The sequence below is a fragment of the Perlabentimonas gracilis genome (genome assembly GCF_011174675.1).
In the GTDB taxonomy this organism is placed as follows: Bacteria; Bacteroidota; Bacteroidia; order Bacteroidales; family Tenuifilaceae; genus Perlabentimonas; species Perlabentimonas gracilis.
Genome location: NZ_JAANIG010000036.1, coordinates 1 through 41,300 on the forward strand (window position 1 = coordinate 1; position 41,300 = coordinate 41,300).

A 41,300-nucleotide genomic window follows, 5' to 3' on the forward strand; every position below is an offset into this window, starting at 1 on the left:
GAACCTTCGGTATAACAGTCACCATCGGTCGTTTGTCCGTTGGTAAAAATAAATAATAAAATTGTAAAAAAAATGCTTGGTTATTTAGGGTTAAAACATATACTATTGATTTGCTGCTCGAAGGTCGTCCTCCAAGAGACCTTTACGACAAGGAAAATTTTGATAAAAGTAGTGAGCATGTTACAGCCATTAAACTTTTCAAGGGTAAGAAGAACCCTCGCATCTATTGCCAGCAATACACCGATGGCTGCACTAAAGTATTTGTAGTCATTGCAGCTGAACTTCTTGAAAAAAAGAAGTCGGAAGGCCTTACAAATAAAGAGAAAGCAATTATTAATAGGGTAGCATCATACCAATATACATTAGTCGATGAAACCAAATGAAATTAAAACCAAGTTCGACGAACTCTTCAATTCAATAACCCCCGAGGAGCAGATTGAACACGAAGCCCAGCTACTTGCATTTAGATTTCTCAGCATTATCGATGCTGAAATGGAAGCACAAAATATTAGCAAAAAGGCTTTAGCTGAAAGAGTTGGCACTTCACAGTCATTTATTACTCAACTTTTCCGAGGCGACAGGAAACCCAACTGGACAATCCTCGCAAAAATGCAAAAGGCGTTAGGTCTGCAATTTACGGTCTCAACACATGATGAAATGGAGCGATGGGTTATAGAAGCAATTTCTCAGGCTCATAAAGTTTGGATTAAGGAGGGCTGCTATAGTATAAATGAAAGTAGGAAACTAATAGGCAACTTTGAAGTTACCTCAAATCCTAATGATTATCCGTTAGCATCATGAGAGCAAAACAATCGCCCCTTAAGCTGGCTGTTTTTCACCTAGTGAAAAACACCTTTGAGTTTATTGTTCCCAAGGAAGACGAAGTAGTGCCACAGGTTCTATTCGAATCTTACCCTATTGACATCGACTTTGTTCATCAATCACTCTCCAATTCCACAACCCAATTACAGGTATTTGTCGAAATAAAAATAAATAGCTCCAAAAAGAAATCGGGGTACTGCCTTACAGCCGAAGGTATGGGTGTTTTCCAGCTGGACGATAAGAATATCGAAAAGGAAGTTGCCTACAATCTCCGAATATTCTCGTCGCTTAACATGATGATCAATAACCTACGAAACATCATTGCCCAGCAAACTGCCTATGCCCCTATGGGCGTATATTTAATGCCACCAATAGATATAAAGGATTTATTGGAAAAGAAGTGGAAGAAAGCCAGTAAGTAAAAGATTTAACTTGCCTTTGTCAGGAAAGGTTCTACTTATGGTGTACACAGCCATACAAAAAAAGAAACCGGGCCTCCTCAGACCCGGTTTCACACCCTAAAAAATTAACCTAAAAGCAACTAACCTGAAACCAACTATAAACCCTAAAAATCAGGTTGTGTTACACTATGAAAAACGAAAAAAACTGCTTTTTGTTTCGAGAGACTTGGTAAAACTCCGATGATTTGCATCACCATCCTTCCCTTCATCCTCTCTTCGTTTTATCGTCACTGCAAAGATAAGACGGATTTACCTATTTACATATTTTGCTAACGTAAAAAAACGGTGATTTAGAACACCTTTGGTTAATGGTGGGAGGTTCAGCAGGGTTTGGCGAATTGTATTAACCTCTTCAATACAGGATTGTTCACAAACAATTCCATTCTGCATAAGGTATGCTATTAGCGTTTTAAGGGTTGTTGCCCTTACTCTTAGGCAGCTAGGCGAGTATCTTGCTGGATGAATATGTATGTACCTTTCCTTAAATCGTCCTAAACGCAATACCCATACCGATGAATCGGAAAGAGTCAACATTCTGTATCCCTGGGCAGACCCCAAAACCCAATCATTGTATAGACCTTTTGTGCTAACACCTAGCCTAAGAACCTCATCAACAATTTGGGTTGCAATGCAAATGGGGGTAAGCTTGCCATAGTACAAATCAATTACTGATCCTCCTATTTCTTGGCATTGCCTAGCTAAACTACCGGGAGGACATTCTCCGGCAAGGGAACGGCAAGCATAAGAAATGAACCCAAGGTGATGTTTCCACCCCGAAAAAGCAATGGGTTTGGGTAGTTGCGGATCAAATGAACTATACATCAAAATCTGCATAAAGCAAAACATGCATGATGGGGGTTTCGAGAACAAATATAAAAAAAGGGTCGATCCTTTTTCAAGAATCGACCCCTATGCTGATGCGTTGTTATTTACACAACGTCTATTGGGAACTAAGGAACACGTTCAATTACTAACGTTTTTAAAATCTACTCGTAGATCTTATTAGACACAAAAAACCGGGAACAAAAACAATACTAGTACTCAGACCTACGGTCGTTGCTTCTTCCGCCACCGCGGTTAAAGCCACCCTTGTTGTAGCCACCGCCACCTCTTTGGTTTCCACCTCTGAAGCCGCCGCCGTTGCCACCCCTGGACTCTGTCCTTTCCTGAGCTTGGTTTACTACGATAGTACGACCATCAACCTCGGCACCATCAAGTTCTTCGATAGCTTTTTTGGCTTGCTCATCATCGGGCATTTCTACAAACCCAAAACCTTTACTTCTTCCGGAGAATTTGTCGGTAATAATTCTGGCTGCCGAAACCTCGCCGTACTCTTCAAAAAATTCCTTTAGCTCTGACTCTTGTAGTCTGAAAGGAAGACTTCCACAAAAAATGTTCATCTGGTAACAATTAAAATTAAGTAGTTAAAAATACGCTGGCAAAAGTACGCTTTATTTTAATAGCAAATGATATTTAAAAATTTATTTTGATAAACATCGTCATTTTTTACATATGGCTATATCACAAAAAAAGCCCTGGCCAAAAACATAGCCAGAGCCTTTCCAAACACGAAAGCAAAAAAAGTTATTTTAAAATCCGAAGTGAATTCCTTGAGCCAGAGGTAGGTTGTTGCTGTAGTTGATGGTATTGGTTTGCCTACGCATGTACTGCTTCCAGGCATCGGAACCCGATTCGCGGCCACCACCAGTATCCTTTTCACCACCAAAAGCACCACCAATCTCAGCCCCCGATGTACCAATGTTTACATTGGCTATGCCACAATCGGAACCTCCCTCGGAAAGGAATAGCTCCGATTCCCTTAGGTTCTGTGTAAATAATGATGATGACAAGCCTTGGGGAACGCCATTATTCATGGCAATGGCCTCCTCAATGGTTTTATACTTCATTATGTATAGAATTGGGGCAAAGGTCTCCTCCTGAACAATATGGTAGTGGTTTTGAGCCTCAACCAAAGCAGGAACAACATAGTTGCCTGAGGCATACTTCTCGCCCGATAGCACCTCACCTCCAAAAAGGATTTTCCCTCCCTCCTTTTGTACTGCCCCAATGGCGTATGAGTAGAGCTTAACCGATGCCGAATCGATTAGCGGTCCGACCAGCGTACCCTTTTCGAGCGGATTGCCAATATGCTCACTTACGCTTCTATATGCTGTTTTTAGCTTATCTACAACCGCATCGTATATGCTCTCATGTACAATCAACCTTCGGGTTGAAGTGCAACGCTGGCCAGCAGTGCCAACCGCCCCAAACACAACCGATTTGATGGCCATCTCAAGGTTAGCACTTTCGGCAATTATCACTGCGTTGTTACCACCCAACTCAAGAATAGATCGGCCTAACCGTTCTCCAATAATCGCACCTAACCTCTTGCCAACAGCTGTTGATCCCGTAATTGAGAATAATGGGATTCTCCTATCGGCAACAAAGTTATCGCCCAGCACCGACGATTTTGCAATAACCAGGTTGAACACCCCCTCGGGCACATTACACTCCTTGAGCACATCGTGAATTATCTTTTGGGTGGCAATGGCTGTAAGCGGAGTTTTTGAACTAGGCTTCCAAACCACCACATCGCCAGCTATGGCTGCAATCATACTATTCCAAGCCCATACCGCCACAGGAAAGTTAAACGAAGTGATTAGCCCAACAATACCTAGTGGTTGATACTGATCGTACATCCTATGTTCACTCCTTTCGGAGTGCATGGTAAACCCATTGAGCAAGCGCGACTGGCCCACGGCAAAATCGCATATATCTATCATCTCCTGTACTTCGCCTAAACCTTCCTCATAAATTTTGCCCATTTCGAGGGTAACCAAATAAGCAAGATCCTCCTTGTTCCTACGTAAGGCATCGCCTATTAGTCTAACAACCTCACCCCGTTTGGGTGCGGGCACTTTACGCCATACCTTAAAAGCCTCCTGGGCCTTTGCCATCACCGCTTCGTAATCGTCGATGCTAGCATTCTGCACCTTTGCAATGGGCTTATTATCTATTGGGGAGTACGATGTTGACTCATCGCCATTGGGTACTTGCCAAATGGTACCAGTTGAAACACCACTGTTTACACTCTCAATTCCCAATCTGTTTAATGCTTCATTCATAGTTGGTCAATTACTATTAATTTATGTTGATTTTTATTCCGATTTACTACTCCATCATGTAAGGATACCTGTAATCGGTGGGGCTTACAAAGGTTTCCTTAATAGTTCGGGGGCTTACCCATCGAACCAGATTAAATTCACCACCTGCCTTATCGTTGGTACCCGATGCACGCGAACCGCCAAATGGCTGAAGTCCAACAATTGCTCCCGTTGGCTTATCGTTAAAGTAGAAGTTCCCTGCAGCGTAGCGGAACTTGTCGCAAAGCGATGCAAGGGCCACCCTATCCTTTCCGAAAATTGCACCCGTAAGGCCGTAAGGCGAAGTTGTATCGCACAACTCAATCGCCCTATCTAAATCCTTATCTTCATATACAAAAACGGTTAGCACAGGCCCAAAAATCTCCTCCTCCATCGACTTAAACCTTGGGTTAGTGGTCTCAATAATAGTTGGACGAATAAAATATCCAACGCTATCGTCGTAGGTTCCACCAGCTATAATATTGGCTTCAGATGATGATTTTGCATAATCGATATAACTAACAATATTCGTGTACGATTTGTTGTCGATTACCGCGTTCATGAAGTTTTTATGATCCATCACATCACCCATCTTAATGTCCTCGGCCATTTCAACCAGCAACTTCTTAATGCTAGGCCAAAGCGACTTGGGTACATACATACGCGACGATGCGGAGCACTTCTGACCTTGATACTCGAACGAGCCCCTAACGGCATTTACAGCCACCTCATAGGCATCGGCCGATGGATGTACGAAGATAAAATCCTTGCCTCCGGTCTCACCCACTAGTCTTGGGTACGACTTGTAGTTGGGTAGATTCTGCGAAACTGTACCCCAAAGGTGATTGAATGTACCGTTTGATCCAGTAAAGTGTATGCCTGCCAGATCTTTCGATTGCAACACCTCATTCCCAATTACAGGACCACTCCCTGGTACAAAATTGATTACCCCAGCGGGTAAGCCAGCCTCCATAAAAATCTTCATCAGGTAGTAGTTCGATAGGATTGCTGTGGTTGCGGGTTTCCAAACAGTTGTATTCCCCATCATAACAGGAGCCATATTCAAGTTCGAGGCTATGGATGTAAAGTTGAATGGGCTAACTGCAAAAACAAACCCTTCGAGTGCCCTAAATTCCATCCTATTGAGCTGGCTAAAAGCCGATTTTGGCTGTATTTGGTAGATGCGGCTAGCAAACGATGCGTTGTATTTCAAAAAATCGATGGTTTCGCAAACAGCATCAATCTCCGATTGAAAGATATTCTTGCTCTGTCCAAGCATAGTTGATGCACTTAGCAGCGCACGATATTTTGTAGCCATTAGCTCTGCTGCTTTTAGCAGTATGGATGCCCTAACGGTCCACGCCAAGTTCGACCACACTTTATGTGCATTCATTGCACTGTCAATAGCCAACTTCACCTCTTTCTCAGTGGCCATATGGTATTTTGCTAGAACTACCGAGTGGTTATGCGGCATCACAACGTTCTGTGTAACTCCAGTATAAATCTCTTTCCCATTAATAATCAGGGGTATCTCAACCTCCTCTGTGGCTTGCCTTTTTAACTCATTATCGAGGGCAACACGCTCGGCACTACCTTTCAAGTAATCGTATATTCTCTCGTTTTCTGGTAGTTGAAAATTGTACACTGCATTATTCATGGCTCATTTTATTTTTCGTTATGTTTTTTTATGCATATCGACTGCAAACTAATATATTTGTACTTAATAAAAAAATGAGTTTTAGCATACTTTTTTACAGCTAGGCTACACTCCCCTATATTCTAGGCTTTTCGTATAATACGTTTATTTATTTTTTGTATAAATAAGAAGTTGTATGACACAAATCATATTATTTATTGTGCTCCATAGCATATTATTGACATGATAAAAACAGAAGGGGCATAAAGCAATTTACACATAACACACAGTTGAAAAACACATTAGAAACTAATTGTCATATATCTCTTCAAAACGATATTTTAAAGTTTAGAATCAATAAAAATTTGTATCGCTATAAAATAATCTATCATTAACAAAAAACCCTAATCGCTATGGATGTAATTAAAGAAAAGGTTAAAGCGCTAGTTCAAAAGCATGGGAAGGCAAGGGAAAACCTGCTGCCTGTATTGCAAGGTGTTGCGGAAAGCGAGCACTACGTAAGCGAACACGCAATGAAGCTTATTGCCGAAGAGATGGAGCTTTCGTCGGCCGACGTGTACGGAACCGCCACGTTTTACAGCTTCATGGACACCACCCCCAAAGGTAAGTATGTGATTAGAGTATGCCGAACAATTTCGTGCTATATGAAGGGTAAAAACCAAATACTGCTTGCTTTGGAGGAGGCTCTGAAGATAAAGATGGGCGAAACCACCCCCGATAAAAAGTTTACCCTTATGGAGACCAATTGCATTGGCTGGTGTCACAAGGCTCCGGCAATGCTTATAAACGACGATGTTCATACAGAACTAACCGTTGAAAAGGTGCATAAGATTATTACGGAATACAAACAGCAAGATTAACCTAAACTGGAACTCGCCATGGGAAAAAATATATTAAAACGAATTGATCTAATATTTAAGGATGAGGCCGATTACAAAGCGGTTCTCAAGAAGGCAGCTAGTCAAACCAACGATGAGTTGATAAACGAGCTGATTGCTTCGGGTCTTAAGGGGCGTGGAGGTGCAGGTTTTCCTACCGGACTGAAGTGGAAGTTGACCTCGGAATCGAAAGCCGATAAGAAATATGTTATTTGCAATGCCGATGAGGGTGAGCCTGGCACCTTTAAGGATAGAGAGATACTTACACAAGTACCACATAAGGTGCTAACAGGTATGGCAATTTGCGGTAAAATTATTGGAGCCAAGGAGGGTTTTATTTACCTACGCAAAGAGTACAACTACCTAACCACCGATTTGAATAAAATTATTGATGAATTTCATGAGGTATGTAAAAAACTTGGACTCGATTTTAAGATTAAGATCTTCTTGGGCTACGGAGCATACATCTGTGGCGAAGAGAGTGCTCTGTTCGAATCGATGGAAGGAAAGCGAGGTGAACCTCGTAACAAACCACCCTACCCCAGTGAGCAGGGATACCTTGGGAGGCCCACTGTTATAAATAATGTGGAAACGCTAGCCCATACCTTTACCATTTTCCAATACGGGGCTAGCAAATTCAACGAGCTAGGCGTGCAGGACAGCTATGGTTCAAAGCTATTCTCCATATCGGGCGACACACCCATACCTGGAATTTATGAGCTTGAATTGGGGATGACCGTTGAGGACTTTGCCAACGATTTTGGCGATGGTGATACCAAAGCCGTACAGGTTGGTGGTGCGTCGGGCTTTTGCGTACCCAGGAAAAAATTTCGCGAAACCCATATTGGCTACCAAGGGAAGCTAACTGGCATATCTCTTCCTACCGGGGGCTCCATGATGCTTTTCAACAGCTCACGATCAATGTTTAATCTGCTCACCAACTATCTAGAGTTCTTCACCGAGGAATCATGTGGGCAGTGCACTCCCTGCCGGGTGGGTACCCAGCAGCTTCTGGAAGGTAGCCGAGCGGTAAAGCGTGGCGAAAAGCCTGCGGCCTATTTGGATAAACTACTGGCGCTTAGCGAAACTATGAAAAGTACGTCAAAGTGCGGGTTAGGCCAATCTGTAGCTAACTCATTCCAATCGATTGTTGAGAATTTCCGCGAAGAAATGATTTACTAAAAATGGATTCCACTATGAAAAATAAGATAAACCTAACCATAAACGGTACCGCTCTAACGGTTGAAGAGGGCACCACAATTCTTGATGCAGCCAAGGTGCTTGGCATAAAAATCCCGGTTCTGTGTTACCATAAGGATTTATGTATAGCAGGTAACTGTAGAGTTTGCGTTGTTGAAGTTGTAGGTATTAGCAAGCTATTTGCTGCATGCGCCACCCCTGTTTGGGAGGGGATGGATGTGCTAACTAACAGCCTCATGGTTCGCAACTCTCGCAAGCACATCATTGAGCTGCTCCTATCGGAGCATAACGCCGACTGTACAAAGTGCTATAAGAATGGAAACTGCGAACTGCAGGAGCTGGCTGCAGAATACAAGATTACCAATCAGGATTTTATAGACATCTACCACGCCAAGGACTATACCGTTGATAGCTATTCTCCATCCATTATAAAGGACGATAGCAGGTGTATACGCTGCCAGCGTTGCGTTAGAACCTGCGAGGAGCTGCAGGGTGTTGGTGCTCTAACCGTAGCACACAAAGGCGATCATATGAAGATATCGACCTTCTTTAACAAGCCCATAAGCGAGGTGGTTTGCACCAATTGTGGGCAGTGCGTTATTCACTGCCCCACCGGTGCGCTTATTGAGCGCAACTACATTGAGGAGGTATGGGATGCCATCGCCGATCCTGATAAGCATGTGGTAGTGCAAACCGCTCCAGCGGTTAGAATAGGCCTTGGCGAAGCACTTGAACTCGATGCAGGGGAAAGGGTAACTGGTAAGATGGTATCGGCGCTACGTAGGCTTGGGTTTAACTCTGTGCTCGACACAGACTTTACCGCAGACCTCACTATTCTCGAAGAGGGCACAGAGCTGCTACACAGGCTTAAAAGCATCCTCGTAGACAAGGACAACAAGGATCCGTTGCCTATGACCACTAGCTGCTCACCGGGATGGGTAAAGTTCTTCGAGCATATTTACCCCGACCTAAAACCTCATATGTCTACCTGCAAATCGCCACAACAGATGTTTGGCGCGTTGGCTAAAACATTCTATGCCAAAAAGATTGAAGTTGATCCCGAAAAGATTGTGAGCGTATCGATAATGCCATGTACCGCCAAGAAGTATGAGGCCGATAGACCCGAAATGCGTGACAGCGGTTTTAAGGATGTAGATTACGTACTTACCACCCGAGAACTTGCCATCATGATTCAACAGGCTGGTATTGAGTTCTCTGAACTCCCCGAGGAAAAGTACGACTCCATCATGGGCTCATCCTCTGGAGCGGCAGTAATTTTTGGAGCTACCGGTGGTGTAATGGAGGCTGCGCTTAGGACCGTATACGAGATTGTAACAGGACGTGAAGTTCCTTTCGAGGGCCTAAACATCACCCCTGTAAGGGGGCTTGAAGGCGTGAGAGAAGCCACAATAAAAATTGAGGGGACTGTGCCCGAATATAAATTCCTTGAGGGTGTTGAGGTGAAGTGCTGTGTAGCCCACGGACTGGCCAACGCCCGAACCGTAATGGAAAAGGTGAAGGAGGGTAAAGCAGATTATCATTTTATTGAAATTATGGCCTGCCCCGGTGGATGCTTGGGAGGTGGAGGTCAACCAATTCCCACCACGCCCGAGATTAGGCAGAAACGCGTTGAGGCTATCTACGCCGAGGATGCATCGATGGCTATTAGGAAATCGCACGAGAACCCTGAAATAATTCAATTGTATAAGGAATTCTTAGGCGAACCCTACGGACACCTCTCGCATAAGTTGTTGCATACCGAGTACTTTGAGAGGGAAAGGTATTAGGATATAACATTTTAAAATAAAGAGAGAGGGCCGGTATTTCAAGCCCTCTCTCTTTTTATCTTTAATACTACGAGACTACTTCTGCAGCATAAACACCACCTGTATTTCTATAACCTTACCCATAAACTCCTGTATTTGCAGCTCAGGCAGCATGCTTACCACCCTTTTGCATTCCGCCACTAGCTCCTTGTGATTTTTCAACTCGAGGGTTTCAACACCGCTACCAAGCCTAGCCACTGCCAATATTTCATCTACTTCAATAAACTCTTCGGCAGGTTGTGCCTCCATTACCTGTGCCACTTTCCCTTGATGGTCTATTCTTAGGTATAAGGATACCCTTCCAAACCGTCCGGCGTCGGCAGCTTGCTTGGGATAGCGTATTTGCCTAACCATAAAATGCCTTAAATCATCAACCGATTGAATTGAAGGGGTGTCCAAAGCTAATGGATTGGAAACCTGAACCTTTTGTAGTTCGGTTGACGAGTCATGTGCTGCAACATAATTCTTGCCTGATAGCAAGATAATTGCTAAGGCATACATAGGTAGCAAAGCAAATTTTGCAATCCTAAGGGATTGATTTTTCTCTGTTTTCATCATAATAACTCGTTGTTTTAGGTTAGTTGAATTTAGCTCGGTAAATATTGGGAGTGTAATTCTATTGCTTAGCATCGACAGTAGGGCTAGCTGATATTTCTGTGGGTTGGAACTCCGAACCACTACATCATCTGCCCTAAATTCTAGGTTGTTGCGGATAGCCCTCCGATAAAGCACTGCAAGTGGATTAAACCATTGAAAAACAATTAAAAGCTCCGAAATCATTACATCAATAAAGTGTTTCTCCTTTGCGTGAACCAACTCATGGGATAAGACCATTGAAATTGCAGGATTCTCCAAAATATTCCTCCCCACCACAATTCTACTAAAGAATGTGAATGCCCTTATATTACTGTTAGATACATACACCTGAATATCGCCTTGGCGCTCGAGGATACTCTTCCGCTTTATGGAAAGAGCCTTGGCATACCCCAAGCCAAACCGAACCAACAAAACGGCAGCACCTAAAAGATAGACTAAAGCAAGTATGTTTGGCAGACTGAAGGAATGGATCTTAGTGCTTTCGGATAAAATAGAAGGCTGGTTTTGCGCAGTGGAATCACCCAAAAACGCTTGGGTGTCAACAGCCAGAAATGTTAAGGGAATATCGATTAATGGGATAGCGACAGATAGTACCAGAGAGCCCAATAGGTACAAACGATTAAAGATAAAATCCTTACTCCTTCGGAGAAGCAGATGATAGAATAGATAGAAAAGGGCAGTAGCAACCGATACTCTTAACAGGTAATGCAGGTATGGCTCCATAGCTTACTGGTTTTTAATGAGATTAATAATCTCTTTCACCTCATCGTCGCTTACCTCTTCCTCCTCAACAAATGAAGCAACAGCCCTAGCAAATGAATTATCGAAATAATCACTAATTATCTCCCTTAAAAAAACCTTGCGATAATCCTCCTTGGTAAGTATGGGGTAGTACTCGTGTGTGTTCCCATACTGTTTGTACCCTACAATCCCTTTCTCCTGTAGAACCCTTACCAATGATGATACGGTGTTGTAAGGTGGTTTAGGATTGGGGTACTCAGACAAAATATCCTTAACAAATGCCTTTTCAAGCTTCCAGAGGATTTTCATCAGCTCCTCCTCTTTTCGGGTTAGCCTTTCCATAGTCATAGATTTTTACTTAGAACAAACCTACAACTATTATTTTAGTTTTTCAACTGTTTTTGCAGTTTATTAACTGCTTTAACAATATTTATTTAATCAAATTTTGTAAATCACTATTTATGTGGCATTTAAAACGCAAAAAAGGGTAACCAAAATGGTTACCCTTTTTTTATAAGACCTAAGAGACTACTCGTACTCCTTAAGAATATCCTTAACGCCATCGGGCGAAACGCGACCGTAAACCTTCTCGCCCACTAGAACAACTGGAGCAAGACCACAGGCACCTACGCAACGTAGACAGCTGATGGAGAATTTACCGTCGGGTGTAGTTTCACCCACGTTAATGCTTAGCATACGCTTAAACTCATCCACCACCTTTTCGGCACCACGCACGTAGCATGCCGTACCTGTACAGATGCTAATGGGATGCTGGCCCTTGGGAATCATGGTGAAGAAAGAGTAGAAGGTTACCACACCATAGACCTTGGCTACAGGCACATTCAGTTCTTGTGCAATGATTTCCTGTACCTCGGCGGGAAGGTATCCAAAGTGAGTTTGTGATTTGTGAAGCACATTGATGAGCTCACCTGGCTCATTGTTGAAGGATTTGCAAATCTCCTTGAGCTTGACAACATCCTCCTTTTTTAGCTCAACTTTAATATGTGACATTGACTAATCCTCCAATTTAAATGTAAATATCCTTGTTTCCTTTATCGAAGTAGTGCGTGTGCAGCAAGTGGTGAGCCTTTTCGCTCATTGGCTTGCCAAGGAACTCTTCGTAAAGCTTAATAATGTATGGGTTCTCATGCGACTTACGGATTGGCTTGCCAGCATCCTCCTCGTAAATAGCCTTGGTTCTGGCCTTAAGGATATCGATATCGCCATGGTGAAGTGGCTGACCACCACCACCAATACATCCGCCTGGGCAAGCCATCACCTCAATTGCATGGTAGTTAGCTTTTCCATCGCGCACGTCCTCAAGCAGCTTGCGGGCGTTACCCAAACCGTGAGCAATACCAATGTTTATCGGCAAGCCATCAAAATCAACAGTAGCAGAGCGAATGCCTTCCATACCACGAAGTTCCTCGAAATCGAGCTTGGGCAATTTTTTGCCAGTTTGAACTTCGTAAGCGGTACGTGTTGCAGCCTCAATAACACCACCGGTAGCACCAAATATTACGGCAGCACCAGTAGATTCGCCAAGAGGACGATCGAAATCTTGCTCCTCAAGGTCGGCAAAGTTGATGTTAAACTCCTTGATTAGGTGCGCTAGCTCGCGAGTTGAGATTGAGAAATCCACATCAGGATTTCCATCTACCTTAAACTCGTCGCGCTGAGCCTCGTACTTCTTAGCCAAGCAAGGCATTACCGAAACAACTACAAGATCCTCGCGCTTAATTCCCATTTTCTCGGCAAAGTATGTTTTGGCGATAGCACCGAACATCTGCTGAGGCGATTTGGCTGACGATGGAACATCGAGCATATCGTTGAAGTTGTGCTCAAAGAAGTTAACCCAACCTGGGCAGCAGCTGGTAAGGATTGGCAGCTTCACGCTCTTATCGCCATTTAGGTGACGAGTTAAGCGATCGAGTAGCTCTGTTCCCTCCTCCATAATGGTAAGGTCGGCAGCAAAGTCGGTGTCGAAAACCTGATCGAAGCCAATCTCCTTAAGGGCTGCAACCATTTTGCCAGTAACAATAGTGCCGGGTTTCATACCAAACTCTTCGCCTAACGCTACACGAATTGCGGGTGCTGTTTGAACAATCACCTTCTTGGTAGGGTCGGCTAAGGCACGAATTACTTTTGGGGTATGATCAACCTCAGTAAGGGCACCTGTTGGGCAAACGGCCACACACTGTCCGCAGTATGTACAGGTCGATTTCTCCAAGTTCTGCTCGAATGCAGGAGCAACTACCGCCTCGAAACCACGGTTAATAGCGTTAAGGGCGCCTACAGTTTGTACGGTGTTACACATCATCTCGCACCTACGACACATGATACACTTATCGAGATCGCGGATGATTGAGGGTGATGTATCAACACGGTATGTACTCATAGCAGCGTACTCCTGCCCAGGAATATTCCGAACACCCAGCTTTACAGCCATATCTTGAAGCTCGCAATGGCCACTCTTGGCGCAGGTTAAGCAATCCTTTGGGTGGTCGCTAAGAATTAGCTCCATAATGGTTCTACGTGCATTGATTACCCTCATGGTATGAGTTTTCACCACCATACCCTCGGCACAATCGGTAGAGCAAGAAGGAGCTAGGTTTCTGCGACCCTCAACCTCAACAACACAAATACGGCAGCCAGCTGGCTTATTCTCGATTTTCAGATCTTTCAGCTCCATATAGCAAAGCACGGGAATATTGATCCCCAGCTGCTTGGCAGCTTTGTAGATTGTTGTTCCTTTAGGAACCTCAACTACTTTATTATCTATGGTAAGTTTTACAGTTTCCATTTATCCTACTCCCCTATTATATAATGTTAATGGCACTAAATTTACACTTCTCGATACAAGCACCACACTTGATACAGATGGAGGTATCGATGAAGTGGGGCTTCTTACGATCGCCACTAATTGCATTTACAGGACAAACCCTAGCACAAGCGGTACATCCTACGCAAGCCTCTTGATCGATAACGTACTGCATAAGGGCTTTACACTGACCCGAGCGGCACTTGTGATCCTTCACGTGCTCGAGGTACTCCTCGTAGAAGTTATCGAGAGTTGAAAGAACTGGGTTTGGAGATGTTTGGCCAAGACCGCAAAGCGAAGAGTCCTTAATTACCTCGCTAAGGTTACGCAGCCTATCAAGTTCTTCCATAGTTCCTTTACCTTCGCAAATACGCTCAAGTATCTCGTATAGGCGCTTGTTACCGATACGGCATGGAGAACACTTACCGCAACTCTCCTCAACGGTAAAGTCGAGATAGAATTTGGCAACCGAAACCATACAGTCGTCCTCGTCCATTACAATCATACCACCCGATCCCATCATAGAGCCAACGGCAAGTAGGTTATCGTAATCAATAGGAGTATCGAGGTGCTTCTCAGTTAAGCAACCACCCGATGGACCGCCGGTTTGAACAGCCTTAAATTTCTTGCCATCCTTAATACCACCGCCAATCTCGTAGATTACCTCACGTAGGGTGATACCCATTGGAACCTCGATAAGACCTACGTTGTTGATCTTACCGGCAAGGGCAAATACCTTGGTACCTTTTGATTTTTCGGAACCGATGGAAGCGAACCATTCTGCACCCTTTAGATAAATTACAGGGATATTGGCATAAGTTTCCACGTTATTCACGTTGGATGGTTTGCCAAGGTACCCGCTCTCAGCAGGGAATGGGGGCTTAACGGTGGGCTCTCCACGGTCGCCTTCCATAGAGTGGATAAGGGCAGTTTCCTCACCACAAACGAAGGCTCCTGCACCATAACGAATCTCGATATCGAAATCGAAACCACTACCCAGAATATCTTTACCCAATAAGCCATACTCGCGAGCTTGCTCTAGGGCAATAATTAGGCGCTTAATTGCAAGAGGATACTCTGCACGAATGTAAACCAAGCCTTTGGTTGCTCCAATGCAGTATCCGTTAATAATCATAGCCTCGATAACCGAGTGGGCATCACCCTCAAGGATAGAACGATCCATAAACGCTCCGGGGTCTCCCTCGTCGGCGTTACAGATTACGTACTTTTGATCGGCTTGATTTTTCGAAGCAAACTCCCACTTAAGACCAGTTGGGAAACCTCCTCCTCCACGTCCACGAAGGCCTGATTGCTTAAGCAGCTCGATGGCAGCCTGTGGCCCCATCTCGAATACTTTACCTAAAGCCTGGTATCCATCGCGTGCAATGTAGTCATCAATCTGCTCTGGATCGACAATTCCGCAGTTACGCAAAGCGATACGAACCTGCTTCTTGTAGAAACCCATATGCTTTGAGTCGCTGATATGCTCCTTGGTCTTGGGGTCGGTGTAAAGCAGGCGGTTAACCTTACGGCCTTTCACCACGTGCTCTGCAATAATCTCTTTAGCGTCGCCTCCTTTAACCTCGGTGTAAAAAGTGTTATCGGGAAGCACCTTAACGATGGGACCCTTTTCGCAGAAACCGAAGCAACCGGTCATAATCACCTGTACATCGTTTTCCAAACCCTGGCTGGCCAGCTCGGTCTTGAGGCTCTCAACAATTGAGTCGCTCTCAGACGCCCGGCAACCGGTTCCACCGCAAACGAGTAGGTGCGATTTGTATTTTGCCATTATTATTTCCTCCTTTAGCGGTTATTGATTGTCAATAGTATTGTAGTTCATTGGAATGATTCCGTCCACCAGCTCGCCATTCTTGATGTACTTCTCAATAATTTCATCGGCCTTCTGGTTGTCAACGTAGCCAAAAACCACAGGTTCTTGGTTAGGCAATTGCACCTCAATGGTGGGTTCGGCATAGCAGTACCCCATACATCCGGTTTGGGTAACCACTGCATCGATGCTGCGCTTCTCCAGCTCCTCGATAAAAAACTCCATCACGGTTTTGGCTCCCGAAGCAATGCCACAAGTTGCCATGGCAACTTTAATTTGAACACGGCTCTCAGGATCTTCACCCTTTTCCCTGAGCTCGACCTTCGACTGAAGCTGCTCCTTCATCTTCTTAAGATCGGCCAACGATTTCACTTTTGTCATAACTGTGGGTTTCTTTTGGTTTATGTGTTAATCAAATAACAATTGAATCTTAAAATTTGGTATGCAAAATTATTCACTTAGCAAATCATTTTAAATAAAAGGATTATGTTGTACAACCTAGGTTGATTATTTATAATTCGTCTAAATTTAAACTAATCATTTCCCTGAGCATTTTAGCCACTTCAGGGGTGTTTATGGGTACCCCGTCGAGCGCTTCATTCACCTCGTCGGTATCGAGGGCATAGTGGTTCCCGTCCTTCTTGTGAAGGTAGGTGAAGCGTATTTTGGGGTTAGCAGTGATGAGTATAACCATAACTCCAGCTATATCTCCAAGGGGCTGCCTATCGATATGGCTCAAACCCAGCGTTGCTAATACCTCTGTTCCCTGGCCCACGGTGGAACTGATTTGTAGCTTTCCACCTGTGCTACTGCACGCATCGTTCAACAAGGGCAACCCCATTCCCACCTTACGTGTGGTACGTGATGTGGTGTATGGATCGAGCACCCTTTGTACAACATCAGATGGCATACCAGTGCCATCGTCGCGAATGGTAATAGATAGTAAATCCTTTGCGCTATCTTCGGTAATGGATATGTGGATATTCTTTGCCTGTGCAACAATTGAGTTTTGCACTATATCTAGAATATGCAAGGACAGCTCTTTCATAGAATTGAATTGAAATCCAAGTTAATAAAAAAAGTGATACGAGTATTCGTTTTACTCTAATAATTAGCGCGGTAAGCTACATACTTAAGATAAGATAGGCATATCGATGGGTACGTTGTAACCTACAAAAGCGCTTCCCTGCCCTGCTCCCGATGCAATGCCATTGACAACTCTCCAAAAGTGGGGCTCTCAAGCAGGTACCTGGTATAGGTTGCACCTATCTGATCGGGGAAGTGAGCATCCGAGTTCTTAATCAGCGTTGGGTTTTTAAGGTAGGTATGCTGAGCCAAAAACTCCTTTGGGTCTGTGCTTCTGAATATTTCCAGGGCGTCAAACTGTAAGTCGAAGGGTATAAATCCCAACTGGCTTATAAGGCTGTACCTTTGCCTATCGACGTGGGCAGGAATAAACAACCCCTTTAGCTTATGCACCATAGCCTGCACCTCGCTTACGCTCGCTTTAAGCGCGGAGATCAAGAGAGGCTCTACCTCTTGCAGAATTTCATCGTTCTCATCAACCACCACTTGGTAACCAAACTTATCGGGGTTATTGGGAAAGTTTGGCAGGTTCTCGTCGATATAAGCCTGGAATGCTTGTCGTTGCTCTTCTGTTTCAAAAAGGCAAACACAGTGTGCTTCCTCACGGGTGGTAACCTCGGCACCAAACAATACGGTTAACCCCATTGGCTCGGCTAGCTTCCGGATTACAGGACCATGCAACGTGCTATTATGATCGGTTACGGCAATGATGTCGAGGTTCCGTGCCTTTGCTAGCTCCACAATATTGCGTGGGCTCATGTCCAAATCGCCACAGGGCGATAGAACTGTGTGTATATGCAGATCGGCTCGGTAGGTTTGCATAACTCGTTAATTAGCAGGATGAAAATGATGAAAATGAACCTGCTTCCACTGATAAAGGCTTAGTGGTTCAACTCTTGATAAAGGCGGCCTACAATCTCGTAGGTTTCCATATCTGTGCCTAGAATTGGGATACCCTCCTGGTTGCTTTGCTCAGCAGTATCGTCCTCGGGCTTTATGCCTTTAACAAGAATAATGGCTGCCACCTCCTTAAGCGAAGCAATGGCCATAACATTCTTATGGTTCTGCAGGGTAACCCAAACGTTACCAGCATCGGCATGCCCCATTACGTCGCTTAACAAATCGGACACGTAACCACCGTCAATGTTGTTTAACAAGCCTGACTCGCCAGAGTATACCTTAAGGTTTAGTGACTTCACAATTTCTGCTACTTTCATTGCGATACATTTTTGGGGTAAAAAATTTTGGTATTTTGGTTTGCTTTGAGCAAGTGTAATAAGGTGTTACTACAAGTCTTTCTTACGCCCAAAGCCTTTATTACAATCCTTCTTGAATCGATCTTTTCCCCATATACTCTCCATAATACGGAAGGAGTGGTCGGGATGCAGCTTGCGGGTCTGCTCCATCATTTTTTGTAAGAAGATACAATGCGATATGGCCGCTTTTCCCTTCACAATGTCCTCAGCAAGCGCTTGGCACGAGGGAGCACCACACGATCCACAATCAATATTTGGGAGGAAGCACATGATTCGCTGCACACGCTCCATCTTCTTCATGGCTCGGCCCATATCCTCATCGAGTTTCATCATACTACGAGGTTTTACAGGATTGGCGGCTTTTCGCTCGGCAATTTGCGATTTATACTTCTCAATGCTATGCTCGTAGGATGTAGGCAAATCTGTCCTATCCACGCTAAGCGATTTCGATCTGTTCTTCAACCTCTCCACGGTAAGGAAACGATTGCCCGAATTTAGAACGCCACCTGCACACCCTTCGTCGCAGGCCCTTATCTCGAGAAAGTCAACGTCTGTTATCTCTTCATTCTCGAGCTTCTCCAGAAAATCAATCACATTGTGCAAGCTGTCTATTGCAAGGCAACGACCATTAACCTCATTGGCCTCACCGTTAGTGAGGCTCCAAAGTATATTTTGAGGATTTATTGTACTAGTGTTGGATGTTTTGGGATCATCAGAGTTTTTCTGCTTAATAGTTCGTAAGACCTTATTGTATATAACATCCATATTGATTACGCCTGTCACCTCGGAATACTCCTCCCCCACAGGGCTTTTTACTGCCGCAATTTTAGCTGCACAGGGCGTAATGTAGAAAATACCTATATCCTGCTCTGCAACCCCCTGATCTATCAGAAGTAGCTTGTAAAATATTGCCGAAAGGTCGAGCGGAGGCTTAAGCAGCATAATATTATCGACCAATGCAGGAAACTTAACCTGGATAAGCCGAACTACTGCAGGGCAAAACGATGAAATAACAGGCTTAGGGATCTCTATATCCTGAACATACTCGTTGATAGATTCCTTGAGGATATCCACCGAGTTTTCCACCTCAAATACATCAGTAAACCCTAACTCCAGCAAGGTATTATACACATCATTCGGAGAAACCTCATCGGGGAATTGCCCTAGCAAAACAGCTGGCACAAGGGCAACTCTTCGTTTGTAGCCAAAAATTTTGCTGAAATCATCCTGCTCAATAATAATGGCATTAACAGGGCAAACCTTGAAACACTCGCCACAATCGATACAGCGATTATCATACAGTTCGGCCTTTCCGTTGCGAACTCGAAGGGCTTCGGTAGGGCAAACCCGCATACAGTGGGAACACCCAATGCATACGTCGCGTAATATTTTAAGTGCATGATGAAAAAATTTACTTTCCATCGGAGCTATAATTTTTTAACTGATTCAAGTATACCACAATCTCCACCACTGTTCCCTCATTTACGACGCTACTTATATTGAACTCGTCGGCATTGTTTTGAATATTGGGTAGCCCCATCCCTGCGCCAAAGCCCATCTCCCTTACTTCGGGCGATGCTGTGGAGTAACCCATCTGCATTGCCTGATGGATATCGGGGATGCCTGGCCCCTTATCCTCAAGCTTCATATATATCCTATCGGTGCTAATATCTGTGTAAATCTTACCACTATATGCATGGGCCACAACATTAACCTCCGCCTCGTATAGGCAAACCACCACGCGCTTAATTAGCTTAGGGTCCACATTGAGCTGCTTAAGAACCTTCTTAACCTGACTCGACGCATACCCTGCGTGTGTGAAATCGCCCCCTTCTATGGAATATTCGAACTGCATGTGGTGCTATTGAGCTGGTAAATTTACAAATTTATGCTAATTGGCCTAGCTAAAAGATAGGCCTTAGGCCATTTTGAAACAAAAGACCCGATGCTTTAAACATCGAGCTTTTACATTCCATAAGCACAATCCCACTCTCTTCGGCCAGCTCAACCATCTCGGGGGTAACCGTTTTGTTGCGCACCACTACCACACACTGAATGTCCGACATTTCGGCTGTTCTTATGGCCTGTACATTCGCCAACCCGGTAAGCAGCACCATCCCATCTGTCTGTATGGTAAGCACATCACTCATTAAATCCGACGAAAAAGCGAACTCTACCTCTTGGTCCAGCTTATCCTCACCGCAGAGGACATTACCTTCAATAATTCTCGCAACCTCTTTTAACTTCATGGTCATTGGTTTTATCACGCTAATATAATTATCTGTTAACAACTCAAAAGATCACTTTTCAAATTGCAAAACAAAGGTAATCTATTTTCTGTTATTCAATTAACAATAGAATATATTTTACAACACCTCTTGCCGCTACTCAAGGTTCAATTTGGTTTGAGTTCGCGAAATGCCTATAAACAGAGAGCATCTAGTTTACTGCTAGACGCTCTTCCGAAATGATGATATTGATCAACTGGGTAAAATATATTCTACTTGTTCTCCCACATAAAAAATTTAGGCGTGAATAGAAAAGAAATGTAGCTGAAGTAGGAGAACTCAGATTCACCACCCGAGAGTTTAACCCTCTCCAGGGTTTCAGTTGGTAGCATCACCATAAAAGCTCCCTGAATGGTAAACGACGGAGCTATCCTATAGTTGACAACCATATCTAGCTCTGTACCAAGCGGTCTATCTACCTCGATGAAACCTGCCGGATCGAATCCTAGTAAATAAGGTTTGTCTAGGGCGAGGTAATGGACAGTTGCTTGAAAATTAAGCTTCTGGTTATGCTTATAGTCTGCCCTAATATAAAAATCATTAATCCCTGCCCAGCGTACCTCCCGCAAATCAGCCGATGTAAAGTAATCCATAAATCCCATATGGGCATGGCCTGCACACATTATTCGGTTGAATGCGGTATAGTAATCTGAGTTATCGGACCAATCGTTACCTGAGTATACATCAGCAGTTGCAGAAAGTTTTAGCCTATCGGAAGCATTGAGCCAAAGCGTTGCATTATAGCTATACGCCCTAATCTTTCTATGTGCTTCGCCAAATCCTCCATTGGCTACCCATGCATTACCCATTTGATAATAACCACCAACACGTCCCCCAAAATTGTCGGTAAGGGTAAATATTCCATTTACACCCAGGGTATTTCTTCCATACATAGTATGCACATTACCGGGATTTTGTGTTAGGTCGAATAGATTTAGCGCATTTATTCTTAGGTTGTCGGACAACTTCATGTCGTACCAAAGGAAGGACATATACTTAAACGACAATGGCGTATTGTAAAGTGAGAGGAAATTGGTCTCGCCTAGGTTGTTAATCATTGTTCCCCAGTGAAAATTAACCCCCAACTCCTTGTTGCTATACATCAGCAGTGCTGCATCATAAGTAACCCCTGTAATGGAATAATCTCTTGCAGCCAGTATTCGCTGATCATCGTAACGCAACTCCTGACGCCCAAGCCTTAATGTGAGGTTTGCATTTGGCTTGTAGGCAGCCCAAGCCTCGTAGAGATGAACTGCATTGCTTGCCATTGCGTTCCAATTCTGTCCCCACACCCGCGCATCTTGTGCCGAGAATCGGAAGTCGAAGCTAGAATCGGCAAAATTTAGGATTACCCTTGACCTTTGGCTCACCAAAGGAGTAGGATAGTTTATATCCGAAGCTAGCTCGCGATACCCATCACGAAGTTCGGCTCGAGTCCTAAACTGGCCATCGAGAGTAAGTTGGCTTTGGGCAGAGATGCTCCAAAGAATAAGGGTTGGTAGAATCCATAGGTACAATCTATTCATAGCATAAAGTTTTATTTGCAGTATAAAAGTATAACTATTGTCTATAAAGGCAGCGATATGATTATATGATATTCCTCATCAGTAGCCATTTAATGCAAAAGGTGGCCATAGTAATGCCACCTTAGCATGTTACACAAACAGAGAACTACACTACTTAATTAAGGGTGAAATTATTTGCTCGCTTTCCCGCGAAGCATTCTTCATAACCTTGGGTACAACACATTTCATCATACTCCCCATTAGGCCAGTATTCATCCACGACACATAGGTTTTCCCATCGCTTTTCTTGTATATAGCAACTCTGCAAGGCATCATCGACATTACAATGCGTTCCTTATCGCGACTCAGAATCTCAAATGCATGCTCAGGATGGCAAAGTTCGAAAACCTTGGCCTCAACCACATCTTTGCCGAACTTATCCATCGTTTTTTGCATATCATGCACCGTTGGTATTGACCATCCCTGCTCTGTGGCCGACTTTTCAAATAGTTCAACAGATTTCTCGAAACCATACATGCTCACCTGCTCCTTTAGCATTACCGATTGCGCCGATGCATAGATAAGCAACATCGTAATCAACACACCTAATAGCAGTCCAATTGATGTAAACAAAACTGTCTTCTTCATAACTTTTAAATTTAAATTTAGAGTTTAATGAGGCAAATATACTATTTTATATGTATTTATACACATATGTGCATTTTTATTTACTGAATTGCTAATTGAACAATTATGGCTATATTGCGTTGTAAATAATAAAAAATGTTTCAGGAGGTATTAGCTTTAGCTACCGTTGCAGGGGCAATATTTTTCGCAATCAGAGGTTTGCGTCGTGCTGTTACTCCCGACCCAAAGGAAAGTAATAGTTTTTGCTCGGGGTGTGCGACTGGTTCATGCGCTGCAAAACAGTTAAAAGTATCTAAATAGGCTGAGATCTGTAAAAAAAATGAAAACTGCTAAAAATATTCTAACCCTTTTGCTTAGCGCGTATCTATTACTCGCCATGGGAGGCTTTAGCGTATTTCATCATTTGTGTAATTGCAGTTCTGAAGCCAGATCCAATACATCTATCCTTGTTGAACAAAGTTGTTGCTCAAGCGATGCCGTAAATTCAACTAGTTGCCATTCCGAAAGCAATACTTGTGGCGAAGGTGGATGTGAGGATTGCAGTTGCGAAACGGAGGTTGAAGTTCTCGCCATCACCGAAAGTTTAATTGTTGAAAACATTAGGCTAACCTCTCCTAGCATTTTCCTTATCAACATTTTTGACACGGTTCAAGATGTTGATAATTCTGAAATTGACTCGAAACCACTTACTTCATTTAAAGACTTATCGCCCCCAAGGCCTGGTAAATCAATCGTTATTTCCAATCAATGTCTTAAGATTCCTATCAGGGCTTAAGGTTTGGTAATTACTCCAATAGTTCCCTTACTTCAGTATCTACCTATATAATTAGGTAATTTTTCGCTTAGGCTTTCAGATAGAAATTTGTGCCATTTGAAAATATGTGGATACGCTACTTATTAATAAGGCCGAATTTAAATTGCCCATAGCTTGCTATAATGCTACAGGGTCCAATAACAAATAATTTTTTAAGCAAATAATAAAACCATACAACTATGATTACTAAAGCGTTAATATTCATTACAGCAATAATGTTCTGGTTTGTTCAAGGTTTTTCGGTTCAAACTACCCAAGATCAGAGTCAAAATAAATCAGCAGAATTTAAGGTTTACGGAGAATGCGGAATGTGTAAAACTCGCATTGAAAATGCCGCAAAAATCGAAGGCGTGAAATCAGCAACTTGGGACAAGGAAACCCAAATGCTAAAAATTGATTTTAATCCCTCAACCGTTAAACTAACCGATATACATAAAAGCATTGTCAAGGTTGGTCATGATACCGATAAGGAAAAAGCACAGGATGAGATTTACAAGAAACTGCCTGCCTGCTGCAAATACGAAAGACCATAGTGTATTAAACAATCACTCCCCTGCAATATTCTTGCAGGGGAGTGATTTTCAATAATCTCACAAAAAATATTTATATGCTAAATAGGATAATAAAATATTTTCTAGAGAACAGGTTGGTTACCGTGCTTTTGCTAATCGGATTTATAACCTGGGGAGTAGTAACTGCACCTTTTGGGTGGCAAGTTGGCTCATTGCCCTCAGATCCTGTTCCTGTGGATGCAATACCCGATATTGGTGAAAATCAACAAATTGTATTTACAGAATGGAATGGACGATCACCCCAAGATATTGATGATCAGATCTCGTATCCTCTTACCACGTATATGCTTGGTATTCCAGGGGTTAAATCAATAAGAAGCACTTCAATTTTTGGATTTTCTAGCATTTACATAATCTTCGAAGAGGATATTGAGTTCTACTGGTCGCGGTCGAGAATTCTCGAAAAGTTAAACTCATTACCATCAAACCTACTTCCAGAAGGTGTTCAACCCACATTGGGTCCCGATGCAACAGCACTTGGGCAAGTATACTGGTACACCATTGAAGGGCGCGACAAGGATGGAAATCCTACTGGTGGATGGGATTTGCATGAAATTCGATCGGTTCAAGATTTTTACGTAAAGTATGGATTAAACTCAGCAGAGGGAGTCTCGGAGGTTGCCTCCATAGGCGGCTTTGTGAAAGAGTACCAAATTGATGTAAATCCCGATGCCCTTAGGGCATACAACATTCCCCTTCATAGGGTTATGCAGGCTGTTCAAAAATCGAATAGAGATGTGGGAGCCAAGACCATTGAGATAAATCAAGCTGAGTACCTAATGCGTGGCCTCGGATACGTAAAAAATATTGAGGATATTGAGAAGGCAGTTGTTGCAGTTCAGGACAATACACCTATCCTCATAAAAGATATTGCAGTAGTATCCTTGGGCCCAGCAACCCGCCGGGGTTTACTCGACAAAGATGGAGCCGAAGTAGTAGGCGGTGTTGTGGTTGCGAGGTATGGCTCAAATCCCCTAGAGGTAATAAATAATGTAAAAGATAAGATTGCTGAAATTGCGCCGGGATTACCAAATAAGACTTTGGCCAATGGAGTTGAAAGTCAGCTAACAATAGTACCTTTTTACGATCGTACTGAATTAATATACGAGACATTGGGTACTCTTGAAGAAGCTTTATCACTACAAATACTTATCACCATTCTGGTGATCATTGTAATGATTTACAATCTGCGGGCTTCGCTACTCATATCGAGTTTACTCCCCATTGCAGTGCTAATGGTTTTTATAGCAATGCGTTACTTTGGAGTTGATGCAAATATTGTTGCCCTCTCGGGAATTGCAATTGCCATTGGTACAATGGTAGATTTGGGCATTATACTCTCAGAGAACATAATTAAGCATACGGAAGAATCGCCACCCGGAGTGAAACTTATTGATACTATTTACAAAGGTTCGTCGGAGGTATCGGGGGCTATACTTACAGCTGTATCAACTACTATTGTAAGTTTTATTCCAGTGTTTACAATGCAAGCAGCAGAGGGTAAACTTTTTGGCCCCTTAGCATTTACCAAAACATTTGCGCTTGTGGCTGCATTAATTGTGGCATTATTCATATTACCCACATTAGCCTACTTCTTTTTTGGAACAAAAATCAAGAGCAAGAAGGTTGCTAAATGGGTAAACATCATACTGCTTGCCATTGGATCAACATTAGTTGTTTTTGGTTACTATTGGGGAGGGATCATTTTATTTCTATTTGGTGCAATAGGCTTGATTAAAAGCTATTTATTAAGATCAAAAGAAACTAACAACAAATGGTATAATGTACTTCTCAACAATTCTGACCTAATAATTGCAGCCATTGGGGTGGTTTGGTTACTAGCAAATTACTGGTTACCCCTTGGCGCTAGTAAAAGCCTGTTTTTAAATGTGATATTCGTAATACTAGTAGTAGGAATTCTACTGGGAGCATTTACTTTACTGGAGTTTTACTACAAACGAATTCTTAACTGGTGCTTAAATAACAAGCTGAAGTTTCTACTGATACCATCTATTCTAATTCTATTTGGCGTGACCATTTGGCTTGGCTTTAGTACAATATTTGGCTTTGTGGCCAAGGGTACTGATACAGTTGGATGGAATATTAGAACAACCAAAGTTTGGTCTACCTTAACTCATAGTATTCCTGGTATTGGGAAAGAATTTATGCCTTCGTTAGACGAGGGTAGCTTCTTGCTAATGCCCACCTCGATGCCACATTCGGGTGTTGAGTATAATAAAAAAGTGCTTGGGCAACTCGATATGCTTGTTACCAGCATTCCAGAAGTGGAGCTTACCGTGGGTAAATTAGGACGAGTAGAATCGGCACTTGACCCCGCTCCTATTTCAATGTACGAAAATGTAATAAACTATAAGCCAGAGTATATACTTAATGAAAGAGGAAGAAGGGTTCGTTTTAAGGTAGATAGAAATGATAGGTTTATTCTTACTACGGGAGATACTCTTTCTATCGAGGAGGCCATTAGTTCTGGTGTAACAAAAGAAAAGTTGATTCTGGATAGTAAAGGAAACTACTTTCGCAATTGGCGCTCACACATAAAATCGCCCGATGATATTTGGAATGAGATTGTTACAGTTACTAGGATTCCAGGAGTTACTTCGGCACCAAAGCTACAACCCATTGAAACAAGGTTGGTAATGCTACAAACTGGAATGCGCGCTCCAATGGGAATAAAGGTGTATGGGCCTGATTTATCTACCATTGAGGACTTTGGGATGCAGCTGGAGGAGATTTTAAAACAAGTGCCATCAGTAAAGGCCGAGGCTGTTTTCGCCGATAGAATAGTAGGGAAACCATATATCCATTTAAATATTAACCGCGACAAAATAGCGAGATATGGATTAAGTGTTGAAGATGTTCAGCAAAATATTGAGACAGCCATTGGAGGGATGAAAATCTCATCAACGGTTGAAGGTCGCGAGCGTTTCCCCATAAGGGTTCGTTATCCTAGAGAACTCCGAGATGACCCAGAATCAATAGCAAACATTCTAGTGCCTTCGCCAAGCGGAGTTCAAATTCCACTTAATCAACTGATCGACATCGAATATGTTCGTGGGCCACAGGCTATAAAAAGTGAAGAAACATTTTTGGTTGGCTATGTACTATTCGACAGAAAGACAGAATACGCAGAAGTTGATGTGGTTAATGATGCACAAGCGACTATTCTTGACAAAATAAGTTCAGGAGAACTAATTGTTCCTGCTGGTATTAGCTATAAATTCTCTGGTAGCTACGAGAACCAGGTTCGGGCCGAGAAGCGATTATCCATCATTGTACCACTGGTTCTGGCCATTGTATTTCTAATTCTTTACTTCCAGTTCAAGTCGGTTACCACGTCGCTCATGATATTTAGCGGAATAGCCATGGCGTTTAGCGGTGGATTTATTATGCATTGGCTTTACGGTCAGGGTTGGTTTGCCGATTTTTCAGTTTTTGGAACCAATTTGAGGGATTTGTTCCAAATGGGAACCATAAATCTGAGTGTTGCCGTTTGGGTGGGATTTATTGCGCTATTTGGATTGGCGACCGACGATGGTGTGGTGATGGGTACTTATCTCGATCAAAGTTTTAAACGAAATACAACCGATAGTATAAAAGGTATTAGAGCGGCAGTTGTAGAGGCCGGACAGCGGAGAATTAAGCCCGCAATTATGACCTCTGCCACAACAATTATAGCCTTACTGCCAATTCTCACATCAACCGGACGAGGTGCTGATATAATGATACCTATGGCAATTCCTGCCTTTGGTGGTATGCTGGTAGCTTCAATTACCTATTTTATTGTACCCGTGCTTTACAGCCTGCGCGAGGAAAGAAAACATAAAAGCATTGAGTCATGAAGATAATCATCAATATACTAATCATCACACTTTGTGTTAGTTTGAATAGCTATACACAAACACTAAACGACTACCTAAAAATTGCTGCGGAGAACAATCCCGGATTGCAGGCTAAATACAAGGATTTTGAGGCTGCTATGCAAAAAATACCGCAAGCAAATTCGCTACCCGATCCCACTTTATCCTTCGGATATTTTATTTCGCCAGTTGAAACCAGAGTAGGTCCGCAAAAGGCAAGGTTTTCATTAACGCAGCAGTTCCCATGGTTTGGAACCCTGAAAGCACAAGAAGATGCCGCTACGTTAATGGCTGAGGCCAAGTATCAAGCTTTCATCGATGCTCGAAATAAACTTTATTTTCAAGTATCATCAGCGTATTTCCCCCTATTTGAACTTGATAATTGGAAGAAGATCGAGGAAGAAAACATAACTATTCTCCAATCTTACAAAAAAATTGTTTCTAGAAGATTTGAAAATGGAAATGGATCACTAGCCAATATTCTACGAGTAGATATGATGCTAAATGACGCCACAACAAACCTTAACATACTAGTAAACAAGGAGAAACCTCTCACAACGGCATTCAACCAGTTGCTAAACAGAGATGCTAACGAAACCATTGTAGTTAGTGACACTTTATCTGCAAACATACTTACAGAAGAGTACAGAAAAGACTCGTTGTTAAGAAGTAATCCAATTATTAACGAATTAAATCTGTTAGAACAAGCCAGCAAAGCAACTGAGAATGCTGCCATAAAACAAGGCCTCCCAAAATTTGGAGTTGGAGTTGACTATGTTATAGTTGGAGAACGAACTGATATTGTTATGCCAGAAAACGGGAAGGATGTACTTATGCCTATGGTAACATTAAGCATCCCAATTTTTAGGGGGAAGTACAAAGCGGCTGTAAAGGAAGCGGTGCTGACCCAGGAAAAATACTCGCTTCAAAAAAAGGATCGAATCAACATCTTAACGGCAGAGTACGATATGGTATTGTTTGAAATAAATCAGCAGTTACAGCTGATATCTCTTTATGAAAATCAACTACAAACTACCAATCAAACCCTTAACCTACTTTTTAAGGATTATAGTAACTCAGGTAAAGATTTCGAAGAGGTATTGCAAATGCAACAACAGCTACTCAAATACAGGAAGCTGAAGACAACGGCACTTAAGCAATACCATATTAGCGTAGCAAAATTTAACTACTTAACGGCAAAAACATACTATAATGAAAGTAAATAGAAAACACATAATAATCCTAGTTGCAACCCTAGCCATGGGCATACTGCTTGGTTGGTTATTCTTTGGGGGGTCAAAAAGCGATTCAGGAAATGACCAGCACGACCACACTTCTGAAATAGGCGCTGAGACTACCTACACTTGCAGCATGCACCCACAAATTAGACAAAATGAACCAGGCGATTGTCCGATTTGCGGAATGGATTTGATTCCGCTAGAGAGTGATGATAATGACGACCTCGATCCGATGGCAATTAGAATGTCCAAAACCGCAATGCAGCTAGCCAGTGTTAGCACTGAAATTGTTGGCAAAACAATGCCCGTAAAAACATTACGACTAAATGGTAAAGTACAACCTGATGAACGACAAATATCAACCCAATCGGCCCATTTTTCTGGTAGGATTGAAAAGTTGCTGGTCAAATTTACTGGCCAATTTGTATCTAAAGGACAAGTAATTGCACACATATACTCTCCTGAGCTGGTAACTGCACAGGAAGAACTGCTTGAGGCACTAGAATCGAAGGAAACTCAGCCTCAACTATTAGATGCTGCAAAAGAAAAACTCAAGAAATGGAAATTATCTGAGAATCAGATTGAGCAGATTATTCAGTCGGGCATTGCGCAGGATGAATTCCCTCTAATTGCCGATATATCAGGTTATATTACAGACAGGAAAGTCAACCTGGGCGATTATGTCAGAAAAGGGCAATCTCTTTACGAAATTACCGATCTATCGAGAGTATGGATACTACTTGATGTTTACGAATCGGATATCAATTGGATTACAAAAGGGAGTAAAGTTAACTATACAGTTCAATCGTATCCAGGAGAGAGTTTTAATGGATCAATCTCATTTATCGACCCAATTGTTGATCCAAAAAGTAGAGTTAGTAAGGCTAGGTTAGAGGTTAGCAATAAGGACTATAAACTTAAGCCAGAGATGTTTGTTTCGGCAAATATTGAAGTCAACCTCCCATCTTCTAGCAATGCTATAGTTGTTCCGAAAAGTGCAGTTATGTGGACAGGGAAACGATCGGTGGTATATGTAAAATCAACATCAAGCGAACAGGTAAGTTTTGTGATGCGGAAAGTTACCCTAGGGCCAGCCCTTGGTAACAGCTATGTAATTGAAGAAGGACTAGAAGAGGGAGAGGAAATTGCAGTAAACGGAACCTTTAGCATTGATGCAGCTGCGCAGCTGGCTGGCAAACCTAGCATGATGAGCCCCGAAGGTGGGGCAGTTATGACTGGCCATGATCATGGAGGAAGCAAAATGGAAGAAAACCCAACTCAGGAGGTGCCTGCAAAGCACTTGTCAATTAAAGTTGCGGGTAGTTGTGGTATGTGCAAAGATAGGATTGAGAAGGCAGCACTTTCGGTTTCGGGCGTAACATCTGCTAACTGGGATGAAAAATCTCAAACACTTCATTTAGATTACAATCAAGGAGTGCAAACTGATGATATCCATAAGGCAATTGCTGGGGTTGGGCACGATACAGAAAAGGTTAAAGCACCCGATAATGTTTACGACAAACTCCCTGAATGCTGTCTATACGAAAGGTTTGATTACAAGCAGGTCGAAAAAACAAAAATGGAGCACGCCATGGTAAAAGTTGCTGGAAGCTGCGGTATGTGTAAGGATAGGATTGAAAAGGCGGCTCTTTCGGTTGATGGGGTTATATCGGCAAATTGGGACGAAGAATCACAAGTTGTCCACTTAGATTTTAACCCCCAAAAAACCAATTCCGATGAGATTCAAAAGGCCATTGCAAAAGCTGGGCACGATACAGAAAAATATAAAGCCCCAGATAGCGTCTACAATAAGCTACCCGAGTGCTGTTTGTACAAGAGATTAGCCTATTAGCAAACAGCTAATTGAAATCATTGGGCACACTGCTACTGCATTTTTTAAAATAAGCTGAAACTACTAAACAAGTGGGTTCAGATTAACAAGACAAATATATTAAAAGCTAAAATTACCATTTTAACAAATATGAAAACAATTTTGATTTTGGCAGCCCTTTTAACTTTACCGTACCTTACCTTTTCCCAAAAGGTTGATGGCCATATATCTGAAAAGGGCGAAAACGGGCAATCTACCCCAGTGGTTGGAGCCAACTTATACTGGCTGGGAACTACTTTAGGAACAACCACCAACGAAACGGGCTACTTTGCCATTAATCGGCCTAAAGGGGCTGAGCTCCTCGTTATCAGCTTTGTGGGTTACCAAACCGATACGCTTCTTGTTCCATCAACACAAACCCGCATAATGCACACGCTGCAGAGTAGCGTTGATATTGAGGGTGTGGTTGTGGCAGGACGAGCAGCGGGGACACACTTCGATAGGGTGAACCCCGTACAAACCCAGATAATAACCCGAAACGAGCTGGAGCGTGCTGCTTGCTGCAACCTTTCGGAGAGCTTCGAGACGAATGCGTCTGTGGATGTATCGTACAGCGATGCGGTAACTGGAGCAAAGCAGATTCAGCTGCTTGGACTTGCCGGCACCTATAGCCAAATTCAGGTGGAAAACATTCCCGCTCTTCGAGGTTTAGCCTCGACCTTTGGACTGGGTTACATTCCGGGGTCATGGATGGAGTCCATACAGGTATCGAAAGGTACTGCCTCGGTAGCCAATGGCTACGAGAGCATTGCTGGACAAATTAATGTCGAGTACAAAAAACCCTGGGAAGATGAGGTGTTTTTTGTGAATGGATACGCCAACAGCCTTGGAATGGCCGAGTTCAACACCAATTTTAGAATGAGTGTATCCCCAAAAGTATCGACAATGGTGCTTGCCCATGTTGAGAATATGAGCTTTGAAAACGATCATAATCACGATACATTCCTAAATCACCCGTTGGTAAAGCAGTATCATCTGCTTAACAGATGGAAGTACGATGGGAATAGCTTTGAGTCGCAGGTAGGTATACGCCTACTGGACGAGGATAGAAGTGCAGGGCAGCTAGCACACGAAAACATCATCAATCCTTTTGGTATTGATATACAAACTAGGCAATACGAGGGATTTGGTAAGGCTGGTTACATTTTCGATAGGCCCAACACGTCGTTGGGGCTAATTGCCTCGGCAAGTATGCACGACCAGCAGTCCGTATTTGGACAAAGCCTATACACTGGTAGGCAGCAAAGTTTATACTCCAACCTAGTGTTCATAACCTACATTGGGCGAACCAACCATACCATTAAAACGGGGGTTAGCTTTACCTACGACGACTATAGCGAAAGCCTCAACAACCTAAGCTTCGATAGAATAGAGAGCACGCCGGGTGCATACCTTGAGTACACCTACAAATGGCTCGAAGATTTTTCGCTTATGGCAGGTGCAAGAGTCGATAGGCACAATATGTTTGGTACGCTATTCACACCCCGGTTACATATGCGATATCAGCCCATTGAGCAGCTCAACCTAAGGGCTAGCGTTGGAAAGGGATACCGTTCGCCAAGCGTTATTGCTGAGAATATGTACCTATTGGCCAGCTCAAGAAATATGGTGTTTTTAGAAGATATTGGAATTGAAGAGGCTTGGAACTTTGGCATAAACATTACCCAAAAATATATGCTTTGGTTTAGGGAGTTAACCATTAATACCGATTTCTATAGAACTAGCTTCGCCAATCAGCTTATTGTTGATATGGACAGAGACCCCACGAATGTTTACTTCTACAATCTCGATGGGGAGTCGTATTCCAATAGCCTGCAAGCCGAGGTTAGCTACTCCCCTTTCCACCGTTTCGATTTTTCGGTTGCCTACCGCTGGAACGATGTGCGAACCACAATCAATGGTGAACTTCAGGAAAAGCCCTTGGTTAGCCAATATAAAGGTTTCTTCACCACCAGCTACCAAACCGAGAGCAAATGGCAGCTTGACTATACGCTGCATTTAAATGGGGGTGGACGATTACCCAATACTAACCATCTACCCGAAGAGCTTTACAGGGGCGAAAGCTTCCCATCGTTTATCACTATGAATGCTCAGGTTTCAAAAACAATTGATCGGTGGGATGTTTACATTGGGGTCGAGAACCTTACGGGGTACACCCAGAAAAACCCAATTATTTCGTCAGAAAACCCGTATAGCCCATTCTTTGATGCATCAATGGTTTGGGGGCCGTTAACAGGTCGAAAATTCTATATTGGGTTTAGATATGCAATTAACCGGCAATAAAACGTAACTGGCGTAAACAAAACAATTAAAACAACTGTTTGTAATAACTATAAAACTTTTACAAAATGGAAACACTTACATTAACCATTCCTAACATGAAGTGCATGGGATGTTCAACCAACATTGAGAACCACCTAAAAAAGGTAGGAGGTGTAACTGAAGTAAAAACCAATCTGCAAAATCGAACCGTTGAGGTGAACTACTCCGGCGATTTATCAACCAAAAAGCTAATTATTAAAACACTTAAAGGGATTGGGTATCCAGCGGAGGAGGTAAACGAGTGAGTGGTTGGATGATTGCATATAGAGTTTAAGGTTTAGAGTTTAAGGTTTAGAGTTTAAGGTTTAAGGTTTAGGGTTTAGAGTTTAGGGTTTAAGGTTTAGAGTTCAAGGTTTAGAGTTCAAGGTTTAGAGTTTAAGGTTTAGGGTTTAAGGTTTAGAGTTCAAGGTTTAGGGTTTAGAGTTCATAAAGTTTGTAGAGCCTGCCTGTCGGCAGACAGGTTCATAAAGTTTGTAGAGTGCCTAAAGTTTAAAGTTTTTGTAAGATTTGATTGAGTGATCCGCCAGTGGGAGGACAGGTTGATTGGATGAGTGAGAGACCCTGCCTTTGCTGGCCCGCCTGACCGCAGTAGTTGGGCAGGCAGGCTGACAGCGAGCGAAGCTCCCTGCCAGAGGCAGGTAAAATGGCAGCGTCAAGTTTTAAACAGGTTGCGGGTAACGTGTTATCAGCAGGAAGCTATTTTGCGACTTTGTGCCTTTGCGTTAAAAAAAGGTTCCGACGGTAAACCATTGCCAACCGCTTTTTGCCAACTGTTAACTTGAAAATTGATTGGGTGATTGCCTTTAGACAGGCAGATGGTATGCAGGTTGATTGATTACCTACATCAAATAGGACAGGATGAATAAATGAATAACACCATAATGATACTGGGCGATTACTATTTGTCCATTTTTTAAGTCAATTTATTAACTAAAAACAAAAGTAGCTATGAGAACACTAGCATCAATTGTAATGACCCTGCTATTTGTAGCAGTACTTGCACCTGAAGTAGAAGCCCAAAAGCCTTCGGGTGAAAAAACGGTAAACATCGAGGCCAACCTATCTTGCGATGGTTGCAAAAAAACCGTTGAAACCGGTTTGGCCAAGGCCAAAGGGGTGAAAGAGGTAAAAGCCGACCCAACCACCAAGATGGTAACCGTAACCTACGATGAGTCCAAAACCAGTGAGGAGAAGCTGGTTAAATCCATAGAAAAAATGGGTTACAAGGCAAAGGTTTCGAAGGGTGATAAGGATTGTGGAACAGCCAAAAAGGATTGTGATACAAAAGAGGATGTAGCCTCACGCAAGACAGGTGGTGGTTGCTAAACCAACCCAAACTTGCCATTAGTAAGTTTCTTCTAATGACAATATGCGTTTAAGTTAAATAAGAATGGGGGCTCTGCCCCCATTCTTTGTTGATATCTACAAATGAATTATTGGGTCTGGATTTCCATCCGGGTCATTAATTACGTAACCATCGGTTTTGGGAGTTCCCAATAGAAGCACACCGGCAGCATGAGGTGCCGCCATTGAAGTACCGCTGATGGTGCTATACCCTCCCTTTATCCAAGTGGAGTTGATGCTTACGCCTGGGGCACAGTAATCAACTGGAGGATTTGCATAGTTAGAAAATGATGCAAACCTATCGTTAATATCAGAGGCTGAAATGGTGTAAATGTAAGGGCCATTTGCCCGGGCAGGTGAGCAGTTGTTAGCATTCTGGCTTTCGTTTCCCGCTGCAATAACGAATTTAATACCTTTATTGGAGGCAGCAATCACTGCAGCATCCAGCGCATCGGAAACAGGGCCGCCCAAGCTCATATTGGCAACATCGCCACTGGCTCCAACGGAGCCAACATAGTCGACACCAGCAATAACGCCAGAGTACGCACCACTTCCTCTTCTGTCGAGAACCCTAACGGCAACCACCTCGGCACCAGCAGCTACTCCAACTACTCCAAAAGTATTGTCTATAGCGGCAATTGTACCCGCAACGTGTGTACCATGACCATTCTCATCGCTTGCATTTTTGGTACGATCGACAAATGTTTTGCTAAGCGAAACATTTACGTTCAAGTCGGGATGATCGAACTGGATACCAGTATCAATTACCCAAGCCCTTTTGGTGCCGGTATAGTTCACAAATCCGCCAACACGAGTAATACCCCAAGGGACTACTTGTGTTGATGTTCCTCCATCACCGGGATCTTCTGGGTCGGGTTCTGGGTCGGGTTGGGGATCTCTTTCCCATGGTGGTCGCATAATGATTACCCTGTCGGGTTCAACAAAAGCAATACGCTTGTCGCTTCTCAATTCGCTAACCTGTGCATCTGAAAGCTTAGCTGCTACGCCTGAGATTGTTCCGCTATAGGCCATTGTAATGGCTTCGCTGGGAATACCAACCTCTTGAAAAACATCGGTGGCAAAGCTTCGCATAGTGGCTACGCGATCCTCATAGGCTCCGGATAGAGTAGTTTTAAGCGTAGAGTTATCCTTATACACCACAATAAATTGGCCAGGAATAATATCTCCATGCTTTAGCTCAACGGTTGACTCATCAACATCCATTGGAGCGAACTCGTCTTTTTGGCATCCGCCAAACATCAACCCCAAAACAAGGGCTAGCGTAAAAAATCTTTTAGTCATAGAAATTAGTTTGTTGGTTTAACAAACCAAATGTCTGCTAATTTGTAACGCAAGTCAAGCAGTTTATTGAGAAAAAACACCAAACTTACCAACAACCAAACCTTCAGAAAACGCATAACAGCTATCTATAAGACACTTACGAGCACTGCAAGTGATATATCGCACCTCAAACCAACGAATATTTAACCACAGGAGGGAGGCCTAAGCTAGGGAATATCTATTTATTGGAGTATTTCCTTGTAAACTTCGGGTACAGCTCATCCCTTACCCACTTAAAATCTGGTGCAATGGTTAGGATATGCAGGTAGGTTCGCTTTGCATTTTGGTGCTGCTTAGCCTTTTCGAAAGCCAAGGCCATCTGGGCATAGGCATTGAGGTAGATCCAACTTCGCGGAGCGACACCTCCATTGGTCGACTCAAAAGCCGCAATGGCTTTTGCGTAGTAGCGAACCGCAAGGTTGGGATCGCCGCCAAACATCGATGGGGCATAATGCGCTGAGTTGGCCTTCTCGAGCAAAGCCTGGGGAGCGTTGGGATTTAGTTCGAACGACTCACTTATAATGGCCATACTCCGTGGGCCAATAAAGGGCGCCTTATAAGGAGCTAACGCAATATGATAAGCCAGAAGTGCTCCCTTCAATGCCAACACGTTGGCATCGTTGGGTCGGCGTAGGGCTAGCCTTTCAACATTTTCCTCAGCATCGGCCAAATACCTACGAGCGGTTCGGTTGTCTTTTATACCAAGCAAATAACCAATATAACCGTACTGGGTAAGCGTAATATCGTAAAGTAAATCAACATTAGGAGTAGATTGATACTCCAATTTCATAGCATCAAGCACCTCAACCCATTGGGTCATCTCACCCGATTGGTATATCTGGTACAATCTCTCCTGATATGCAAAACCGGTTTCACCCGCTTTTAACGGTGAACTAAATGCCAAGAACACCATTGTTATAAGCGTGCTGTAAACTAGTTTCATACTATTTGTTGTTTTTAAATACCCCTCCCCTTCCATATTAACTTTTTTGTTGTCGCGTACCTAACGGCGCTTGCCACCAAATGCAAGAAAGCAAGCTGCTGAACTGGCCAAAGAAAAACATTTATCCAAACCGATTGTTCGGAAAGCTTTGTTACAAATATGCGAGAGGCAATAAGGCAAGTGAAATGCAGAAGTACTAAAGGGAAAGGCAACCCAAATAATACGATAAACGGGCCAAGTGTTCCTAGCAATGCGAAAAGAACTGTTACCACAATGCTACCACCAAAGAAGGCGGTTACATTCTTTGTAAATCCATGAATCGCATCCGTGTAGGATCCATACATACGGCATGAAATATCGTCGGTACCAAGGAGTGTAGCCATGCGCAGCCGTTTCCTTTTAATCAGTCGGCTTATGGCAATATCCTCAACGCGCGAGTGCCTAACCTGGCTGTGCCATTGAGAATCTTTGTATACTGTTGCATCAAACAGCATCATTTGGCCATTTGCTGCTGCCAACGAAGGAAATTTGGACCAACGAACAAGTCTAAGAAATAACAGGCTTAATAGTATCCAGTTCATGCTGGGCACAACCAGTTTTTCGCCCATTGAGAGAAGTTGCTGCCTAGGAAACATACTGAGCAAGACTAAGCGTTTACGCTGCATATAGGCTACAGCATTCTCCACCAAGTGGGGCTCTACTTTCACATCGGCATCGAGAAAAAGGAGGTACTCGCCATTTGCCTGCTTAGCCAAGCTATGGCAAGCATAATTTTTACCCAGCCAACCTGTGGGTAACTCCTCGCCCATCATCATTGATACCCTATCGTCCTCTTTAATATACTTTTGAACAAGCTGTGCGGTTTCATCAGTTGACTGGTCGTTATAAACGATCACATCAATATTAGAATAGGTTTGATTTAACAATCCACCTAGGATGTTAGCTATGTTCTGCTCCTCGTTCCGCGCAGGAATTAGAACCGATACCAAGGGAACACCACTGACCTTGCCATAGGGTAATATAGGGCGAGAAGTGTAGTTGAGGAGTGCGACCAGAAATCGGAAAAGTGAAAAGAGTAGCACGAAAAGGGCAACGTAAAAGAGTATGCTCATGGAGTATGAATATTTTCCTGTTCGACAATACTTTGAGATAAATGATGATTGTACGATTGCTCCATATCCATAAGGTTTGGTGACCCAATATACTCCTTTAGCGATATGGTAAGCGTTGGTTTTCTGTGGGCAAAATAATCGGTGAGGCAGGCGGCAAATACAACACGGGCCTGAGGCGACTGCTTAACGATTCGCTCAACACCCTTATGAAAATTGATGTGGTTTGAATGCAAGCTCTCGAGTTTACCCTGAGGGAACATAACAAGCATGTTCATGGGATTACTTAGCACCTCGCTACAAAAATTGAGACTCTCGATAACTCCACGAGATTTTTGATTTATAGAAAAAGCTCCAACTCGACTAAAGAACATACGTTGTGCGAGTTCCTTCTCCAGCATCATGATGTGAAACCGCTTTTTAAAGATCTTTGCATTGATATGCCAGCCAAAAAAACCATCCCACCAGCTAAAATGGTTTGCCACCAGTAGCACCGATCGATTATCCGATTCGAGATCGCCAGTGATAATTACATCCCTAAAATCGGTACGAATAATAAACCGTATGTAGGCATCAATTAGCTTGCTATGCAATACGCTATGGTTAGGCTTAATCATTCAAGAATAAATTAAGAAGTAAATGTAATAAAATTAAGCTACTCCACACTTGAGAGAGAAACCCAACCTGATGATTGTTGCAAAAATCACCGAATGATATCACAAAGAAACGCCATACAAAGTAATAACCATTGCGCAAGCATAATATCTTAACTGTTGTTTTTTAGCGAGTTAAAAAGAGACTACTTGTGGTAAAATTATTAAATTTGACAAATTTGTACACACTAAAAAATTAGTTGGGTAAACAAAACATTGCCTAATGGAGTTTACTCTATCAAATCGATGAAGAGTCTAATAAACAGATACAAGGATCAGGTTCAAAAAAAGTTTCTATCCGAAGCCAATGCCAACCAAGAAACTATTCAGCAGTGGCAGGAGAAATTCTTTGCCAAAATTATGCTGTACCTTATCCCCTTATCCGTTGTGCTGTTCATTCCAAGCCAGCTCATGAGTTTTAGGGATGGCTTATACTCCCTTGCCATAGCCAACACCATTGCCTTTATTGCGCTACAGTATTTATACTTTAGTAAAAGGTTGAGCATAAAGGCCCGGAAGGTGACTTTACTTTCGATTCTGTATGGCTTAGGCATTGCACTGCTTTACTTCATGGGTTGGCGTGGGCCAGGGTTGGTTTACCTTCTGGGATTTTCTGTTTTTTCGTCGCTAATTATGAGCATAAGGGCTGGATACATAACCCTTTCAATGAATGTTATAATTTTTATTACACTATCGCTTTTGGTTCGCTTTGGCGTATTTAGTAGCTCGCTACTTTACGGGTTAGATTCTGCAGCCATTATTGCCATAGGCCTAAACTTTGTATTGCTAAACTTCCTACTCATAACCACCATTGCGTCACTTGTTCGGGTTCTTCAAAATAAGATGAAATCGGAGCACGAAGTTAAGCTTCAGCTTGAGCGCGAGATGGAGGAGCACAAGCAGGCTAAGGCGCGAGCCGAGGAGAGCGACAGGCTAAAATCGGCCTTTTTGGCCAACATGAGCCACGAAATAAGAACCCCAATGAATGGGATACTCGGGTTTACCCAGCTTCTGCGCGAACCACTTGAGCTACAAAAGCAGGAGGAATTCCTCAAAATCATAGAGTCGAGCGGTTTACGAATGCTCAACATCATCAATAACATTATCGATATTTCCAAAATCGAATCGGGACAAAGCCAGCTTTCCTTTGGCCCATTCAATATTAACGAGCAAATTGAAATGCTTTGCACCTTCTTTATGCCCGAAGCAATGGAGAAAGGCATTGAGCTAAAGTGCGAAAAGCCTCTTAAGCCACAGCAATCAACTATCAATACCGATGGGGAGAAGGTGTATGCTGTGCTTACAAACCTTGTGAAGAACGCCATAAAGTATATCGATAACGGAGAAATAACTGTGGGCTACAAGCCTAACAAAAGTGACATTGAGTTTTTTGTAAGCGATACCGGACAGGGAATTCCTAATGAAAAGCTGGAGACTATTTTTGAACGTTTTGTGCAAGCCGAAGTATCGTTCGAAAAAGCGCAGGAAGGGGCCGGTTTAGGCTTAGCCATTTCTAAGGCATATGTAGAACTCCTTGGGGGTAAACTTTGGGTTGAAAGTGAATTGGGCAAGGGATCGACCTTCTCGTTCTCAATACCCATCGACACGAGTTCCCAAGGAGATAGCCCAATCCAAGAGTTACCTAAGCAAGAGGAGTTCAAACCCTGTAACCTAAAAATACTAATTGCCGAGGATGAAGAAACATCGGACATCTTGCTAACCTTTACCCTACAGGGAATATCTAGAGAGATACTGCACGCAGCAAGTGGTGCTGAAGCCCTCAGGATTGCACGAGAGAATAGCGATATCGATCTAATCATGATGGATATCCGTATGCCTGAAATGGATGGCTACGAGGCCACCCAACAGATTCGGCAGTTTAATAAGGATGTGGTTATTATTGCCCAAACCGCCTATGGCTATACCAACGATAGGGAGAAAGCCTTGCAGGCTGGTTGCAACGATTACATCTCGAAGCCCATCAACAAGATGCTGCTGATGGATAAGATTGCCAGACAATTTAGGGAAAAACAAAAGTAGGAGACAACCTGCTTTGTGCACCTATAAGATGCATTGGGAAATAGTGTCTGATAATCAATGTTTTGTTTTGTCTTATATGCAATTTTGGCTGACCCGTTGCAATTTAAGTGATCATTGATCCCTGAAAGGGCCCTACTTTACCAAAAGAAAGATTGCAAAGAAAACTCACCGCTTCCAGAGCGGCCTCTTGAGCTCTACCGCTGAGCTGATTTTGCTTGCCAACCGGCAAAGGTAGCCGGAGCACAATCGCTCCGAATAGGGCTGTTTATAATCAGCTGTGTTTATCCCAAATTTAGCTAACGCTTCGCTCCGGTTGTCATTAGCGATTCTTTTTCTAATGACCGCCATTAGAAAAAGACACTGTTTATGCATTGATTATATGGGTGTTAATATGACAA

General features: G+C 43.1%; 37 protein-coding genes. 15 read left to right on the plus strand and 22 right to left on the minus strand.

The window, feature by feature from the left end; translation table 11 throughout:
* The first annotated feature begins 110 nt into the window (after nucleotides 1-110).
* From G8O23_RS13785 to G8O23_RS13795, 3 genes are read left to right on the plus strand one after another with little or no spacing between them, the layout of a single operon-like run.
* The gene (locus G8O23_RS13785; protein WP_219932528.1) at nucleotides 111-383 is read left to right on the plus strand and encodes a hypothetical protein; all 273 of its coding nucleotides are present in this window, start codon (nucleotides 111-113) and stop codon (nucleotides 381-383) included.
* On the plus strand, nucleotides 370-801 hold the full coding sequence (locus G8O23_RS13790) for a helix-turn-helix domain-containing protein (protein ID WP_166365824.1): 432 nt from the start codon (nucleotides 370-372) through the stop codon (nucleotides 799-801). Before G8O23_RS13785 ends, G8O23_RS13790 begins: the two co-directional genes overlap by 14 nt.
* A complete protein-coding gene (locus G8O23_RS13795; protein WP_166365826.1) occupies nucleotides 798-1,244 on the plus strand; it encodes a protein-export chaperone SecB in 447 nt (148 codons plus the stop codon). The genes G8O23_RS13790 and G8O23_RS13795 overlap by 4 nt, the downstream gene beginning before the upstream one ends.
* 288 nt (nucleotides 1,245-1,532) lie before the next feature.
* On the opposite strand, the gene G8O23_RS13800 is transcribed toward G8O23_RS13795, so the two are convergent.
* The 4 genes from G8O23_RS13800 to pruA all read right to left on the minus strand — a co-directional run bounded on the left by G8O23_RS13800 (nucleotide 1,533) and on the right by pruA (nucleotide 6,083).
* Nucleotides 1,533-2,105, minus strand: a complete 573-nt coding sequence (locus tag G8O23_RS13800) for a hypothetical protein (protein ID WP_166365828.1) — start codon at nucleotides 2,103-2,105, stop codon at nucleotides 1,533-1,535.
* A 212-nt stretch (nucleotides 2,106-2,317) separates the two neighbouring features.
* Nucleotides 2,318-2,683, minus strand: coding sequence for an RNA recognition motif domain-containing protein (locus G8O23_RS13805; RefSeq protein WP_166365830.1), 366 nt, complete (start codon nucleotides 2,681-2,683; stop codon nucleotides 2,318-2,320).
* A 189-nt stretch (nucleotides 2,684-2,872) separates the two neighbouring features.
* The gene (gene amaB, locus G8O23_RS13810) at nucleotides 2,873-4,408 is read right to left on the minus strand and encodes an L-piperidine-6-carboxylate dehydrogenase (RefSeq protein WP_166365832.1); all 1,536 of its coding nucleotides are present in this window, start codon (nucleotides 4,406-4,408) and stop codon (nucleotides 2,873-2,875) included.
* 46 nt (nucleotides 4,409-4,454) lie between these two features.
* Nucleotides 4,455-6,083, minus strand: coding sequence for an L-glutamate gamma-semialdehyde dehydrogenase (gene pruA, locus G8O23_RS13815; protein ID WP_166365834.1), 1,629 nt, complete (start codon nucleotides 6,081-6,083; stop codon nucleotides 4,455-4,457).
* A gap of 392 nt (nucleotides 6,084-6,475) precedes the next feature.
* Here pruA and nuoE point away from each other — a divergent pair, with 392 nt between their 5' ends.
* Genes nuoE through G8O23_RS13830 form a run of 3 tightly spaced genes read left to right on the plus strand, consistent with a single transcriptional unit; the run spans nucleotide 6,476 to nucleotide 9,948 of the window.
* Nucleotides 6,476-6,943, plus strand: a complete 468-nt coding sequence (gene nuoE, locus G8O23_RS13820; RefSeq protein WP_166365836.1) for an NADH-quinone oxidoreductase subunit NuoE — start codon at nucleotides 6,476-6,478, stop codon at nucleotides 6,941-6,943.
* 18 nt (nucleotides 6,944-6,961) lie between these two features.
* A complete protein-coding gene (locus tag G8O23_RS13825; RefSeq protein WP_166365838.1) occupies nucleotides 6,962-8,143 on the plus strand; it encodes an NADH-ubiquinone oxidoreductase-F iron-sulfur binding region domain-containing protein in 1,182 nt (393 codons plus the stop codon).
* 14 nt (nucleotides 8,144-8,157) lie between these two features.
* A complete protein-coding gene (locus tag G8O23_RS13830) occupies nucleotides 8,158-9,948 on the plus strand; it encodes an NADH-dependent [FeFe] hydrogenase, group A6 (RefSeq protein WP_166365840.1) in 1,791 nt (596 codons plus the stop codon).
* Nucleotides 9,949-10,023: 75 nt separating this feature from the next.
* On the opposite strand, the gene G8O23_RS13835 is transcribed toward G8O23_RS13830, so the two are convergent.
* The 14 genes from G8O23_RS13835 to G8O23_RS13900 all read right to left on the minus strand — a co-directional run bounded on the left by G8O23_RS13835 (nucleotide 10,024) and on the right by G8O23_RS13900 (nucleotide 22,757).
* The gene (locus G8O23_RS13835) at nucleotides 10,024-11,307 is read right to left on the minus strand and encodes a M56 family metallopeptidase (protein WP_166365842.1); all 1,284 of its coding nucleotides are present in this window, start codon (nucleotides 11,305-11,307) and stop codon (nucleotides 10,024-10,026) included.
* A 3-nt stretch (nucleotides 11,308-11,310) separates the two neighbouring features.
* Nucleotides 11,311-11,667, minus strand: a complete 357-nt coding sequence (locus tag G8O23_RS13840; protein ID WP_166365844.1) for a BlaI/MecI/CopY family transcriptional regulator — start codon at nucleotides 11,665-11,667, stop codon at nucleotides 11,311-11,313.
* 186 nt (nucleotides 11,668-11,853) lie between these two features.
* Entirely contained in the window at nucleotides 11,854-12,336 is a 483-nt protein-coding gene (locus tag G8O23_RS13845; protein ID WP_166365846.1) for an NADH-quinone oxidoreductase subunit NuoE family protein, read from the minus strand.
* A 16-nt stretch (nucleotides 12,337-12,352) separates the two neighbouring features.
* Nucleotides 12,353-14,128, minus strand: coding sequence for an NADH-dependent [FeFe] hydrogenase, group A6 (locus G8O23_RS13850; protein WP_166365848.1), 1,776 nt, complete (start codon nucleotides 14,126-14,128; stop codon nucleotides 12,353-12,355).
* Between the two features lie 16 nt (nucleotides 14,129-14,144).
* The gene (locus G8O23_RS13855) at nucleotides 14,145-15,935 is read right to left on the minus strand and encodes an NADH-quinone oxidoreductase subunit NuoF (RefSeq protein ID WP_166365850.1); all 1,791 of its coding nucleotides are present in this window, start codon (nucleotides 15,933-15,935) and stop codon (nucleotides 14,145-14,147) included.
* Nucleotides 15,936-15,956: 21 nt separating this feature from the next.
* On the minus strand, nucleotides 15,957-16,355 hold the full coding sequence (locus G8O23_RS13860; protein ID WP_166365852.1) for a (2Fe-2S) ferredoxin domain-containing protein: 399 nt from the start codon (nucleotides 16,353-16,355) through the stop codon (nucleotides 15,957-15,959).
* Nucleotides 16,356-16,485: 130 nt separating this feature from the next.
* Nucleotides 16,486-17,022 (minus strand): ATP-binding protein, encoded by a 537-nt coding sequence (locus tag G8O23_RS13865; protein WP_166365854.1) that lies wholly within the window; start codon nucleotides 17,020-17,022, stop codon nucleotides 16,486-16,488.
* 122 nt (nucleotides 17,023-17,144) lie between these two features.
* A complete protein-coding gene (locus G8O23_RS13870; protein WP_166365856.1) occupies nucleotides 17,145-17,882 on the minus strand; it encodes a PHP domain-containing protein in 738 nt (245 codons plus the stop codon).
* Nucleotides 17,883-17,941: 59 nt separating this feature from the next.
* A complete protein-coding gene (locus tag G8O23_RS13875; protein ID WP_166365858.1) occupies nucleotides 17,942-18,277 on the minus strand; it encodes a DRTGG domain-containing protein in 336 nt (111 codons plus the stop codon).
* A gap of 69 nt (nucleotides 18,278-18,346) precedes the next feature.
* Nucleotides 18,347-19,738, minus strand: coding sequence for a [Fe-Fe] hydrogenase large subunit C-terminal domain-containing protein (locus tag G8O23_RS13880; protein WP_166365860.1), 1,392 nt, complete (start codon nucleotides 19,736-19,738; stop codon nucleotides 18,347-18,349).
* On the minus strand, nucleotides 19,728-20,171 hold the full coding sequence (locus G8O23_RS13885) for an ATP-binding protein (RefSeq protein WP_166365862.1): 444 nt from the start codon (nucleotides 20,169-20,171) through the stop codon (nucleotides 19,728-19,730). Before G8O23_RS13885 ends, G8O23_RS13880 begins: the two co-directional genes overlap by 11 nt.
* A gap of 49 nt (nucleotides 20,172-20,220) precedes the next feature.
* The gene (locus tag G8O23_RS13890) at nucleotides 20,221-20,565 is read right to left on the minus strand and encodes a DRTGG domain-containing protein (RefSeq protein ID WP_166365864.1); all 345 of its coding nucleotides are present in this window, start codon (nucleotides 20,563-20,565) and stop codon (nucleotides 20,221-20,223) included.
* 251 nt (nucleotides 20,566-20,816) lie between these two features.
* Complete coding sequence (locus G8O23_RS13895) at nucleotides 20,817-22,130, minus strand: alginate export family protein (protein WP_166365866.1); 1,314 nt, start codon at nucleotides 22,128-22,130, stop codon at nucleotides 20,817-20,819.
* A 150-nt stretch (nucleotides 22,131-22,280) separates the two neighbouring features.
* Nucleotides 22,281-22,757 (minus strand): DUF302 domain-containing protein, encoded by a 477-nt coding sequence (locus G8O23_RS13900; protein ID WP_166365868.1) that lies wholly within the window; start codon nucleotides 22,755-22,757, stop codon nucleotides 22,281-22,283.
* A 319-nt stretch (nucleotides 22,758-23,076) separates the two neighbouring features.
* Between G8O23_RS13900 and G8O23_RS13905 the strand changes: the two genes are divergently transcribed.
* From G8O23_RS13905 to G8O23_RS13945, 8 genes are all read left to right on the plus strand, one after another.
* Nucleotides 23,077-23,532 (plus strand): hypothetical protein, encoded by a 456-nt coding sequence (locus tag G8O23_RS13905; RefSeq protein ID WP_166365870.1) that lies wholly within the window; start codon nucleotides 23,077-23,079, stop codon nucleotides 23,530-23,532.
* Nucleotides 23,533-23,750: 218 nt separating this feature from the next.
* The gene (locus G8O23_RS13910; RefSeq protein ID WP_219932530.1) at nucleotides 23,751-24,104 is read left to right on the plus strand and encodes a heavy-metal-associated domain-containing protein; all 354 of its coding nucleotides are present in this window, start codon (nucleotides 23,751-23,753) and stop codon (nucleotides 24,102-24,104) included.
* A 74-nt stretch (nucleotides 24,105-24,178) separates the two neighbouring features.
* Nucleotides 24,179-28,003, plus strand: coding sequence for an efflux RND transporter permease subunit (locus tag G8O23_RS13915; RefSeq protein WP_166365872.1), 3,825 nt, complete (start codon nucleotides 24,179-24,181; stop codon nucleotides 28,001-28,003).
* The gene (locus tag G8O23_RS13920) at nucleotides 28,000-29,247 is read left to right on the plus strand and encodes a TolC family protein (protein ID WP_166365874.1); all 1,248 of its coding nucleotides are present in this window, start codon (nucleotides 28,000-28,002) and stop codon (nucleotides 29,245-29,247) included. Before G8O23_RS13915 ends, G8O23_RS13920 begins: the two co-directional genes overlap by 4 nt.
* On the plus strand, nucleotides 29,234-31,111 hold the full coding sequence (locus G8O23_RS13925; protein WP_235942293.1) for an efflux RND transporter periplasmic adaptor subunit: 1,878 nt from the start codon (nucleotides 29,234-29,236) through the stop codon (nucleotides 31,109-31,111). Before G8O23_RS13920 ends, G8O23_RS13925 begins: the two co-directional genes overlap by 14 nt.
* 129 nt (nucleotides 31,112-31,240) lie before the next feature.
* Nucleotides 31,241-33,433 (plus strand): TonB-dependent receptor, encoded by a 2,193-nt coding sequence (locus G8O23_RS13935; protein ID WP_166365876.1) that lies wholly within the window; start codon nucleotides 31,241-31,243, stop codon nucleotides 33,431-33,433.
* Nucleotides 33,434-33,498: 65 nt separating this feature from the next.
* The gene (locus G8O23_RS13940) at nucleotides 33,499-33,717 is read left to right on the plus strand and encodes a heavy-metal-associated domain-containing protein (protein WP_166365878.1); all 219 of its coding nucleotides are present in this window, start codon (nucleotides 33,499-33,501) and stop codon (nucleotides 33,715-33,717) included.
* Nucleotides 33,718-34,420: 703 nt separating this feature from the next.
* Nucleotides 34,421-34,798: a heavy-metal-associated domain-containing protein gene (locus tag G8O23_RS13945; protein WP_166365880.1), complete on the plus strand. Its 378-nt coding sequence runs from the start codon at nucleotides 34,421-34,423 to the stop codon at nucleotides 34,796-34,798.
* A 96-nt stretch (nucleotides 34,799-34,894) separates the two neighbouring features.
* Here G8O23_RS13945 and G8O23_RS13950 read toward each other — a convergent pair whose 3' ends face one another.
* The 4 genes from G8O23_RS13950 to G8O23_RS13965 all read right to left on the minus strand — a co-directional run bounded on the left by G8O23_RS13950 (nucleotide 34,895) and on the right by G8O23_RS13965 (nucleotide 38,826).
* Nucleotides 34,895-36,118 carry a S8 family serine peptidase gene (locus G8O23_RS13950; RefSeq protein WP_166365882.1) on the minus strand — a complete coding sequence of 408 codons (1,224 nt, stop codon included), beginning with the start codon at nucleotides 36,116-36,118 and terminating at the stop codon, nucleotides 34,895-34,897.
* Between the two features lie 217 nt (nucleotides 36,119-36,335).
* Nucleotides 36,336-37,100 (minus strand): tetratricopeptide repeat protein, encoded by a 765-nt coding sequence (locus tag G8O23_RS13955; protein ID WP_166365884.1) that lies wholly within the window; start codon nucleotides 37,098-37,100, stop codon nucleotides 36,336-36,338.
* Between the two features lie 14 nt (nucleotides 37,101-37,114).
* Nucleotides 37,115-38,212: a glycosyltransferase gene (locus G8O23_RS13960; protein ID WP_166365886.1), complete on the minus strand. Its 1,098-nt coding sequence runs from the start codon at nucleotides 38,210-38,212 to the stop codon at nucleotides 37,115-37,117.
* Complete coding sequence (locus tag G8O23_RS13965; protein WP_166365888.1) at nucleotides 38,209-38,826, minus strand: lysophospholipid acyltransferase family protein; 618 nt, start codon at nucleotides 38,824-38,826, stop codon at nucleotides 38,209-38,211. Before G8O23_RS13965 ends, G8O23_RS13960 begins: the two co-directional genes overlap by 4 nt.
* Nucleotides 38,827-39,108: 282 nt before the next feature.
* On the opposite strand from G8O23_RS13965, the gene G8O23_RS13970 reads away from it, so the two are divergent.
* Entirely contained in the window at nucleotides 39,109-40,902 is a 1,794-nt protein-coding gene (locus G8O23_RS13970) for an ATP-binding protein (RefSeq protein WP_166365890.1), read from the plus strand.
* Nucleotides 40,903-41,300 lie beyond the last annotated feature (398 nt).

Excerpts from the sequence above, each read along its gene's own strand:
- G8O23_RS13790 (WP_166365824.1), top strand. The coding sequence starts at position 370 with ATGAAACCAAATGAAATTAAAACCAAGTTCGACGAACTCTTCAATTCA.
- G8O23_RS13795 (WP_166365826.1), top strand. The coding sequence starts at position 798 with ATGAGAGCAAAACAATCGCCCCTTAAGCTGGCTGTTTTTCACCTAGTG.
- G8O23_RS13800 (WP_166365828.1), bottom strand. The coding sequence starts at position 2,105 with ATGTATAGTTCATTTGATCCGCAACTACCCAAACCCATTGCTTTTTCG.
- G8O23_RS13805 (WP_166365830.1), bottom strand. The coding sequence starts at position 2,683 with ATGAACATTTTTTGTGGAAGTCTTCCTTTCAGACTACAAGAGTCAGAG.
- amaB (WP_166365832.1), bottom strand. The coding sequence starts at position 4,408 with ATGAATGAAGCATTAAACAGATTGGGAATTGAGAGTGTAAACAGTGGT.
- pruA (WP_166365834.1), bottom strand. The coding sequence starts at position 6,083 with ATGAATAATGCAGTGTACAATTTTCAACTACCAGAAAACGAGAGAATA.
- nuoE (WP_166365836.1), top strand. The coding sequence starts at position 6,476 with ATGGATGTAATTAAAGAAAAGGTTAAAGCGCTAGTTCAAAAGCATGGG.
- G8O23_RS13825 (WP_166365838.1), top strand. The coding sequence starts at position 6,962 with ATGGGAAAAAATATATTAAAACGAATTGATCTAATATTTAAGGATGAG.
- G8O23_RS13830 (WP_166365840.1), top strand. The coding sequence starts at position 8,158 with ATGAAAAATAAGATAAACCTAACCATAAACGGTACCGCTCTAACGGTT.
- G8O23_RS13835 (WP_166365842.1), bottom strand. The coding sequence starts at position 11,307 with ATGGAGCCATACCTGCATTACCTGTTAAGAGTATCGGTTGCTACTGCC.
- G8O23_RS13840 (WP_166365844.1), bottom strand. The coding sequence starts at position 11,667 with ATGGAAAGGCTAACCCGAAAAGAGGAGGAGCTGATGAAAATCCTCTGG.
- G8O23_RS13845 (WP_166365846.1), bottom strand. The coding sequence starts at position 12,336 with ATGTCACATATTAAAGTTGAGCTAAAAAAGGAGGATGTTGTCAAGCTC.
- G8O23_RS13850 (WP_166365848.1), bottom strand. The coding sequence starts at position 14,128 with ATGGAAACTGTAAAACTTACCATAGATAATAAAGTAGTTGAGGTTCCT.
- G8O23_RS13855 (WP_166365850.1), bottom strand. The coding sequence starts at position 15,935 with ATGGCAAAATACAAATCGCACCTACTCGTTTGCGGTGGAACCGGTTGC.
- G8O23_RS13860 (WP_166365852.1), bottom strand. The coding sequence starts at position 16,355 with ATGACAAAAGTGAAATCGTTGGCCGATCTTAAGAAGATGAAGGAGCAG.
- G8O23_RS13865 (WP_166365854.1), bottom strand. The coding sequence starts at position 17,022 with ATGAAAGAGCTGTCCTTGCATATTCTAGATATAGTGCAAAACTCAATT.
- G8O23_RS13870 (WP_166365856.1), bottom strand. The coding sequence starts at position 17,882 with ATGCAAACCTACCGAGCCGATCTGCATATACACACAGTTCTATCGCCC.
- G8O23_RS13875 (WP_166365858.1), bottom strand. The coding sequence starts at position 18,277 with ATGAAAGTAGCAGAAATTGTGAAGTCACTAAACCTTAAGGTATACTCT.
- G8O23_RS13880 (WP_166365860.1), bottom strand. The coding sequence starts at position 19,738 with ATGGAAAGTAAATTTTTTCATCATGCACTTAAAATATTACGCGACGTA.
- G8O23_RS13885 (WP_166365862.1), bottom strand. The coding sequence starts at position 20,171 with ATGCAGTTCGAATATTCCATAGAAGGGGGCGATTTCACACACGCAGGG.
- G8O23_RS13890 (WP_166365864.1), bottom strand. The coding sequence starts at position 20,565 with ATGAAGTTAAAAGAGGTTGCGAGAATTATTGAAGGTAATGTCCTCTGC.
- G8O23_RS13895 (WP_166365866.1), bottom strand. The coding sequence starts at position 22,130 with ATGAATAGATTGTACCTATGGATTCTACCAACCCTTATTCTTTGGAGC.
- G8O23_RS13900 (WP_166365868.1), bottom strand. The coding sequence starts at position 22,757 with ATGAAGAAGACAGTTTTGTTTACATCAATTGGACTGCTATTAGGTGTG.
- G8O23_RS13905 (WP_166365870.1), top strand. The coding sequence starts at position 23,077 with ATGAAAACTGCTAAAAATATTCTAACCCTTTTGCTTAGCGCGTATCTA.
- G8O23_RS13910 (WP_219932530.1), top strand. The coding sequence starts at position 23,751 with ATGATTACTAAAGCGTTAATATTCATTACAGCAATAATGTTCTGGTTT.
- G8O23_RS13915 (WP_166365872.1), top strand. The coding sequence starts at position 24,179 with ATGCTAAATAGGATAATAAAATATTTTCTAGAGAACAGGTTGGTTACC.
- G8O23_RS13920 (WP_166365874.1), top strand. The coding sequence starts at position 28,000 with ATGAAGATAATCATCAATATACTAATCATCACACTTTGTGTTAGTTTG.
- G8O23_RS13925 (WP_235942293.1), top strand. The coding sequence starts at position 29,234 with ATGAAAGTAAATAGAAAACACATAATAATCCTAGTTGCAACCCTAGCC.
- G8O23_RS13935 (WP_166365876.1), top strand. The coding sequence starts at position 31,241 with ATGAAAACAATTTTGATTTTGGCAGCCCTTTTAACTTTACCGTACCTT.
- G8O23_RS13940 (WP_166365878.1), top strand. The coding sequence starts at position 33,499 with ATGGAAACACTTACATTAACCATTCCTAACATGAAGTGCATGGGATGT.
- G8O23_RS13945 (WP_166365880.1), top strand. The coding sequence starts at position 34,421 with ATGAGAACACTAGCATCAATTGTAATGACCCTGCTATTTGTAGCAGTA.
- G8O23_RS13950 (WP_166365882.1), bottom strand. The coding sequence starts at position 36,118 with ATGACTAAAAGATTTTTTACGCTAGCCCTTGTTTTGGGGTTGATGTTT.
- G8O23_RS13955 (WP_166365884.1), bottom strand. The coding sequence starts at position 37,100 with ATGAAACTAGTTTACAGCACGCTTATAACAATGGTGTTCTTGGCATTT.
- G8O23_RS13960 (WP_166365886.1), bottom strand. The coding sequence starts at position 38,212 with ATGAGCATACTCTTTTACGTTGCCCTTTTCGTGCTACTCTTTTCACTT.
- G8O23_RS13965 (WP_166365888.1), bottom strand. The coding sequence starts at position 38,826 with ATGATTAAGCCTAACCATAGCGTATTGCATAGCAAGCTAATTGATGCC.
- G8O23_RS13970 (WP_166365890.1), top strand. The coding sequence starts at position 39,109 with ATGAAGAGTCTAATAAACAGATACAAGGATCAGGTTCAAAAAAAGTTT.